This window comes from Lentzea sp. NPDC036949 (genome assembly GCF_055608075.1).
The window spans coordinates 1-57,671 of record NZ_JBVJRA010000014.1 but is presented as its reverse complement, the minus strand read 5'-3'; the positions used below and the strand labels follow the sequence as shown (position 1 = coordinate 57,671).

The following is a 57,671-nucleotide window of genomic DNA, read 5'->3' as shown; positions in this document are numbered from 1 at the left end:
GTCCACGCCTGCCGCGCCCCCGTCCGGTCGCCCTCGGCGGCGAGCACGCCGCCGAGGCGTTCCAGCGTGACCGCCGCCTCGAAGTGGTGGCCGACCTTCCAGAACATGTCCGCGGACTCCCGGTAGGCGACGGCGGCCTCGGCGGGTGCGCCGCGCTGCTCGTGGATGTAGCCGATGCTGTCGAGGGTCTCGCCGACGCCCGCCCAGCGGCCGGCCGCGCGGTGGATCGGCACGGCAGCCGCGCAGTGGGCGAGCGCCTCCCCGTACTCGCCGAGGTTGGCGCAGATCCAGCCGAGGTTGTTCAACGCCAAGGCCTCCACGCCCGGCTCGCCGGAGGCCCGGTAGAGCTCCAGGCCGGTGCGCGCGTGCTGCTTGGCCCGCCGGTAGTCGCCCTGCTGACCCCAGACGCGGGCGAGCACCAGCTGGGCGTGGCCCTCGGAGAGGGGGTCGCCGAGGGCGGCGCTGGTCGCCGCCGACTCCTCCAGGTGGGCGAGGGCCTCGGTGTTCAGGCCGGCGCGGGCGCACATGTGACCGAGGGTGTGCAGCAGGCGGGCCGTGATCGACTGCTCCCCGGCGCTCTTCGCGGCGGCGACGGCGAGGCGCAGCACCTGCAGCGGCTCGGCGCGGTGGCCCTGCTGCCAGTGGTAGGACGTGGTGGTGGAGGCCAGCGCCCACACCCGGCGGTGCCAGCCGTGGTCGGCCGCGATGCGCTGCACCGCGAGGACCATGGCGTGCTCGGCGTCGAACCACGCGAGCGCGGACTGCTTGTCCGCCAGCGGGACCGGCACCACACCCGGTGCCGGGTCGGGCAGGTCGTAGGGCGGCCGGTCGGGTTCCAGCAGCCGTTCGCCGATGTGCGCGGTGTGCAGGTAGAGGTCGACCAGCCGGGTCAGCGCGGCCTCCCCGTCGGACACGGGCTGTTCGCTGGCGTAGAGGTGGATCAGGTCGTGCATGCGGTAGTGGCCGGGACCGGTGCGCACGACCAGGTGCGCGGCCTCCAGCTCCGCCACCGCGGCCGAGGAGTCCGCCGCGGCCAGCGCGTCCAGCGCGGCGACGCTCAGGTCCACGGCGGGCGCCAGCCCCACCAGTCCGAATAGGACGGACGCCGGCGTGCTCAACTCCCGGTGCGACCAGGAGATCGTGGCCCGCAGGCTCAGGTCACCGGTGTCCAGCGCGTCCAGCCGGGCCGACCGCAGCTCGGCGGCGATCTCGGCCAGGCGGAGGTTCGTGCGCACGGCGGCACGCGCGGCCACGATGCCCAGCGCCAGCGGCAGACCACCGCAGTGCCGCACGATGTCGGCCATCGCCTCCGGCTCACGCGCGCCCAGCCGGGCCGTGAGCAGCTCGAACGCCTCGTCGTCGGTCAGCACGTCCAGCGGCATCGGCACCGCGCCGTGCGTGGCCACCAGCCCGGTCAACGGCTGCCGGCTCGTGACCAGCGTGCGGCACGACGCCGTGCCCGGCAGCAGCGGCTCGACCTGGGCGGTGTCGGCCGCGTTGTCCAGCACCACCAGCATCCTGCGGTCCGCGACCGCGCTGCGGTACATCGCGGCGAGCGTGTCCACGTCGTCGGGCAGGCTGTCCGGCGCGGTGCCCAGCGACGTGAGGAACCCGCGCAGCACCACGGCGGGCGCGGTCGGCGCCGCCGTCGGGTCGAAACCGCGCAGGTTCACGTAGAGCTGCCCGTCGGGGAACTCGCCGGCGTGCCCGTGCGCCCAGTGCAGCGCCAGCCACGTCTTGCCGATCCCGCCCGCGCCCCGGATCGCCGTGATCAGCACGGTGTGCCCGGCCGACAACGCGTCCAGCTCGTGCACCCGGCCCTGGAAGTGCGCCGGTGCCAGCGGGAGCTGCCGCGGCACGTCCCGCGACGGTGCCTCCGCCGGTGACAGCAGCCGCCGGTGCAGCTCCCGCAGCTCCTGGCTCGGGTCCACGCCGAGCTCGTCGACCAGGTGCCGGCGCAGGGTCTCGTAATGAGCCAGCGCCTGTGCCTGCCGTCCGCTGCTGGCAAGCGCCTCGATCAGCTGGTGTGCGACCCGTTCGTCCAGCGGCCTGGCCGCGGCGAGCGTGCTCAACGGCGCCACCAGCTCGGCGTGCCGCCCGAGCCGCAACCGGACGTCGTGGTCGTCCAGCCGCACCGCCAGCCGTTCCCCCTCCAGCGCCTCGCGCACCGCCGCCGCCCACGCCGAGTCCACGCCGGTCAGCGCCTCACCGCTCCACAGCCCGAGCGCCTGCGCCAGCAGATCGGCCCGCACCTGGTCCGGCTGCCCGGCCGAGTCCGCCACCAGCGCGCGGAACCGGTGCAGGTCGATGCACGCCGGATCGGTCCGCAGCACGTACCCGCCCGAACGCCGCGCGAGCTCCACGTCCCGCGCCCCGGCCAGCACGACGCGCAGCCGTGACAGGTAGCTGTAGACGGCGTCGCGGGGCTGCCGCGGCAACCGCTCGCTCCACACCCGTTCGACCAGCGCGTCGGCCGACACCGTCCGGTTCGCGTCGACGAGCAGCGCCGCGAGGACGCACCGCACACGTGCGTGCTTGATCGGAACCGGCTCACCGGCCACCGTGACGCCGACTTCCCCCAGCAGTTGAAACCGTGCTCCCACCGATGCCCTCCCCCCAGTGAGTTCGTGTCTATCAGACCCGTGACAGGTCCGTGCAAGGTCGGCCGAGCAATGTTCGCCCCGGCTCGGGTGTCAGAGGGAGGCATCCGGTGGCACTGGGGGCTTTGTCATGCACAGACGTGTCGTTGTCGCGCGCCGTTTTCTCGCTGTTGTGGTCGTGTTGTTGCTCATCGCATCCGGTTCGACCGGTTCGATTCCAGTGTCCATTTTGTCCGGAGCACTGCCCGCGGGCGCGTCGACCGAGGCGCCGCAGCAGGTCAGCGGGACAGCGGACGGCGTGGCGCACGAGGCCCCCAGCGCCGCGGCCGCGCTGACCGGCCCCCGACGCGAACAACCACGACCGCCGGGCGCCGTGGCGGACCGGACAGAACTGTCCAAAGGCGACGCTCACCCCGACGTGGCCGCGCCGCAGCAGGTCACACCACAGCTGACCCGTGGTCCAGCCCTACCGGGCATCGACCCCGCCGCGAAGGAACGCCCCGGCGACCGCACCGCCACCACCGAGACGTTCGACAACCCCGACGGCACCCGCACGCTGCGCCTGCACGGCACACCGGCCAACGTCCGGCAGCCCGACGGCACCTGGCAGCCCGTCGACCTCACGCTCACCCCGCGCGGCGACCGGTGGGAGCCCAAGGCCAGCGCGGTCGGCACCGCCTTCGCCCGCACCGCCACCGGCGCCACGGCCATCGCGTTCGACGAGCGCCACCGCATGGAGTTCACCCTCGACGACGCCGCGGCCTCACCCGGCCAGGTCACCGGCGCGTCGATCACCTACCCGCAGGTCCGCCCCGGCGTCGGCCTGCGCCTGACCGCCCAGCACACCGGCCTGAAGGAAGAACTGGTCCTCGACCGCGCCGACGCCGCCACCACCTACACGTTCACGTTGCGCCTCACCAACCTCGAACCCCGCCTGACCGGCAGCGGCGCCATCGAGCTGCGCGACGGTGACCAGGTCATCGGCGTCATCCCGGCCGGCTTCATGGACGACGCCGCGGGCGCGCGCTCGACCGGCGTCCGCTACCGCCTGTCCACAGTGGACAAGGGCTGGCGGCTGGAGGTCGGCCTGGACCAGGCCTGGCTGCACGACCCGGCCCGCGCCTACCCGGTCGTCGTCGACCCGTCGGCCGCGCAGTTCAACGCCAACGCGGACGACCTGTACGTCCAGAAGGGCCTGAACCCCGGTGCCGGGGCGGAGGAGCTGCGCACGGGCCGCCTTTCCGGTGGTCTGGCGCGGTCCTACCTGCGTTTTTCCGACGCCCTGGGCACGCTGCGCAACCAGTTCGTCCTCGGCGCCTCGCTGAACGTCTTCGCCGTCGAGTCCACCACCTGTGCGCCGCGGTCGGTCTCGGTGTTCGAGGTGACGAGGCCGTGGGACGCGAGCACGACCTGGCCGGGCGCCGACGTCGGTCAGGTGCTGTCCACCAGGTCCTTCGCCCACGGCGCCGCGTGCGGCGGGTCGGCCTGGGAGGCGTTCCCCCTCAACTACGAGCTGATGACCAGGTGGACCCACGGCACGGCGGTGCCGCACGGGTTCGGGCTGCGGGCGTCCGACGAGGCTGACCCCAACGGCATGCGCTTCGGCTCGGCCAACTCGCCGAAGAAACCGTTCCTGGACGTGCGCTACTCACCGGAGGGCGCCGGGTTCGAGGTTCCCGCGATCACGCTGCCCACCGCCGCGACCGCGGGCAAGCTCACCGCGAAGGTCACGAACCTGGGCACCACGACGTGGACGCCCACCAACGGTTTCGAGTTCGGCTACATCATCCAGCAGAACGGCGCGAAGATCCGGACCGCGCGCGGCTGGAAGGCCACCGTCGCGCCGGGGCAGACGAACACCTTCGAGGTGCCGATCGACCCGCTGACCCCCGGTGACTACCGGGTCTTCCTCACGATGTTCACCCCGCAGGGCAACGACTTCTTCGTCGCTCACGAGGTCCCGTACGGCGAGTTCGCGCTGAAGGTGAACAACGTCGCGCCCACGTCGAACCTGCAGCAGCCCGGCGCCGGCGCCGTCGTGGAGACGCTCACCCCGACGCTGTACGCGGAAGGCACCGACCCGGACGGCTGGCCGGGCAAGGGGCTCACCTACCGGTACCGCGTCTGCTCCGATCCCGATCTCACGCGCGACTGCCAGGAGTCGGGCTGGACCGCCCAGTCGTGGGCGCCGCCGAACCTGTTCTGGGGCCGCACCTACTTCTGGGGCGTCAAGGTCTTCGACACCGTCAACGAGACGCCGTTCTGGGTGAGCGTCAAGGACGGCGTGCGGCTGTCGTTCACCACCCGCGTGCACCAGCCGGAGATCACCTCGCACCTCGCGGGCAGCCCGGACGGCAACGAGGGACCGGGCCTGGACCCGCAGATCGGCAACTACTCGACCGTCGTCACCGACGCGTCCGTGGCCACGGTCGGCCCCGACCTGACGATCACCCGCACCTACAACAGCCTCGACCCGCGCCGTGACACCGCGTTCGGCGCCGGGTGGGCGTCACGGCTCGACATGCGGCTGCGCCACGACGACGACCGGTCCGGCAACGAGGTGCTGACGTTCCCGACCGGGCGGCAGGTGCGCTTCGGCCGCAACCCCGACGGCGGCTACGCCTCCCCGCTCGGCCAGAACGTGGACCTGGTGCACCGCACGGACACCGGCACCTACACGATGCGCGACGTCTCCGGCAGCCGCTGGACGTTCGACCAGCTCGGCCGGCTGATCACCATCACCGACCCGGCCGGGCTCACCGAGACGCTGTCCTACGACACCTCCGACCGGGTCTCGGTGATCACCAACGACGTCAGCAAACGCACCCTGCGCATGACCTGGCAGGGCACGCACGTCACGGCCGTCACCGCGGGCGGCGACCAGACCTGGACCTACACCTACGACGGCGACAAGCTGACCAAGGCGTGCGCGCCGGGAGCGGCGCCGAACTGCACCACCTACGGCTACCAGCAGGGTTCGCACTACCGCAGCACCGTGCTCGACAACAAGCCCCGCGCGTACTGGCGGCTGGGCGAGACCGGCGGTGACACCGTCGGCAACGCCGTGGCCCGCCGCGACGGCGCGGACGCGGGCAAGCAGCACGGTGTGCTGTTCGGCGGTACCGGAGCGCTCGGCGGCACGGCGGACAAGGCCGGCACGTTCGACGGCAACAGCAGCTACGTCACGCTGCCCGAGCAGCTCACCACCTCGACCATGTCGCTCGCGGTCGAGCTGTGGTTCAAGACCGGCGGCCAGGGCACCCTGCTGAGCTACTCCGACCAGGCGTTCCCCGCCGGCGGCAAGTCGACGCCGATCCTGTACGTGGGCACGGACGGCCTGCTGTACGGCGGTTTCTCGTTGCGCGACACCGGCGGGCCGCGTCAGATCGTGAGCACGCGGCAGGTCGACGACGACAGGTGGCACCACGTGGTGCTGTCCGCGGCGATCGACCGGCAGGTCATGTATGTCGACGGCGTCGCGGTGGGCCAGGAGCTGCTCGGGTTCGTCGACCACCGCGGACAGGGCCGGTTGACGCTCGGCGCGGGTAACGCCAAGGGCTGGCCCGCCACCAACGGCGGCGACTTCTACTTCTCCGGTGCCATCGACGAGGTGGCGCTCTACCAGCACACCATTGGCTCGCTCGCGGCCGCCACGCACTTCCGCGCGGGCGGGCCGGCCGAGCAGCTGAGCAAGGTCGAGCTGCCGCAGGACCAACGCCGGTTCGCGGCCCTGACCTACGACGACGTCTTCGACCGGGTGCGCACGCTCACCGACCACGGCGGCCGCCTGTGGACGCTCGACACCCCGGTGGTGCTCGACGCCGTCCGGACCGTCACGACGCGCGGCCCGTCCGGCTACGGCGACTGGACCTACGCGTTCGACGTCGACAACGGCGGCCGGCTCACCTCGCGGACCCACGACGGGGAAGTCTCGCGCTACGAGTACAACACCGCCGGGTTCCCGTCCGCGTCCGTCGACGAGAACGGGTTCCGCACCGAGCAGACCACCGACGAACGCGGCAACGTGCTGAGCCGCAAGACCTGCCGCACCGCCGGTTCGTGCAACACGGAGTACTTCACCTACGTCAAGTCCGACGTGGTGCTGGACCCGCGCCGCGACAAGCTGGAGTCCTCTTCGGACGCCCGCTCGTCCGGACCGGCCGACACCCGGTACCGGACCTCGTACACCTATGACACCGCCGGTCGGCCACTGCGGGTCACCCGCCCGCTCCCGGCCGGGCACACGACCGCGCCGACCGAGTCGACGACGTACACGACCGGCGCGGAGGACGCCGCGGGCGGCGGCAAGGTGCCCGCCGGCCTGCTGCTGACCAGCACCGGGCCGCGCGGCGAGCTGACCAGGCGGGTCTACCGCGCCAACGGCGACCTCGACGAGCTGACCGGACCGACCGGGCTGCGCACGCGCTACGGCTACGACCAGTTCGGCCGCCAGACCACCGAGTCGCTGGTCAACAGCGGCGACGGTGCCCTGGGCACGACCACCTACGAGTACTCGCCGCGCTCCGAGGTCGTGAAGGTGACCGCACCGGGCGTTCGCAACGAGGTCACCGGCGTCACGCACACCGCGGTGACGGCGCACCGCTTCGACGGCAACGGGAACCTGGTCGAGACCACCCTGTCCGACAGCACCGGCGGCGATCCGGCGCGGTCGACGAAGTACGGCTACGACGCCGCAGACCGCCTGTCCCGCATCGAGTTCGCCGACGGTGGGGTCGAGGAGCGGTCGTACCCCGACAACGGCCTGACCCAGGTCGTGAAGGACGTGCGCGGAACGTCGTGGTCCGACCGCTACGACGAACGCGGCCGGCTGCTGTCCCGCGCCGCCTCCGGTCTCGGTGTGAACCCGGAGGACCCGGCCGCCACCTCGATGACACTGGAGGCGCGGGCCTACGACCCGGCCGGCCGGCTGGCCTCGGTCACGGACGCCATGGGCCGGCTGACCTCCTACAGCTACTACGACGACGACCTCCTCGCGAACGTGCGCCGCACCGTCCAGGGCCGCAGCGTCACCCTCGACGAACGGGCCTACGACCCGGCCGGCCAGCTGACCGAGCAGACCACGGCGGGCGGGCGCAGGACGACGTTCACCCACGACGCGGCGGGCAACGTCGTGACGGCCGCGTTCGACCCGGCCGGGCTGAACCGCGTCACCACCAACCAGTACGACCTCGGCGGCAACGTCACGCGCACCGAGCTGCGGGGCGCGGCAGACCCCACGCGGGTCGAGACGACGGTCTTCGGTTACGACGCCGCGGGTCTGCAGGTGCGCGAGGACGCGTTCCTCGACGGTTCCACCACCGTCTCGGCGTCGGTGGACCGCGACGAGCGCGGTCTGGTCCGCAGCTCGACGGACCGGCGCGGCATCACCACGTTCTACGACTACGACCTCGCCGGTCAGCTGGTGCGCACGACGCACCCCGCGGCCGACGCGTGGGTCGCGGGTGTCCGCACGACCGGCTTCAGCCGTGCGGAGGTGCTGGGCCACAACGCCTTCGGCGAGGTCACGCAAACGCGGGACGGCGCCGGGAACGTGACCACGACCGAGCGCGACCTGATGGGTCGTGCGGTGTCGGGTGCGCTGCCGGACTACACACCGGCGGGCGGGCAGCCGATCAAGGGTGCCGGCACGCGCACCGAGTACGACCACGCCGGCAACCCGGTCAAGACGACCGATGCGTTGCAGCGCACCGCCTCGCGGACGTTCGACCCGTACGGCCGCGTGTCGACCGTGACGCTGCCGCAGGTCGGCTCCTCGCCGAGCGTGCTGTCGTCGCGGTACTCCAAGAACGGCGAGCTGCTGCTCAGCACGGACGCCGGCGGTGCGCAGACGTCGTTCACCTACGACGAGCTCGGTCGCCGGGTCACCGTGACGCAGGCGGACCGCACGCCGTCGGGAACCCTCTACTACACGACCCGCACGGGCTACGACGACGCCGGCAACGCGGTGTCCGTGGAGACGCCGCAGGGCAACGTCTCCACGGCGGCCCACAACGCGGCGGGCGAGGTGACCTCCAGCACCGACGCCACGTCCCGTGCGATCAGCTACGGCTACGACATCGCCGGCCGGCGGAGCTCCGTCACCGACGCGACCGGGCTCACCACCACGACGTCGTTCGACCTGCTGGGCCGGGCGGTGCGGACCGCGCAGTCCGTCGCCGGGCAGGAGAAGCGCGCCTCGGTCACCGACTACGACCCCAACGGCAACGTGACCGCGACCCGCAGTGCCGAGGACCGGCTCGTCACCTACGGCTACGACGCGCTCGACCGCGTCGTCCGGCAGACCGAACACGTCTCCGCGACCAAGCAGGTCGTCACGACCACCGGGTACGACGCGCTGGGCAACCGCAGCCGGTTCGTCGACGGTCGCGGCAACGCCACCACCTACACCTTCACGCCGTGGGGCCTGCCCGAGTCGGTCGTCGAACCCGGTGGTGCCACCTGGACGTCGTCCTACGACGCCGGGGGACAGGCGGTCCGGCTGGCGAAGCCCGGTGGCGTCGAGGTGACCCGCACGTTCGACGCGCAGGGCAGGGTGACGCTGGAGAAGGGCTCCGGTGCCGAGTCCGAGACCGCCGACCGCACCTTCGGCTACGACGCCGCGGGCAGGCTCGCCTCCGCCGGATCGGACCTCTACCGCTACGACGACCGCGGCAACCTGCTGACCGCGCGCGGCCCCGGCGGTGACACCACCTACACCTACAACGGCGACGGCACCGTCGCGAGCCGCACCGACGCCTCCGGCACGGCCGCGTTCGGTTACGACAAGGCCGGCCGGCTGACGTCGGCGGCCGATGCCCTGACCGGCCGCACCGCCGACTACGGCTACGACAAGGCAGGCCGCACCGCCTCGGTCGCGGACCGCGCGCTCGGCGGCTACACCGTGCGGCGCATGGCCTACGACGAGCTCGGCCGGCTCGTCTCCGACCAGGTGCAGCAGACCATCGACGTCGGGGTGCCGCCGCGGGTGCTGCTCGGCACCACGTACGGCTACGACCGCGACAACCAGGTGACGGCCAAGAACGCCGACACCTACGGCTACGACGGCGCCGGCCGCCTGACGTCGTGGACCGACCAGGCCGGCAAGGCCACCGCCTACGGCTGGGACGGCGCCGGCAACCGGACGTCCGCGGGCGACCGGACGTTCGCCTTCGACGCCCAGAACCGGCTGACCTCCGGCGACGGGGTCACCTACGACTACACGGCGCGCGGCACGCTGTCCTCGCAGACCCGTGACGGCGTGGTGAACAGCTCGTCGTTCGACGCCTTCGACCGGCTCACCGCGATGGGTGCGGCCCGCTACACCTACGACTCGCTGGACCGGGTGGCCGCGCGCAACGGCACCGGGTTCCGCTACCTCGGACAGACCAACGAGGTGGTGTCCGACGGTGCGCGGACGATCAGCCGGTTGCCGGACGGGTCGGCGTTCTCCGACAAGGGCACCGGTACCGCGCGGATGCTCTACGCCGACAGCCACGGCGACGTGGTGGGCCGGTACCTGAGCAACACCGTGGACGGCAGGCGGTCCTTCGACCCGTTCGGTGCGGTGACCTCGTCGTCGGGTGACACGGCCTCCGTCGGCTTCCAGGGCGACTGGACCGACTCCGGCACCGGCGCGGTGAACATGTCGGCGCGCTGGTACCTGCCGGAGACCGGCCGGTTCGCCAGCAGGGACGACTGGACGCTCGACCCGACGCCGTCCTCGGCCGCCAACCGGTACGCCTACGGCAACAGCAGCCCGCTGTCCGGAGTGGACGAATCGGGCCACGACATGGCGCAGTGCCTGTACAACGTGGGCAAGGACGTGAAGACCCCGTGGGACGCGTTCTGGGAACCGATCAAGCACACGCTCTTCGACTCCGACTGCGCCGGGCGGCTGGCAAACGGGGAATGCCCCCGGTACGGCTGCTACAACGCCAAGGCCGGTGGTGACGAGGACCCGATCCCGGTGGGCCGCAACTGCAGGTACTACATCGGCGGGTGCAACCGGGGTGGGCAGAAGGTCGCGCCGCCTCCGCCACCCAACTGCCGGCAGAAGAAGACGTGCGTGGCCGGTCCCGGTGGGTACAAGGGACCCGGCGCGCGCAAGCCGAAGCCGATCTCCAGGCCCGCACCGCCGCCCCCGCCGCGCTGGTGGACCGACCTGCACAAGCCCGCGTTCCGGCCACCACCCGGCGGCACCGTCGTGCGGCCGCCGACCTCGTACGACCCGACCAGCCCGCTGACCGTCATCACCGACCTGGCGAACACCCTGATCGACATCGCGACCAAGGTGACGCCGACCGTGGTCGACATCGTCGGTGACCTGATCGGCCAGCCGTACGACGCGGTGATCGGCGCCGACGAGAAGCGCAAGCCCGACGAGGAGGGCTGTCTCGAAGGCGATCCGGGAGTCGCGGTCAACGAGGTGTTCAACGACGAGATGGAGGACATCAAGAACTGGACCGGACCCTACGCGGGCAAGAGCCGCGGCTGGCCCGCTCAGCGCGCGACCGCGGGCACGGTGTGCCTGACCGACCTCAAGCCCAAGGGGCCGCGCTACGAGCAGAAGCCGGTCGGCTACGTGCACGGGCAGCACAACAAGAGCCACCTGATCGGCTACCAGTTCTTCGGCAAGGGCGGACGCGAGAACATCGTGCCGCTGGACGCCGACGTGAACCAGACGGACATGCTCGGCGTGGAGAACGAGATCGCGGACGCGGTCAGGAGCGGCCAGCGGGTCTTCTACCGCGTCGAGGCGATCTACGCCCGGCCGGAGGACGCGGTGCCCTCCGCCATCGACATCTACGCCGTCGGGGACAAGGGCTTCACCTGTGGCCAAAGGATCTTCAACCCGCACCCGGCGTCCGGCTACCCAAGGGGAAAGCTCAATGGCACACGACCCACGTGTTGACGAACTGGCCGCACTGGTCGGTTGGCAGGGCACCGTCGACGCGGACGAGGCGGTGCGGGACTTGGAACGCACGCTCGGCATCGGCCTGCCGCCGGACTTCCACGCGCTGGTGAACCGGTTCCCGACCGGGTACTTCAGCTCGTTCGTCACGGTGCCCTCGCCGGTGCGGCTGGCCAACGGGAACTCGCCGTTCCTGTGGGAGGCGCAGGACGCCCTGGCCGTCCTGCGCGAGGCGGCGGACACCGCGCATCCGGCGTACCCGGCGCCCGGCGGCCTGCTGCCGTGGGCCAGCAGCACCGAGGGGCACGTCTTCTTCTGGCGCACCGGGGACGAGGACCCGGCGCGCTGGCCGACGGTGTTCTGCGACGACGAGCTCACCGGCTGGGGCGAGTACCCCGGTACGGCGTCGGAGTTCCTGCGCGATGTGCTCACCGGCCGGTTCACCCACGAGTTCTTCGACCCCTGCCTGCAGGGCGTCGAACCCGACTTCGAGCCCGAACAACGAGAAGGAAACGCATGAACCGCATGAGACGCGTGGTCGTGGGAGGTGTCGCGCTGCTGCTGGGGACGGCGGGCGTGGCAACGGTTCCGACGGCCGCCACAGCCGACGTCCCGCAGTCGATCAGCGCTCCACGGCCCGGTGAGGCGGTCCCGAAGGACCGCGACGGCAAGGTCCTGCTCTACGTCGACGGCCGCGACCAGAAGGCCGTCCGCACGGCGGTCACCAAGCTCGGCGGCGAGGTCACCGCCACCCAGGGTTCACGCGCGCAGGTCGCCGTCCCGCAGGACAAGGTGGCGGCGCTGGGCAAGGAGCAGTCCATCGTGGAGGTGAAGCGGCCGGAGCGGGCGATCCCGATGGCCGTCACCTCCGAAGGCGTGCGGGCGTCGGGGGCCGACGGCTGGATCAACGCGGGCAAGAAGGGGCAGGGCGTCAAGGTCGGCGTCATCGACGTCGGCTTCGCCGGACTCGGCGACGCGCAGCAGGAGGGTGAGCTGCCGGCGAACGTCGCCGTCGACAACTCCGGCTGCCACGACGCCACCAGGTCGTCGAGCCACGGCACCGCCGTGGCCGAGGTGGTGCACGACATGGCACCCGACGCGCAGCTGTTCGGGGCGTGCGTCGACGGGCCGCTCGACTTCGAGAACGCCACGAACTGGTTGCGGCAGCAGGGTGTGCAGGTGATCACCGCCGCCATCGGGTTCCTCAGCTCCGGGCGCGGTGACGGCACCGGCGAGGCCGGCAGTCCCGCCGACGTGGTCCGCAAGGCCCGCGAGGCGGGTGTCACGTGGTCCGTGGCGGCCGGCAACCTGGCGCGCGACCACTTCGCCGGCAACGCGGTGGACGCCAACGGCAACGGGTTCGTCGAGTTCGACGGCACCGCGCAGAACAACGGGTTCAACGTCGCGGCCGGTGTCACGACCACCGTGGCGTTGCGGTGGGACGGCTGGCCCAGGACGAACGAGGACCTCGACCTCTACGTCATGTCGCAGCCCAAGGCGCCGACCGGTCCCACCGACTCCGCGGTCGTGGCGGCGTCGACGACCAACCAGCGCGACGTCTCGGGTGGTGCGCGGCCGACCGAGGAGGTGACGTTCACCAACTCCTCCGGGGCGGCGCAGTTCTACTACCTGTACGTGCGCAACCACAACGCGAAGTTCACCACCCGGCTCGACCTGTTCGTGTCGGGGCCGAGCGACCCGTTGCAGTACAACACCCCGGCCGGCAGCGTCACCGAGCCCGCCACCTCGCCGTACGTCATGGCGGTCGGCGCGACCCGGCCCGGCAGCGGCACCCTGGAGAACTACAGCGGCCAAGGCCCGACGATCGACGGCCGGCTCAAGCCCGACCTCACCGGGTTCGCCGGCGTCAGCACCTCCACCTACGGCGGCCAGAACCTCAGCGGCACCTCCGCGGCAGCGGCGCACGTCGCGGGTGCGGCGGCGTTGCTGAAGTCCGCCAACCCTCAGCTCGACGCCGCGCAGATCCAGACGGCGCTGCAGACGCGCACCAACCCGCGCAAGTCCGACAACCAGTGGGGCACCGGAGTTCTCGCGATGGGCACACCGGACACCGTCCCGGTCGTGACCGGGTCCGGGTACACGCCGTTCCCGAAGGTCTCGGTGATCCAGGGCAGGGCGTTCGCGGCCGGCGAGGTCTTCACCCTGCCGATCCCGGACATCCCCACCGACACCACCGCGGTGGCGCTCAACATCTCACTGCGCACCAACCCGGCGTCGGGTGCGGTCGACGTGCCCAGCGGGCTTGACGTGTTCCCGGAGAACTCCTCGACCAGCAAGGCCACGACGCTGCGCGTGCAGCCCGGTGACGGCTGGGTCAACGCCCTGGTGATCGCCAAGCTCGGCGCCGACCGCGCCGTGCGGCTGCGTGCCGGTGCGGGACCGGTGTTCGACAACGTCGACCTGCTCGGCTACTTCAGCCCGAACAGCGCCTCGACCTACTTCCCGCAGCACAGCCCGGTCCGGGTGCTCGACACCCGCGGCCTGAACGGCGGCCCGCGCACCACCCCGCTCGGTCCCGGCGAGGTCGTGACCGTGAAAGCCCGTGGCGCCAACGGTGTCCCGGACAACGCCACGGCGGTCGCGGTCAACCTCACCGCCGTCGAGTCGACCCTGGGCACCGCGATGGGCCTGTTCGGCACGGAGAACGGCGGCACGGCGCTGAGCGCCAACCGCACCGAACGCCGCTCCAACGCCTCCATCGTCGCCATCGGCGAGGACGGCAACATCCGGCTGCGCAACAGCACCGGCCGCGCGCACGCCGTGCTCGACGTCGTCGGCTGGTTCGCCGCCGGTGCCGGCGGCAAGTACGTCCCGCTCGACGAGCCGGCCCGCATCGCCGACACCGCGACGGGCAGCCAGCGCACCGGCTCGCTCGGCGAGGGCGAGACCGCGCGGTTCCAGGTCACCGGCCTCGCCGGCGTCCCGGCCACCGCCACCGCCGCCGTGCTGATGCCGTCGGCCGCCGAGAACCTGCTCGGCACCGAGGTGTCGGTGGCACCGGCCGAGATCGGCTGGTCGCCGGTGACGAACCTGGCCGTGAAGCAGCGCGGCCGGTCGTCCTCGACCGTGCTGACGCCGCTGGGCGCGAGCGGCAAGGTGGCCGTGCGCAACGAACGCGGCAACGCCCAGTTCGCGCTGGACGCCCAGGGCTACTTCCTCGGCGGCACGCAGTTCACCGACGACGGCGCCTGTGCGCTGCCGGTCGGTGAGGCCGGGTACACCAGCATGTTCGACGGCAGGGCGGAGACGAACCTGTCGGCGTGGCGGGTCGCGGGCACGACCCCGTTGTCCGCCAACGGGTGTGAGCTGCAGACCACCGAGGGCAACGACGTGTCCTGGTACGCCGCGCACTCGTTCGGCAACGACTACACGGTGAAGTTCGACTTCCGCGGCAACCAGTCGCTGGCGCGGACCGGCCTGTTCGTGATGTTCCCCGACCCCGGTACCAACCCGTCCGTGCCGCGCGGCAACGGCGTGGAGGTCGAGATCGGCACCGACGGCAGCGCCGGCTCGATCACACCGGGCAAGGCGCGCAGCGGCGAGGCCCCGTCACCGGGCAACTGGCACACCGCCGAGGTGACGGTCGCCTGGAACACGGTCATCGTCAAGATCGACGGCGCGGAGGTCAACCGCCACACCGTCACCGACGCCGGACGGGCGTACGTCAACAGCTTCATCGGCTTCAAGAACGACGGTGAGTACCGCACCACGTACCTGCGCAACCTCCGCGTCAAGAACAACACCGCGGTGCGCAACGGCGAGATCAGGGGCGTCAACGACCGCTGCCTCGACGTGCCCGGCTACGACCCCAACGTCGCCGAGCTGCAGATGTGGGACTGCAACAACTTCCCCAACCAGCGCTGGACCACCACCGTCGACGGCCTGGTCACCAACGTCGGCAAGTGCCTCGGCGCGCAGAACAACGGCACCGCCGCCGGAACCGCCGTCGTGCTGGTGGCGTGCGCACCGGGCGAGTACTCCCAGCAGTGGGTGGTGCGCCCGGACGGCGCACTGGTCAACGTCCGATCCGGACGGTGCCTGACGCCGGCGACCACCGACCGTTCGGCTGCGTTGCGGCTGCAGGACTGCGCGGCGCGGTCGGACCAGGTCTGGCGGCTGCCCGACCAGCACGGCCAGCAGGGTGCACTCGTCAACGCCGCGTCCGGTCGGTGCCTGGACATCGCGAGCGGCGACCCGCGCACCAACAAGGCCCAGTCGTGGGACTGCTACGGCAACGCCGCGCAGCAGTGGGCGATCACCGGTGACGGCCGGATCACCAGCAGCGGCAAGTGCCTCGACATCGTCAACGCCGCCACGACCGCCGGCAGCGCGGTGAACCCGTTCGACTGCAACGGCCAGCCCAACCAGCAGTGGCAGTCACGGCCGGACGGCACCATCGTCAACCCGGCGTCCGGCCGCTGCCTGACCGCGGCCGGCACCGCCAACGGCGCCGGACAGTCCATCCAGGACTGCACCGGGGCACCGGCGCAGGTCTGGCGGCTCAGCGCGCAGACGCAGTGGGTCGGCAACCTCGTCGGCATGGGCAAGTGCGCCGACATCAAGGGGGAGAACCCGGCCAACGGCACGGTGTGGCTGTGGCAGTGCTTCGGCCCGCAGGGCGAGACCTGGGCGGCGATCGGCGACGGCGCCATCCGGTCCATGGGCGCGTGCCTCGACATCGGCGCACTGCCCAACGGCACCCCGACCGTGGTGGCCACCTGTCACAACGGCCTGAGCCAGCAGTGGACCGCTCGCCCGGACGCCACGTTCGTCAACGTCGAGGCCTCGCGCTGCCTGGACGTGTACGCGGGACTCGTCGACAACGGCACGAAGATCCAGATCTACGACTGCGTCGGCACGCCGCAGCAGCGGTGGTCGGTGCCGCTCAGGGCGAGCTAGCAGAACAGGCGGCGGTGGGCGGCGGGATTCATGACCGCCGCCCACTGCCACATCTCGTCGGGCCTTGTTCAGGTGGCGCGAGCAGCAGCGCGTCAGTAAACGCAGTACCAGCTGTAAGGGTCGCTGTAGTTGCGGTAGGTGCTGTAGGCGTTCGGGTTGCCGTACTGCGTGCGGCACTGTCGCGTCACGTCGATCTGCCCGTCCGCCACCGGGACGACGCCCGTCACGCACCTCCAGCCGAGCACGTTCCAGGTCCTGATCTTCGCCACCCGGCCCTGCCCGGGGTACTGGTTGTCGCACGCCGCCTGCATGCTCACCGAGCCGGTCGCCGCAGACGCCGGTGATGTCGACACGACGGCGCCCGTGATGCTGATCAACGCGCCTGCCGCTATTGCTGCCACTCGTCGTGCTTGCATGGTGAATTCCTCCTTGGGATGGAGCCGGAATCGACTCGCGATTTCGTGCGTGAACTTGTCCGGTGCGTGAGCTTCACCGGCTGCCGTACTCCGGGCAGAACGCGGCCACCGAGACGTTCAGGAATGCTCGTTTTGCGTTGATGTTGTTGCCGAAGTCGCCGTACATGGCCATGAGGTCGCCGGCCCCGTATCCCTGGTCGAGCTTGGCGCAGAGGGACTTGGCCAGCGTTTCGGCCTCGGTCATGTCGTGGGGTGCGATGCCCTTGTGCGCGAGCAAGTCGTGGAACTTCGACGTCGCGTTGTTCGTAGGACTGCAGGCCGCGGTGAGCACAAGCGTCACGACGGCCAATGTCGTCTTCATCGTGCGCCTCCTTCGTCGTTCCCCCATGGTGTGGAAGGCGTTGTGGGTGACGCGTGGGTCGTTCACCCGACACGTTCGGCTCGGCTGGTCCGACACAGTGGGTGGTGGCTCGAGGGAGGAGGGCGTTGTGGACGGCAGGCGCATGCGGGTGGTCGTGCTGGACGACCACCCCGCGGTGGTGGCGGGTGTGACGGTGTGGTGCGAAGCCGCTGATCCGCCGATCGACGTCGTGGACGCGGGTGACCACCTGTCGCTGGTGTGGACCGGGCGCGGCGCCGAAGCCGATGTGGTGGTGTTCGACCTGCAATTGGGCGGCAAGCCGCCCGCGTTCGCCGAGCTGGAGGCGCTGGTGAAGGCCGGACGCCGCGTGGTCGTCTACTCGCAGCACTTGGCGTCGGCCACGGTGATGCGTTGCCTGGACCTCGGCGCCTTGGCCTACGTGACGAAGGCCGAGGGGCCGGAGCACCTCGTTCCCGCTCTCCGAGCCGCGGTGGAGGGCGTCCACTACCTCTCGCCGTCGCTGAGCGGCGCTGTGTGCGCGGTGCCGGACGGTCGAGCGCGGCTCACGCCGAGGGAGGTCGAGGTGCTCACCGCCTGGTTCGAATGCGCCTCCAAGGACCTCGTCGCGGCCAGGCTGCACATCACGCGCAAGACGGTGGAGACCTACATCGAACGGGTCCGGGCCAAGTACGCCGAGTTGGGGCGTCCCGCGACGACCAAGCAGACGCTGGTGAAGCGGGCGCTGGAGGACGGGCTGGTCAGCTTCGACGACCTGCCGTGACGATCCTGTGCTCCGCGCGCACCCAGCACAGTTCCGCAGTCGCCAGGTGCGTCACGACGACCTGTGTGTCGTCGCTGGTCTCCTGTGGTGTGACGGGAGGGCAGTCGCCCACGGCGCTGACCGACACGGCGTCCGGAGTCCCGAGCACCACCAGGCGGAGGGTGGAGCGTGCCGTGGTGACGACGACGAGTGGTGCCTCGGTCAACAGGTGGCGCACCGAACGTGGCAACGGGGGAATCGGTCCGTTGACCTCCAGGTGGACCTCGATGCCCCGTCGTTGCGCCACGTCGATGCACGCGTCCAGTTCGTGCAACAACGGGTTTTCGGCGTCGTCGGCCTCCGCGAACAGCCGCCGCATCCGGGCCGCCTCGATCCCGCATCGTCGTCGCACGTCGGGATCGGCGGGATCGAGGGCGCGGCTCAGCAGCCCTTCGAGCAGGGGCAGCGCCGACGTGGACAGCTCCGCGCACCTGACCTTCCTCGCCTCGTGGAGGCCGACGGCCACGCGATGAGCGGTTGTCGTCTCCTCGAGTGCCCTGCGGGCAGCGCCGGCGGCCGCGGCGAGGCGGACCAGGGCTGCGGCCGTCGCGCCGACGCAGAGCTGGAACGCCAGGATTGCCGTGAGCGCCACCAAGCCGCCGAAAAGCCTGTCCTCGTCGGCGTGAGCCACGGTGACCAGGCTCGCGGCGCTGATGCCCAGCTCCACCAGCAGGACCGGGAGCAGTGTGGACAGGGGGTGGCCGAACAGCACGCACAGCGTGACCCACCCGACCACTCCGGTGCTCCAGTCGGCCTGTTCGAGCACCTGGCTCGGGGCGAGGGTGGCGGTGGCGGCGATGTGTGTGAGGACGAGGGTGGCGGCGACCGGCCAGCCGGCCTTGGCCCACGAGCGCCCCCGTCGCACCAGCAGCCATTCGACGACGAGGAGGAGGAACACGTACAGGTAGGCGGCGATCTGGACAGCGGGGACGGCGAAGTCCCGCAGGGCGGGGAACAGCGACGGCGCGTTGAGCAGCAGCAGGACGGCGCTGGCGATCACCGCGGTCGACAGCCGCAGCTTGCGGAGGAACTCGTCTTGGACCTCGTGTGCTGCGAAGGCGGGCGAGGGCAGGTCAACCATGGCCGTGAACCAACCGCACGATCGACCCGTGGCCGGGGTGTGAGATGACCGATGCCTGGCCGCCCGCCTCCCGCATCCGGCCGATGATCGAGCTCGTGATGCCCCGGCGCGACGCCGGGACCGTCGCCGGGTCGAAACCACGCCCGTGATCGATCACCTCCACGGTCACCGCTGTTCCGCGCTTGTGCGCCAGCACCGTGGCGGAAGCAGCTCCGGAGTGCCGGGACACGTTCGTCAACGCCTCGCGGACGCAGTGGGCGAACGTCGCTCCCAACGCCGCGGGCACTGCCAGGCCCGGGGCGATGTGGAACTCGACGTGCAGCCTGGACGCCGATCCGGCGCGGCACAGGACGTCGTCCAGTTCCACGACGCCGCCCGCGTGCGGAGGGTGTTCATCGATGGCGTCGATGTCGACGCGCAGTTGGGGTCTCAGCCACTCGTCGTGCCGGCCGACCTGGCCGAGTGCGACCATCAGCAAGGTGGTGGCGGCCGTGTCGTGGAGCAGCGCGGCTGCCCGGCGCTCGTCGGCACGGACGGCCTGGGCGATCGCCGACTCCGTTCGCTCCCGCTCTGCCAGGGCTGCGGCGTGGTCGGCCTGGGCGGCGCTGCGGTTCACGAGCGACCAGAGCAGTCGTGACAACGCGGCCTCGACACAGATCCAGCCGGCGAGGGGAAGCGTGGCGGTGACGGCCGCGGGGCCGAGGACTGCGGCTCCGATGACGTGCGTCGCCGACAAACCCGCTGCGACCACCATTCCGGCGACGGGGCGTGAGGTCCACTGGATCGCGACCGCGACGAACGAGGCGAACACCAGCGCCCAGCTGTGACCGTTCGTCAACGCCTCCACCGGCACCGTCCACCGCTGTGTCAGGCAGGCCAGTGCCGCCAGCAGGACTTCGAGGGCCGGTGGCCACCACGCCCACGGCCATCGGAGCAGGACCGCGTTCAGCAGCACGACGCCCGCGACGGCGACCAGCAGCACCAGGGGGACAGGCGCCACAGGCATCCCGAACCCGGCGACGACGAGGATGAAGGCCGCTTTCCCGAGCACGGCGTACCGGGCCCCGAGGCGCGAAAGTCTTCGCTGGAACTCGCCGTCAAGCATCCCGACCGCCCATCAACGTCGTTGTTGATTTCGACAACGAGGCGGGCGTGTTACTCCTGGAACAGCACTACCCCCTGAACGGGTGACATTCGAGCAGGGCGATGTCAGGCGTCGCCGTCGCCCGTGCAACAAGTTCCCGCAGTCGTGGCTGTCGGGTGAACGACCGACGCGTTGCCCAAGGCGCCCTGCCCAGACTGAGGTGGTGGAAGCGGAGGTCACATCGGCCACCACCAGGTGATCGCCGGGCTCCCGAGATCGTCTCGGTTCACACAGGGGCCAGCCATCTCCGTCGGCCGGCTTCTGCACGGATGTCGTGGAGGGCGTCATGCACTGGAGCGCGTACGAGGTCTTCTCGGTTCTGAGCGGGGTCACGGTGCTGATCCTCGCGCTGGTGGCTCGTGGAATGAATGGCAGGAGTCGGGCTCTGGCTGTTTTCAGCGGCCTCTTCTGCATCGTCCTCGGATTCTACGTAGCGGCTCAAACGAGCGGAACCTACTACTTCCCGAGGCGCATTTTCTTCATCCCGTTCGTCGCTGTGGGCTGCACGATTTATGAGGTCGTCAAGCGCAAGCGTGGAACAGGCGCGCGGCGATACTGAAACAGGTGGGGAAAGCATTCAGGATCTTCGCGTGCTCGTGATGATCAACTGCATGAATGCTTTGAAAATTCTGGTCTGGCAACAGGTGGGTCCGGTGAGCGGGCGGTGTCCACCGACGAGCAAGTGCCGCGGTCGAGTGACCGAGGTGGACGTGGTGCCGGACCTTGCCCCTGTCACGCTCTGCCAGGGAGAAGTCCTCGGTGAAGTCCACCCGCGAGGCGGTCCGAACCTCGTGAGGAGGTGCCGCCGATCCACGTCCCGCCGCTCTCCGTGCTGGTTGGATGTGCGAGTGGTCTGGCTTCCCGTAGACGCGATCTGGTGCACCATCGGCACGGTCTGGTTCACCGAAGATGACGTGTTCGCACGTGCGGACATCGACCGCTACGAGTTGGGCCAGGAACTCTGCGAGCAGGTCGGCCCGTTCCAGGTGCTGGCGGGTCAGGTGGTCGCTGTCGTGTGTGACCGTCAGGTGCGGTTGACCGGCGCCGATGGCCGGTTGACCGGCGAGTGTTCCTGCCCGGCGGGGCTCGGCGGTGTCTTCTGCGAGCACTGCGTGGCCGTCGCGGTGCTGGCTGTCGACGTCGTACGTCCACTGGACGCCAAGGCGCTGCTCACCGCGGTGGACTCGGTCGGCAGGACACGTCCGGACGCCACGTACCCGGACCGCTGGGCCGATGACGCCGAGAAGCTCCTGCTCACCTTGGAGGAGGCGACCATCGGCCACCCGGCGGTCACCAGGCCGCTGTACCAACGGCTGGTGCGGCGCTTGGCGCGCAACGGGTCGAACCTCGGCTCCCACGAGGCGTACTCCCTGTGGTCGGACGCGGTGGAGCAGGCGACCACGGGTCTCGTCCAGGCGTGCGTGCGCGAACCGGCGGACCCCGACGAGCTGGCCGTCTGGGCTTTCGACCTGCAGGCGGAGGAACCCGCGCACTTCCTCGACGTCGCCGATCTGGTGGAGGCGCTCGGTCCGCGCGGGCTGGCCACCTACCGGCGGCGGTTGGACCAGGCGCACCGGAACCTGGCCCCTGAGGACCCCTACGACCACCACTCGGTGCACCAGCACGGTGTGATCGCCTACATCCGCGAACAGTTCCTGCTGGCGTTCGAACCGGATGTCGAGGTCCTGAACGCTTTCTACGCCGAGAACCCACGCCCCGGCAGTGCCGTGTCGATCGCCAAGGCGTTGCGTTCCGCCGGCCGGGTCGACGAAGCCCTCGCCTGGCTTGAAGACGTGCCACGGAGGAGCCACGAAGGCGACGACGAACTCGCGCGGCTGTACGAGCTGCGCGGCCGGTACCGGGACGCGGCCAGGGTCCGCTGGGACATCTTCGAGCGCTTGCCCCATTCGGGTCACTACCGCGCGCTGCTGGCCGTCGCCGAACCGCTGGACGCCGTGGAGTACGCGACGGACCGCGTCATCTCCTGCCTGGAAGGCCTGCGGCGAAGGGACGAGAACGCCGACGACCTGCTCGCCGAGCTGTACGGGACGCGCGGCCGGTACCGGGACGCGGCCAGGATTCGCTGGAACATCTTCGAACGCGTGCCCCACGGCCACTTCGACCGGAACCGGGAACGAGCGTACCGGTCGCTGCTGGCTGCCGCCGAACCGCTGAACGCGGTGGAGTACGCCAAGAACCGCGCCTTCGCGCATCTGCGCGAACAGGTGGCGCGGTCCGGAGCTGACGCCGCCACGTCACTGGTCCACCTGCTCTTCGTCGCCGGCGACGAAGAGCAGGCGTGGCGAGTGGCGCGGGAACACGACCTCGACGACCGTCAGCTCGCGCACATCGCACGTGCGCTCGCACACCGGCATCCGGCCGCCGCGATCCCGGTCCTGGTGCGGGCGGCCGAGCTCACGATCGACCGTCGCACGGACAAGGCCAGGTACGCGCGGGCCGGTGAGGTGCTGGCCGAGATCGAGGTGCTGCACCACCGGGCCGGGTTGGACTTCGCTGACTGCCTGGACCAGTTCACCGCCGCGCACCACCAGCCGGCGCTGCTGGCTGCCTTGGCCGAGGCCGGCCTGTGAAGGCGACCTGCCGCCACGCTCGACATGACGGCCAGCACCGGCACCGGACAGGGGTGAACCGGATGTCGCCCATGGTCGGCCCGGTGTTCTAGTCGGTCGGCGCCATCGCCCCCGCTCGGTGGCGTGCCGCCGACACCCCGGTGTTGGCGCTCGCCGCAGACCTGGTCACCGCCGCGATGTCGGCCCTGCTCACGCGGTCGTCGGTGTTGTCACCGAGTACCGCGATCTGCTCGGCCAGCGGCAGCTCCTGCCACTGCGGCGACACCGGCCCGACGTGCCCGGGAAGGGCGGGCTCGTCCTTCGTCACCGCCAGCGTGTCACCGACCGAGCCACGCGCCGCGACGGTGCCGTACATGTTGCCGGTCCACTGGCGGACGCCGTAGTACTCCGATCCGACCCATTGCGACAACAGGATGTGGGAGTTCGCCAGCGTCGAGTACGGATGCACGATCGGCGCGTAGATGTTCTGGGCCTGCGCGTAGGTCACCTGGGTCTTCGGGGCGGTCCACAGGCCTGTCGGGTACGTCGCCGTCTGGGTGACCGCGCCGCGGCCGCCGTTGAGGAACGACAACACGACCCGACCCTCGATGACCTGTGCCGACAACTCGCCGATGGCCTCGGTGCGACTCGGCGCGTTGATGATCGGCGTGATCGGCCCGTACTGGCGCCAGTCCCAGCGACCGGAGCCGTCGACGCCCCAGAAGCGGTACTGGCTGTAGTTCCACATCTTGTCCCACGGCACCCGCATGAGGTGGATGCCACCGCCGTTCCACCGGCCCTCGTTGGTCCCGTAGATGTAGACGAAGTTCTCACCCGGCCACATGATCATGGTGTTGTTCTGGAACAGGCTCATGTCGCCGCTGTTCCAGTAGTCCATGTTCTCCCGGTTGGTCTCCAGGTTCCACGTGGTGGTCCAGTTCTCCGCGTGGGTGTCGGTGGACGTCCACAGCCGGGAGTACCAGGTGCGCCAGCTGCCACCGGCGCTCGGGATGCCACCCTGCTCCGGGATCGCCCAGTCCCGCACGCCGAACGTGCTCATGATGTAGCGGCCGTCGGGCAGGTGGATCAGGTCGTTGGGGATCTCGGTGACGACCTGCCCCGGCGTGTTCCTGGCGTAGTTGGGGTCGTTGTGCCGATAGAGGATCAACTGCTTGGCCTGTGAGCCACCGATGGCGTTGTCCCAGCGGATGCCGTTCTGCAGGTCGGTGTTCGACTGGCGCAGCCCGACGGGCGAACGCCAGCCGGTGACGTTGACCGGCACCGGCTGGTCAAAGGTGTCGCCGAAGATCGAGATGCAGTAACCGTGGTTGGTCCGTGCCGTGAACCCGAGGTCGGTGCCCCGGAAGCCGAACCGGGCCGTCTCGTTGCCCGTGAGGTCCTTGAGGTAGCCGGCCCGCGGGGTGCCGGCTGCGCCGGCCGTCCCGGCGCCGAGCCCGCCGAGCCCGCCGCCGAGCAGTGCGCCGGCGGCCCCCTTCAGGAACGTCGCACGGCTGAAGCCGCGGCCCGTCCGTGTTGTCGGATCGGTGCCATCGCCGCTGGTGTGGTCGTCGCGTCGCATTCCGCTCCTTCAGGAGTTCGCGCTGTGTGACCACGACGCTACCTACTGTTCCGGAAAACCGGAATGACCAGAGCTCACCGGTTCCGGAACGTCGGTCCCGGAACCGGAGAGCAGGTCAGCGCGGCGCTCACGCCAGAGGAACCCACTCGGTCTTCACCGTCACCTCGTCGAGCACCTCCTGGAGCGGCTCGACCCCGAGCCCCGGCCCGGTGGGCACTCGCAGGTGCCCGTCCCGCAGCACGAACGGCTCGGTGACGTCCAGCGCGTAGTACCGGTCCGACGCCGAGGTGTCACCGGGCAGCGTGCACCCCGGCAACGCCGCGAGCGCCACGTTCGCCGCCCGCCCGATGCCGGTCTCCAGCATCCCGCCGCACCACACCGCGATGCCGTGCGCCGCGCACACGTCGTGGATGCGCCGCGCCTCCAGGTACCCGCCGACCCGGCCCGGCTTGATGTTCACGACCTGGCACGCGCCCAGCGTGATCGCGTCGGCGGCCGACCGGGCGGAGGTGATCGACTCGTCCAGGCAGATCGGGGTCCGCACCACCTTGGCGAGCTCGGCGTGGGCGAGGATCTCCTCCTCGTCCAGCGGTTGCTCGATCAGCAGCAGCTCGAACGGGTCGAGCTTCGCGAGGTGGCGGGCGTCGGCCAGGGTGTAGGCGGTGTTCGCGTCGACCTGCAGCAGCACGTCGCCGAACCGCTCCCGCACCGCGCGCACCGGCTCGACGTCCCAGCCCGGCTCGATCTTCAGCTTGATCCGGACGTACCCCTGTTCGACGTACCCGGTGACGGCGTCGAGCAGCTCGGGGATCGAGTTCATGATCCCCACCGACACGCCGCACGGCACGGACTCGCGCGTCGCCCCCAGCTCGCGGGCGAACGACCGGCCGGCCGCGCGCAGCTCGGCGTCCAGCACGGCCATCTCCAGCGCGCCCTTGGCCATCCGGTGGCCGCGGAACTTCGCGAGCCGCGGCCCGACGGACACGGCGTCGACCTCACCGGTCAGCGCCGGCACCAGGAACCGCCGCAGCACGTCCGCGCAGCCCTCGGTGTACTCGGGCGAGTAGACCGGGTCCACCATCGCCACGCACTCGCCCCAGCCCTCGCCCACGTCGGTGACGGCGCGCAGCAGCATCAGCGTGCGCACGGTCTGCGTGCCGAACGACGTGCGGAACGGGCTCTTCAACGGCATCTCGACCCAGCGGAGCTCGACCCCGGACAGCCTCATGACGACTCGTTCCTCTCGACGACGTACCACCCGGCCCGGTCGAACCCGGTGACGCAGGCACCTCCCGCGAGCAGCCCGCCGAGGACCTCCCGCACGGCGTGCCGCCACTGCCGCGCCGCGGCCGGGTTCGCCACCCGCAGCGCCTCGACGTCCGGCGGCACCGCGACCAGCACGGTGGAACCGCCGGTGGTGCCGGGCACCGGCAGGCCGTCGGCGGAGATGCCCAGCCCGACCACGCCCCTGGCCTCCACGACCCGCGGCGTGCCCGCGCACACCGCGGCGACCTCCGGTGACGTCACCCGCCAGTGCACCAGCAGCCGGTCGCTCTCCACGCCGCCGTTGATGCTGTCGCGCATGTCGCCGTAGAAGTCCGGCAGGTACTCGGCCGCGTCGGCGCCGAGCTTGCCCAGGTTGAAGTAGGCGTTGCGGCGCACCAGCGGGTCGAACGTCCAGGTGACGGCGGTCAGCCCGCGGGCCAGCGCCCACGCCCGCTGGTCGAGCTTGAGCGCGTAGCCGACGTTGCGGCCGCGCATCCGGGCCGAGACACCGGCGATGTGGCTGTGCAGCGTGCCGGCCGCCGGTGGCGAGCAGAAACCGATGCACGCGCCGACGAGCTCGTCGCCGTCGAACGCGCCCGCCACGTAGCTGCCCGCCTTGGCCATCGCCCGCAGCAGCTCGGCGGTGACCGGGGGAGTGTTCCCGCTCGACCGCCAGATCTCGGCGTAGAGCCGTTCGGTGGCGACGAGCTCGGACTGCTCGGTGAGCTGGCGGACCACGACGTCCTGGGCCAGCAGCGGTTCGGTCATGTGGTCAGCTCCCTCACCAGTGCCGAGAGCAACGCGGTGCGCGGCGCCAGCTCGGACACCAGCACGTGCTCGTTCTCGGCGTGTGCGCCACCGCCGACGGCGCCGAGCCCGTCGAGCGTCGGCACGCCTGCGCCCGCGGTGAAGTTGCCGTCGGAGGCACCGCCGACCGCGGCCCGGGTCAGCGGTCCGCCCAGCCGGGACGCGAGCGCGAACAGCTCGGCGGACATCGCGGCCTCCAGCGGCGCGCGGTTCGGGCCGCCGGTCACCTCGACCTCCGCCCCGTCGAGCACCGGTTCCAGCGCCCGCATCGCCTCGTCCACGCGCAGCTGCTCGTCGAGGTCGCGCACGCGCACGTCCACCATGAAGCTGCCGTGCGCGGCAACGGTGTTCGTGGTCGTCCCCGCCGACAGCACGGTCGGCGTCACGGTCGTACCCGAGTCTACATCGGACAGTGCGGCCACGGCGAGGATCTGGTGGGCCGCCTCGATCGTCGCGCTGACACCGCGCTCGGGTTCGAGCCCGGCGTGCGCGGCGCGGCCGTGCAGCACCACCTCGTACATCGACGTGCCCTTGCGCTCGGTCTTGAGCGCGCCGCCGTCCGCCGACCCCTCGGTGACGAGCACGGCCCGGTGCTCGCGCGCCTCGGTCTCGATGAGGCCGCGGGAGGACGGCGAGCCGATCTCCTCGTCGCCGGTGATGAGCACCGTGACGCCGTCGGGGGAGTCGAGCGCGGCCACGGCGTGGAAGATCATCACCACGCCGGTCTTCATGTCGAAGCAGCCGGGACCGCGCAGCACCCCGTCCCGCACCGAGAACGGGATGCGGTCGAGCGTGCCGATGGGCCACACCGTGTCGTGGTGGCCCAGCAGCAGCACCTTGCGCGGACCACCGCCCAGCCGCCACCGCAGGTGGGTGCGGCCGTCGAGCACGATCCGGTCGGGGGCGCTGCCGAGCAGGGCCGTGCCCACCTCGGCGGTGACGTCCGCGCTGCGGGCGACGGCGGCGAGGTCGGTGGACGGGGACTCGCAGTTGATGAGGCGTTCGATGTCTTTGAGCACGTCAGGACACCTTAGGCGTGGCGCGGACGCCCATGTGCAGGTACTGCTCGCCGGTGGGCAGCGTGTAGAACACGACCGAGGTCCAGCTGTCCTGCTCGGAGTCCCGGCACACGAACAGCTCGTCGGTGATCGGCACGAGGTCGACCTCCGGCGGGTCCGGCACGAGCCCCGCCAGCGATCCGGTGACCGTCATCGCCAGCCGCAGGCCCTTCTCGCCCTCGGACACCTCCAGGCGCGCCGAGGCCCGTTCGTACCGGCCGACGTACCGCGCGGTGTCCACCTCGACCGGGTCGCCGGGCTCCAGCGGGCGCGGCATCGCGACACCGGCCAGCTCGGCGAAGATCTCCCGGTACAGCTCCAGGTAGAGCTCGCGGGCCTTGCCGCCGTTGGTGAGCAGCGTGACGGCGAGGCCCTGCTCGGGCAGCAGGCGCAGGAACGCCGACTGGCCGATGGTGTTGCCGTCGTGGCCGATGAGCCGGTGACCGTCCCAGCCGAACCGGATCCAGCCCAGGCCCCACGAGTCGCCGAGCGCGTTCGGGTCGGGCACGTCGGTCTGCTTCTCGGTCATCGCCGCCGCGGTGGCCTCCGCCAGCACGGACCCGCCGCCGGTGAGGTGCATCTTCGCGAACTCCAGCACGTCCGCGGTCGTCGAGAAGATCGTCCCGGCGGGGCCGAGCGAGCGCGGCAGCTGCCACACCGGGGCCGGCTTCGCCTCGCCGTCGGCGTCGATGTGGCCGACGGCGGCGCGGTGCATCAGCGCCTCCTCCGGCAGCGTGCCGGTGCGGTCCAGGCCGAGCGGGCCGAAGAGCTTCTCCCGCATGGCCGCGTCCCACGTCTGCCCGGTGAGCTTCTCGACCACCCGGCCGGCGAGGGAGAACCCGCTGTTGCAGTAGGAGAACGTGGCGCCGAGCGGGTGGTTCTGGCCCGCCTCCACCAGCTGCTCGACGTAGCGCCGCAGGCAGTCGTCGCCGCGGCCGGTGTCGGTGAACACGTCGCCGTCGATGCCGCTGGTGTGCGTGAGCAGGTGCCGCATGGTCACCTTCTGCGCGACCACCGGGTCGGCCAGCTTCAGCTCGGGCAGCACGTCGGCGATCGGCGTGTCGAGGTCGAGCAGGCCCTCGTCGACCAGCCGCATCACCACGGTCGCCGTCCACACCTTGCCGATCGAGCCGATCTGGAACACCGAGTCCTGGGTGACCTCCACCCCGGTGGCCGTGTTCAGCACGCCGTGGCAGGCCTCGGCGACGTCGTCGCCGCGCAGGATGCCGAGCGCCGCACCGGGCACGCCGTGCTTCTTCGCGAGCACGGACAGCCTGCGCTGCCAGTGCGCCGCGTCCAGGGCCCGGCCCTCACCGGTGTGCTCGCGCACCCAGTCGACCACGCGCCGGTTGAAGTCCTCGCGGTGCGAGGGCGTGCCGTTGAGGATGAACAGGTGCGAGGCACCGGGGTAGAGCACCAGCCGGGCCGGGACGTCGTTCTGGCGCAACGCGGTGAACCACTGCTCGGCCTGCCCGGCCGGGCACCGGTCGTCGCTCGCGCCCTGGTAGATCAACGTCGGCGTGCGGACGTCGTCGACGCGGGTCAGCGGGGACAGCTCGGCGAGGTGGTCGCCCGCACCGCCCAGCTCCAGCGCGGTGAGCGCGTGACCGGCGTCGGACGTGCCCGCCATGCTCGTCAGGTCGCTGACCACGCCACCGGCGACCGCGGCGGCGAAGCGGTGGTCGCGGCTGGTCAGGTAGCAGGTCATGTAGCCGCCGTAGCTGTAGCCGGTGACGGCGAGCCGGGCCGGGTCGGCGGTGCCGTCGGCGACCAGCTGGTCGAGCGGCTCCAGGAAGTCGCGCGCGTCGGCCTTGCCCCACGCGCCGAGCGCCGCCTGGTAGAACGCCTCGCCGTAGCCGTCGCTGCCGCGCGGGTTGAGCAGCAGCACCGTCCACCCGCGCCGGGCCAGCACCTGGTGGTACAGGTGCACCGGGTCCGCGGAGCCGTTCCACGCGTTGTGCGGGCCGCCGTGGATGTCCAGCAGCAGCGGGGAGGGGCCGGTGCGCTCCGGGTCGCGGACGAGCCAGCCGTGCACGACGGTGCCGTCGGAGATCGTGAACTCGCGCTCCCGCGGCACGAACCGGTCGGCGCCGCTGTCGTGCCCGGTGCGGACGGTCACCTCGCCGGTGGTCAGGTCGACCGTGGCGATCTCGCCGTAGGAGGTGCCGCTGCTCAGCACGACCGCCGCGGTGGTGCCGCTGACCGACAGCCCGGACACGACCCGGGAGTCACCGCCGACGAGCAGTCTGGGCGCGTCGTCACCGTCGACCGCGTACAGCTGCGTGCAGCCGCGGTCGCGGGCGCAGAACACCACACCGGTCGGCGTGAGCGCGGGCTGACCGCCGGGGTAGCCGGCCATGCCCGGCATGACGTTGCGGTCCAGCGGCGCGGCGAGGTCGCGCGGCTCGCCGCCGTCCAGCGGCAGCTCCAGCAGGCCGAGGTGGCCGGTGTCGGTGGTGGTGCGGCCGGTGACGAGCAACGCCGACCCGTCGCGCGACCACGTGATCGTCGCGGCCTGGCCGTCGGCGAGCCCGACGAGCCTCGGCTCACCACCGGCGGCGCTCACGACGTGCACCGGCGCGCGGAAGGTCAGGTCGGCGTCGCGGTCCGTGGCCGCCGCGAAGGCGAGCCGCGTGCCGTCCGGTGACCACGCGGGCGGGCCTGCGTGCCAGTCGCCGCTGGTGAGCTGCCTGACCTCGCGGCCGGCGAGCGTGAGCACGTGCAGGTGGCTGCGGACCGTGCGCAGGAACCCGGCCCCGTCGGCCTTGTAGTCGAGCCGGTCGGCCACGACGGGTGCCTTCGCGTCGCCCTCGTCGACCGGTGCGCTGAACGCGACCGCCGTGCCGTCCGGGCTCCACACCGGTGCCCCCGCACCGAGCGGCAGGGTCGTGAGCTGCTCGGGCTCGCCGCCGTTCGCGGGCAGCAGCCACAGCTGGGCGGGACCGTCCTGGGCGCGCAGGAACGCGATGCGCGCGCCGTCGGGTGAGAACGCCGGTGCGACGTCGGCCTCGCCCCTGGTGAGCCGGCTCGGCTCGCCGTCCGCTACGCGCCACAGCGACCGCAGGTCGCGGTCCCGCTCGCGGTCGGTGGTGCGCAGGACGTACACGACCTCGCTGCCGTCGGGGGAGATCGCGGGCTGCTCGGGCAGCGCGAAACCGTACAGGTCCTCGATGGTGGTCACGGTGCAGATCCCCTCGTCAGTGGTTCGGCTTGCCGAGCTCGGCGCGGAACAGGTCGAGCACGTTCGCGCCGAGCACCAGCGCGATGTCGTCGTCGGGCCACCCGCGCTCCTGCAGCGCCTCGGTGACCAGCGGCAGCCCCGCCGGCCCTTCGAGCCCGGGGAGGAACCGGTCGGTCGGCACGCCCTCGATGAACTGCGCCTCGCAGCACGGGGGAGTGACGTCCTCCAGGACCTCCTTCACGAAGTCCGGTCCCAGGCCCACGTGCCGGATGCCCATCACGCCCGCGATGTGCTCGATGTGGTCGACCAGCCGCTCGATGCGGAAGTCGGTCTCGTGCAGGAACGGCGCGAAGAAGTTCACGCACACCACGCCGCCGTTCGCCGCGATGGCCCTGAGCTGGTCGTCGGTCAGGTTGCGGTGGTGGTCGCGCAACGCCCGTGCCGACGAGTGCGTGGCGATCACCGGCCGGGTGGCGAGCTCCAGCACGTGCTCGACACCGGCCACGCCCAGGTGGCTGACGTCGAACATCATCCCGAGCCGTTCCATCTCGGCCACCGCCGCGACGCCCGCCCTGGTCAGCCTGCCGCCGGTGGCGTCCTCACCGCTGCCGTCGGCCAGCGCGGTGCGGCCGAAGTGCGCGAGCGACGCGATCCGCACGCCGAGCCGGAACAACGTCTCCAGCAGCTCGACGTCCTCACCGACACCCGGTGCGCTCTCGAGTGCGAGCACGAGCGCGATGCGGTCGTCCGCGAGAGCGGCGTCGACGGTGGTGCCGTCGTGGCAGAGCGCGACGGCGTCCGGGTTCGCCTCGGCGATGCGGTGTGCGGCCTCGATCATCCGCAACGTCTGACGCAGCGCCCCCTCCGGCCGGAACACGTCGTCCACGAACACCGGCAGCACCTGCAGGTTCACCCCGCCCGCCCGCAGCTGCGGCAGCCAGCGCTCGCGGAAGTGCGGCACCCAGCGCTCGACGGGCCGGTGCGCGATCGCGTCGAGCAGGTCGTTGTGCGTGTCGGCGACGACGCAGCGGTCGTGCAGGTCCATCAGTACGCCTCCAGCAGTTCACGGGTGTAGTCGTGCCGGGGCCGCGCGAGGACCTGGTCCGCCTCGCCCTCCTCGACGATCCGGCCGCCGCGCATCACCGCGATCCGGTCGCTCACGTACCGCACGACGGCCAGGTCGTGGGAGATGAACAGCATCGACAGGCCGAGCCGCCGTTGCAGGTCGCGCACCAGGTTGAGCACCGCGCCCTGGACGGACACGTCGAGCGCGGAGGTGATCTCGTCGGCGATCACCACCTCCGGCCGCCCGGCGAGCGCCCTGGCGAGCGCGACCCGTTGCCGTTGCCCGCCGGAGAGCCGGGCGGGCAGCGCGGTCGCGCGGTCGGGGTCGAGGTGCACGAGCTCCAGCAACCGGGCGACCTCGGCGCGGCGGTCGGTGCCCCTCGGCATCGCCTCCGCGATCGACTCGCCGATGCTCATCCGCGGGTCGAGACTGGAGTACGGGTCCTGGAACACCATCTGCAACCCGCGGTCACGCCGGCGGAGCCTGCGGACGTCCACGCCGCCGAGCGAGATCGTGCCGGAGGTGGCGTCGACGAGGCCGACGGCGGTGCTCGCCAGGGTGGACTTGCCGGAGCCGGACTCGCCGACGAGACCGACGACCTTCCCGGACGGCACGGTCAGGCTGACGTCGTCCACGGCCAGGTGCCCGGTCCTGCGGTGTCCGTAGTGGACGGACACGGACTCGAAGCGCAGCTCGCTCACGTGGTTCCCCCTCGGCTCCCGGCAGACTCGGCCAGTGCCGACCGCTGCTGCTCCTCCACCCGCCAGCACGACACCCGGTGTCCCGCCTCGACCGCGGTCAGCACCGGCTCCTCCGCGCGGCAGCGGTCGTCCGCCAGCGGGCAGCGCGGAGCGAACGGGCAGCCCGCCACCACCTCGGCCGGCTCCGGCGGCCGTCCGGGGATGACCGCGAGCGGCTGGTCGCGGTCGGTCTCCAGCGTCGGCACCGCCGCCAGCAACGCCGTCGTGTACGGGTGCCGTGCCGCGGTGAACAGCTCCGCCGTGGGCAGCTCCTCGACGATCCGCCCCGCGTACATCACGAGCACCCGGTCGCAGGTCCGCTGCACGACGCTGATGTCGTGGCTGATCAGCAGGACCGCCGTCGAGCGCTCGTCGCGGATGCGGCCGAGCAGCCGCAGCACCTCGCGCTGCACCGTGACGTCCAGCGCGGTCGTCGGTTCGTCGGCGATCACCAGCCGGGGATCGCCCATCAGGCCCATCGCGATCATGGCGCGTTGCCGCATGCCGCCGGAGAACTCGTGCGGGTACTGCTTGGCGCGTTGCCCCGGCACCCGCACCGACTCCAGCCGGTCCGCCGCCCGCTGCCACGCGTCCTTGCGCGACATCCCCTGGTGCTGCTGGGAAACCTCGGCGAGCTGGCTGCCGATGCGCCGGGTCGGGTTGAACGACGTCATCGGGTCCTGGAACACCATGGCGAGCGACGTGCCCAGCTCGCGGTCCGGCGTGTCCGCCACCGGTTTCCCCAGGAACTCCAGGCGGTCCGCGGTCACCACACCGGGGTGCTCGACCAGCCGGGAGACCGCGAGCGCGGTCAGGCTCTTGCCCGACCCCGACTCGCCGACCACCCCGACCACCTCGGCCTCGCGCACGGCGAACGACACCCCGCGCACCGGCGTGACCCAGCCGTCCGGGCCGGGGAACGACACCCGCAGGTTCCGCACGGTCAGCACGCCCTCGTCCGCCACGTCGTCCACAGTGGACGGAGCAGGCGCAGGCCGGCCGCGCCGCACCGGCGGTGGCCGGTGGCCCAGCACGGCCGCGGCCGCCTCGCCGAACAGGTTGAACGCCAGCCCGGCGACGACCACGGCGACCGCCGGTCCCAGCGCGGGCGCGGGGGAGACGTAGATCCGGTTCAGCCCCTCGCCGAGCAGCCGGCCCCAGTCGTAGGACGGTGCCTGCACGCCGATGCCCAGGAACGACAGTCCCGCGAACGCGGTCAGCGCCGACCCCGCCGCCAGCGTCGCGTTGATCACCAGCGGTTCTGCGACGTTCGGCAGGACGTGCCGCACCAGGACGCGGAACCGGCCGACGCCGCTCACCCGTGCCGCCGCGATGTAGGACCGGCCGCTCACCGACGCCGTCAGCGTCTGGGTGAGGCGGGCGAACGACGGCGCGAGGGCGAACGCGATGGCGAGCACCGCACCCGTCGTCCCGGTGCCGAAGACGACCGCGAAGAACAGCGCCAGCAGCAGACCGGGGAACGCCACCGCGATGTTGACCGCCGCCGTCACCACGCGCCCGGCCCAGCGCGGCAGCACCGCGGGCAGCGCGCCGAGCACCACACCCGTGCCCACGCCGACCACGGTCGCCAGCAGCGCCAGGCCGATGGTCAGCCGGGTCGCCACCAGCACCCGGTGGAGGATGTCGCGCCCCAGCGCGTCCGTGCCGAGCAAATGCGCCGCGGACGAACCCTGCTGCAGCGCGTCCGTGTCGATCGCGCCGGCCTGCTCACCCCACAGCAGCGGGGCGAACAGGGCCAGTCCCGCGAGCAGGAGCAGCAGGACGGCGGACGCGGCACCGACCGGTGTGCGGGCGACTGCGAGCCAACGGCGCATCACGCCTCCCGGATCGTCGAACGGGGGTCGAGCAGGGCGAGGACCACGTCCACGGCCAGGTTCACCAGCAGCACACCGGTGCCGTAGACGAGGACGATGCCCTGCACCGCCGGGTAGTCCTTCTGCTGGATCGACCCGACGATCGTGGAACCCAGACCCGGCCAGGCGAACACGTTCTCCACCAGCACGGTCCCCGCCACCAGCGCGGCGAGCATCATCGCGCCGAGCGTGAGCGTCGCGGTCAGCGCGTTGGGCAGCGCGTGCCGCAGGTAGACCAGCCGCGCGGGCAGCCGCTTCGCCCTGGCCGTGCGCACGAAGTCGTTGCCCAGCACGGACAGCAGCTCCACCCGCACCATCCGCGCGAGCACCGCCGCCGGGCCCAGCGCGAGCGCCAGCACCGGCAGCACCCACGAGCCGGCGGCGTCGTTGCCCGCCACCGGGAACCAGCCGAGCGTGACGGCGAACAGGCTGACCAGCGCGACCGCGAGCAGGAACTCGGGGATGGCCGCGACCACCACGCTCACCGAGGTGAACCCGAGCTCGCCGCCGCGCCGGCGACCGCCCTTCGTGAGCACCGCCATGCCGACGCCCACCGGAACCGCCACCACGACCACGACCAGGAACGCCAGCACCGCGAGCTGCACGGTGGCGGGCAGCCGGTCGCCGATCAGGTCCGCGACCGGCGTGCCGCTGACCAGCGACACGCCGAAGTCGCCGCGGACCAGGTCACCCAGGTAGTTCCAGTACTGCACGAGCAGCGGGTCGTCCAGCCCCAGCGCCTCCCGCCGCGCGGCGACCACGTCGGGCTGCGCGGTCAGGCCGAGCGCCTCCCGCACCGGGTCACCGGGGATCAGGTGGATCATCAGGAACGCGGCCGTCACCAGCGCCCACAGCGAGGTCGCGAACCGCACCGCCCGCCGCCGCGCGAACGGCAGCCACGAGGCGCCGCTCGAAGCCGTCGAGGTCGTGGCGGTGGTCACGAGGCGAGCATCCGGATCGAGGCCGGGTCGAGGCCGTCGCTCATGGTGAACCTGGCGCCCTTGACGAACGTCGGCACCACGGCGTCGAAGTACGGCAGGAGGTCGGCGTTCTTCACCAGCGCGGACTCGGCCCTGTTCCAGTTCTCGCAGCCGGCGCTGCCCGCCTTCGTCGCGGCGAGCTTCGTCTGCTCGGCGTACTCGGGGTTGGTGATGGCACCGAAGTTCACGCCCTGCGGCGGCACCGGGCCGGCCGCGAACGGCACCAGCTGGCTGGGCAGCCCGAGCGTGATCGGCGCCATCGAGACGTCCCACGCGCCGGTGCTGAACAACGCCTGGTTGAGCCCGGCGGAGTCGACCGGCTGGATGGTCACCCGTACCCCGATCTCCTGCCAGGCCTTCTGGATGAGCTCGGCGGTCGCGGTCAGCGTCGGCCCGAGGATGGTCGGCTGCATCAGCCGGATCGTCAGCGGCTTGGTGTCCTTCGTCCACCCGGCGGCCTTCAGCGCGTTCTCGGCGGCGGCCTTGTCGAACTTCGGCAGGTGCGCGCTCACGTTGTCACCGGTGCACGGCCGGGGTTCGACGGTCACGAAGCTCTGCGACGGCTTGCCCTTGCCGCTCGTGAGCACCTTGCCGACCTGCCCCAGGTCGAGCGCCTGCAGCAACGCCCTGCGCACGGCCGGGTCGCTGCCGGGCAGCCCCTGCGCGTGGTTGAACGCGAACATGCCCAGCGGGGTCGCGTAGTCGACGTGGTCGACCTTCTGCGCCAGCAGGCGTTCCTGGTCGGGACCGGCGACCGTGGCCGCGGTGAGCTGACCGGACAGCAGCAGGTTGACCGCCGTCGTCTCGTTCGGGATGACCCGCAGGACCACCTTGTCCGGCAGGCCCTGCTGCTCCTGCTGCCAGTCGCCGGGACCCCACGCGTAGTCCTTGCGGCGGGTCAGCGTGTAGTGGTCGTTCGGCACGACCTCGGAGATCGTGAACATCCCGGTGCCCTGCTCGCCCTTCGCGAGCAGCGACCGGTCGGCCATGCCCTTCGCGCAGACGATCGGCAGCGTGCCGACGTTGGTCAGCAGGAACGCGTCCGGCGCGCCGCTGGTGACGGTGACCGTGCGGGTGGCCTCGTCGGCGGTGGCCGTGGTGCCGGGGGCGACCTGGAGGCCGGCCAGCGGTGACTTGTTCTGCGGGTCGCCGACGAAGTTGATGTTCGCGGCGACGTCGGCAGCGGTGAGCGGGGCGCCGTCGGCGCACGTGACACCGGAGCGCAGCGTGAAGGTCGCCTTGCTGACGTCGGCGTCCCACTTCTCCGCGAGCCCGGACACGACCTCACCCGAGCGCGTGGGTTCGACGAGGCGGCCGTAGAGGAACCGGCCGACCTGGCGCGCGACGGACAGCACCGTGAGCGCCGGGTCGAGCGTGCCCGGATCGGCGCCGACGGACAGGGTGAACGTCCCGCCCTGCGCCAGCGCGCCGGACGAGGTGCCGCCGGAGCCGCAGCCGGCCACCAGGGTGATTCCCGCTAGCAGAGCGATCGTGCGCTTCATGAGGTGCTCCGGAGGTGGTCGACGGCGAGGCGTCCGGCGCGGCCGATGACCGCGTCGACGGCGGGCTGGCGCAGGACCGCGGAGTCCGCGCGGGTGAACACGGCGACCGCGTAGTCGCGGCCGTCGGGGTACGTGACGACACCGGCCTCGTTGCGGACACCGGGCAGCGTGCCGGTCTTGGCCGCGACCCGGACGTCGGAGGGGAAGCCGGAGCTGAGCCGGTGCGGCCACACCTGCCTGGCCATGATCGACCGAACCCGTTCGCACGCCTGCGCGACGGCGGCGCGGTCGGTCCAGATGGCGTCCAGCAGCGCGGTGACCTCCCGCGGCGTCGAGGAGGTGGTCCGCTGCGGGTCCACTATGGACAGGTTCCGCACGACCTCCCACGTCGGCGCCTCCAGCACCTCCTCCGCCTGCTCCACGCCCATGGCGAGGTCCGCGGTCATCGAGGCGAACAGGTCCTCGCAGCAGCCGATGATCCGCGTGCGGTGCAGGCCGAGGCGGTCGAGCACCCCGTCGACCGCGGCCTGTCCGATCCGGTGGAACAGCACGTCGGTGGCGGCGTTGTCGCTCATGGTCATCATGAACAGCGCCAGGTCCCGCCAGCTCATCTCGACGTCGTCGGCACACCCCGCGGTGCCGATGCCGCCGATCCGGTAGCGGGACGTGACCCGCGTGCGCTCGGTCTCGTCGAGGCGCCCGGCGGCCACCTCCGCGGCGTAGGCGACCGCCACCGGGATCTTGAACACCGACGCGAGCACGACCTGGTCGTCCGCGCCGACGCACACCTCGGGCCCGCCGGTCACGCCGACCTCGCGGGCGTGGACGAACCCCTCGGCACCGGCCTCGGCGAACGCGGCCCGGATGCGGTCGGAGATCGCGCTGCCGGTCACCGCGCCGTCCGCCACCGCGCTGTCCGTCACGGGGCCACCCGGCGGTCCGCGCGGCCGGTGTGCAGGTACAGGGCCCGGCCCTGGCCGTCGTCACCGACGAACGCGTGCGGCAGGTAGATGCCGAGCGTCGGCTCCGCGGCCACGAGCGTGTCGCCCTCCCACGGGAACAGCTCGGTGCGGCCGGCGCGTTCCGGGCTGAGCTCGGCCATGATCCCCTTGGGCACGAGCTCCATCCAGATCCGGCCGTCGTCGTCCTGCGTCACGACCCGTTCGCCGACCGAGGACGTGTAGGTGCCGACGAACCGCGCGCCGTCGGGGCGTTCAGCGGCCTGCGCCGGTTCTGGCATGGCGGGCAGGTCGACGCCGGCGAGCTCGCGCAGGACGTGCCCGACGACCTCGCGGTACAGCTCCAGCGTGTTGCCGCCGTTGGTCAGCAGGCTGACGGCGACGCCCTGCTCGGGGACCAGGCGCAGGAAGGCGTTCTGCCCGATGGTGCCGCCGTCGTGGCCGACGACCGTCGCACCGGGCAGGTGGAACAGCTCCCAGCCCAGACCCCAGGTGTCGCCCATGACCGCGAGCTTCGGCACCTCGACCTGCACCTGCTGCATGGCGGCGACGCTCTCCGGCGACAGCACCCTCGTGCCGTCCTGCGCGAGGCCGCCGTCGAGGTGCATCCGCGCGAACGCGAGCAGGTCGCGGGCGCTCATCGCGAGCATCGACCCGGCGGGGGCGTTCGAGCGCACGAGCGCCCAGACCGGTGCGAGCTGCGGACCCTGCCCGGGGTCGTGCGTGAGGTGCCCGGCCGCGGCGCGGAACAGGATCGCCTCGTAGGCGTCGGTGGCCGCGTGGGTCAGGCCGAGCGGTGCGAACAGGTGCTCGTGCAGGCAGCGGTCGTAGTGCTTGCCGCGCACCACCTCCACGACCCGGCCGAGCACGGTGTAGCCGGCGTTGTTGTAGCTGAACATCCCGCCGGGTGCGAAGAGCTGGGGCGTGTCGTGCAACGTCGCGATGTACTTCTCCACGGAGTCGTCGCCGCGGCCGGTGTCGGTGAACAGATCGCCCTCGAAGCCCGCCGTGTGGTTCAGCAGCTGCCGCACGGTGATCCGCTGCGCGGCGTCCTCGTCGGCGATGCGGAACTCGGGCAGGTAGGTGCGCAGCGGGGCGTCGAGGTCGACCAGGCCCTCGTCGACCAGCTGCATCACGAGCGTCGTCGTCCAGACCTTGGTGATCGACCCGATCTGGAACAGCGAGTCGGTGGTGGTCTCCACACCGGTCTTCTTGTTGAGCACCCCGGCCGCGGCCTCGACCAGCTCGTCGCCGGCGAGCACGGCGGCGGTGGCTCCCGGCACGCCGTGCCGTGCGACCAGCTCGGGCAGGTTCTGCTGCAACCAGTCGTTGATCTCGTTCAGCCTCGACATGCACGTGCCCCGTTCACCTCGACGTGACTCCGGTCGCGGGCAACGCTAGGTTCGGCGGCCCCGCGGACACCTCGTGCGGGCCGACGAATCTGACACCCCGGGTTCGTCCGCTCCGACGAACGCCCTGGCGTGGTGGAGCAGGCTCCACCTCCGGCCGGGCAGTCTGCGTGATCGTTCCGAAGGGGTCGCCGAACCTACGTTTCTCCTGCAAGCAGGACCTACCGAGGAGAACGTGATGAGGGCAGACGCGCTGTCGCTGCAGGCGGTGCGCAAGGTGTACGGCACCGGGGGTGGTGCGGTCACCGCGCTGCACGAGGTGACGGTCGGCATCGGCCGGGGCACCTTCACCGCCGTGATGGGGCCGTCGGGATCGGGCAAGAGCACGTTCCTGCACTGCGCGTCCGGCATGGACAAGCCGACCTCGGGACGGGTGCTGCTCGGCGACACCGACCTGGGCGCGCTGAAGGAGGCCGCGCTCACGAAGGTGCGCCGCGACCGGATCGGGTTCGTCTTCCAGGCCTACAACCTGCTGCCGTCGCTGACCGTCGAGCAGAACATCACCCTGCCGCTGCGGCTGGCCGGCCGGTCCACGGACCGCAGGTGGCTGCACGAGGTCGTCGAGCGGGTCGGGCTGGGCGACCGGCTGGGGCACCACCCCGCGGAGCTGTCCGGCGGGCAGCAGCAGCGGGTCGCGATAGCGCGGGCGCTGATCGCCCGGCCCGAGGTCGTGCTGGCCGACGAGCCGACCGGTGCGCTGGACTCGCGCACCGCGCACCAGGTGCTGACCCTGCTGAGGTCCATTGTGGACTCGATGGGGCAGACGGTGCTGATGGTCACGCACGACCCGGTGGCCGCCTCGGCCGCGCACAGCGTGCTGTTCCTGGCCGACGGACGGCTGGCCGGCGAGCTCGTCGCGCCGACGCCGGAGAAGGTCGCCGAGCGCATGACGCACCTCGGGGAGTGGTGAGCCGTGCTGATCCTGGCCTGGCAGACCGTCAAGGCCCGCACCGGCGGGTTCATCGGCGCCTTCGTGGCGATCCTGTGCGGCACGGCGCTCGTCGCGGCGTGCGGCGTGCTCATGGAGTCCGGGTTGCGCGGTGGCGTGCCGACCCAGCGGTACGCGGCGGCGGACGTCGTCGTCAGCGGTGACCGGATCGTGCGACCGGAGGGCGGGGACGTCCTCGCGTTCGAGCACGTCAGCGAACAGCCGCCGGTCGCGGCGGGGCTGGTCGACAAGGTCCGCGCGGTGCCGGGTGTGCGCGCCGCCGTCGCCGAGCAGACCTTCCCGGCCACGGTGGTCACCGCGGACGGGCAGGTGCTCGCGGACAAGCCGTCGTTCGGCCACAACTGGGGTTCGGCGGTGCTCTCGCCGTTCACGTTGAAGTCCGGGCGGGCCCCGGCGGCGGGCGACGAGGTGGTGCTCGACACCGGGCTCGCCGCACGGGTCGGGGACGAGGTGCGGATCGCGACCCGGTCCGTGCCGGTGACCTACCGGGTCGTCGGGGTCGCGGAGGGCGCCGGGTCGCGGCAGGCGTCGGTGTTCTTCACCGACGCCGAGGCCGACGAGCTCGCCGCCCATCCCGGCAAGGTCAGCGCCATCGGCGTGCTCGGCAGCGGCGGGGACGCCACCGGGCTCGCCGACCGGATCGAGGACGCCCTCGCCGCTGACCACGTCTCCGTGGCCTCCGGTGCCGACCGCAGCGCAGCCGAGTTCGACGACGTCAGCCAGACCAAGTCGATCCTCGCCATCATCGCCGGTTCCTTCGGCGGCTACGCCGTCCTCGTCGCGATCTTCGTCGTCGCCAGCACGCTCGCGCTGGCCGTCGAGCAGCGCCGCCGCGAGTTCGCCCTGCTGCGCGCCGTCGGTGCGACCCCGCGCCAGGTCCGCAAGCTCATCGGCGTCGAGACGCTGGTGGTCGCGGCGGTCGCCGGTGTGCTGGGCAGCGTGCTCGGCATCGCGGTCAGCCAGGGGCTGCGCAGCGCGTTCGCGCAGATCGGTGTGGTGCCGGCGGACTTCGAGCTGACGATCAGCCCGATCCCGCTCGCCGCCGCACTCCTGATCGGACTGGGCGCGGCCCGCGTCGCCGCCTGGAGCGCGGCGCGACGGCCGTCCTCGATCAACCCGGTCGAGGCACTCGGCGAGGCCTCCCTGCAGAAGCGCGACCTCGGCCGGGTGCGGCTGGTCGTCGGCTGGGTCACCCTGGCCGTCGGCGTCGGCGCCACCGCGGTGCCGCTGTTCGTCCGCGGCCAGCTCGGCGCCGCGATGTCGGTGATGGCCGCCCTGGTGATCATCATCGGCCTGGCACTGGTCGGGCCGCGCGTCGTGGGCCGGCTGGTGCGGCTCGTCGCACCGGGGCTCGGCCGGCTCTCCCGGGTCAGCGGGCACCTGGCAGCCGCCAACGCGCTCAAGAACTCCCGCCGCATGGCCGCCGCCGTCACGCCGCTGATGCTCGCGATCGGGTTCGCCGTCGTGAACTTCTACAGCCAGACGACGTTCACCGCCGCGGTGCAGCAGGAGACGACCAGCTCCATCACCGCCGACCACGTCGTCACCGGCGTCGCCGGGGTGCCCGCGGAGCTCGCCGGTGCCGTCCGGGACCTGCCCGGCGTGACCGGGGTGACGCCGCTCGTGCGCACCGAGGTCATCACCGCGCGCAGGACCGGTGACAGCACGGAGGTCAACCGCGGTCCCGCCCACGGCATCGACTCCGACGCCGCCGTCGACCTCGGTGTCACGAGCGGGACCATCGGGGACCTCACCACCGGCACGGTCGCGCTGAGCGACTCCTACGCGTACTGGAACGACAAGAAGATCGGTGACACCGCCGAGTTCTGGTACGCCGACGGCCAGCCCGCGCGGCTCAAGGTCGTGGCGACGTTCAAGCACGACCTCGCGTTCGGCGACCACGTCATGTCCGCCGCCGACGCTCGCGCGCACACCAACGCGGGCATGGACAGCGCTCTGCTGGTGCGCACCGACGACGCCGCACAGCTGACCGACCTGGTCGGCCGCTACCCCGGCCTCGCGCTCACCGGTGCGCTCGACGGACCGGACCGCAGCGACCAGCGGGCGCAGTTCCTGCTCAACCTGGTCGCCGTCGGCGTGATCCTCGGCTACGTCGCCATCTCGGTGTCCAACACCCTGGTGATGTCGACCGCCCAGCGCCGCCGCGAGTTCGCGTTGCTGCGCCTGGTCGGCACCGGTCGCCGGCAGGTCGTGCGGATGATGCGGGCGGAGGCGCTGCTCACCGTCGGGATCGCCGTGGTGCTCGGCACGCTGGTGGCGGCGTTGCCGCTGGCGTTGCTCGCGCTCGGCGCCACCGGCACACCGCTGCCGGCCGGGCCGGGGTGGGTGTTCCCGGCCGTGCTCGCCGGTGCGGTGCTGCTGGGCACCGCGTCCATCGCGGTCGCGACCCGGTTGTCGTTGCGCGCCAAGCCGATCGACACCATCGGCATGCGCGAGTGATGATCAGTGGCCTCGGCCGGGTGCGCATCCTCTTCTCGTGCCGCCCGGCCCACGGCCACCTCCACCCGCTGGTGCCGCTCGCCAGGGCGGCACCAGCACCGTGCTCGGCGCGCTCGCGGCGGGCCTGCCCCAGCTGGTGCTGCCGCAGGGCGCCGACCAGTTCGTCAACGGCGACGCGCTGTCCGCGGCCGTGATCACCGAACGGGCGCGCCACCTCCTCGACGACCCCGCCACGCGGGAGGTCGCCGGGGAGGTGGCGCGGAAGAGCGCGGCGATGCCCGATCCGGCGGCGGTGGTCAGGCAGCCGGCCGCGCCGGCGTCCTGGGGGCGGGCTCCACCTCCGGTTGCAGGTCCATGCCCGCGGGCAGCGAGGCGCGGTAGATCGGCATCGCGGCGGCGGTCGTCAGGATGGCGACCGCCACCAGGATCGCGAACATCTCCGGCGTCACCAGGTTGTAGGCCAGGCCGATGTTGATGAAGATCAGGATCATCAGCCCGCGCGCGTTCATCAGGCCGCCCACCGCGGAGGCGTAGCGCCACGAGTAGCCCTGCGCCCGCACGACCAGCCCGCAGCCGAGGTACTTGCCGACAAAAGCGGCCAGCATGACCACGGCGAGCTGCCACCACAGCGCCCCACCCGACCCGAACCCGGACACCTGGGTGTTGAGACCGCTGAACGCGAAGAACACCGGCAGCAGCAGGATCGAGTTCAGGTCGGTCAGCTTCGTCTCCAGCTCCCGGCGCAACACCGGCGACTTGGGCATCGCGAGCCCGGTGATGAACCCGCCGAACACCGAGAACACCCCGATGAAGTCGGTGAACCAGCCGGCCACCAGCACGACCAGCAGGATGACCGCCATGGCGTCGCGGCTGAGCTCGCCGGTGCGCTCGGTCTGCTCGCCCAGCTTCGCGAGCCACCTGCGGCCGATCGTGAGCATGACGACCGCGAACACCGCCGCGCCGATGATCGTGCGCAGCGCACCGCCGGGGCTGCCCGACGCGCCGACCGCGATGATCAGCGCGAGGAACGCCCACGCCACCGCGTCGTCGATCGCCGCGGCCACCAGGGTCAGGCCGCCGATCGGGGTGTTCGCGATGCCGCGCTCCTGCAGGATGCGCGCCAGCATCGGGAACGCGGTGATCGACAGCGCGCCGCCGACGAACAGCATGAACACCCACAGGCTCGACCCCTGCGGGCTGAGGGAGTCGAAGAACAGCATCGCCGCGCCCGCGCCGAGCAGGAACGTCGGCACGATGCCGGACACCGCGAGCACCGACGCCCTGCGCGCGTTGGCACCCGTGGTCAGGCCGTGGTCCAAAGAGGACCCGACCAGGAACATGTAGAACGTCAGCCCGATCGTGCTCAGCACGTACAGCGTGCTCTTCACGTCGGCCGGGAACAGCTGGGCCTGCAGACCGGGGGCGACGGCACCGAGCAGCGCCGGTCCGAGCAGCACGCCCGCGACCATCTCGCCGACGACCCTGGGTTGCTTGACCAGCATGGCCAGCCGCCCGCACACCGTGGTCGCGACCAGCACGACGGCGAGCGCTGCGAAGACCTGCAACGCGAAGTGGATCTGGTTCACCGGGGATCTCCTGGGGTCAGTGGCGGACCGGGCAACCCTGCGGGTCGTTCGTCTCGAAGTAGCGCCCCGCCAGCCGCAGCCGGCGGGAGTGCACCACCATCACGGTGCCGAGCACGAGCTGGACGACGCTGCGCCAGACGTCACCCCAGCGGTCGCGCACGCGCATCAGGGCGAGCCGCCGCCGTGGCACCGGGCCGGTGCGGACGAGCAGGCACGGGCCGCGGCTGGGCAACGAGCGGGTGTGCGCCACCGGCGAATGCGGGGTGACCTGCCGCAGGACCTCCCTGGCGGCCGCGCGCATCGCGATGGGGGAGAGCCGCCACGCCGGGCACGGCCGGTTGGCGGCGACGCCGAACGGGATGTGGTGCTCGCGGCGGGCGTTGGTGCGCTCCCAGCGGGACGGGTCGAACGCGTGCGGGTCGTCGTAGCCGGTGGCGTGGTAGGCGGGGTAGTCGAAGCACAGCACCGAACCGGCGGGGAACGACGTGTGCTCGTCGAGCACGACGTCGGCGGTCGTGATGCGGTGGGCGATGCCGAACAGCGGGTAGAGCCGGAACGTCTCGTCCAGCACGTGGCCGAAGTACCGGTCGTCGTCCGCCCGCCGGGCCGCCTCGGGGTGCTGGGCCAGTGCGAGCAGGAGGTGCGCCATCGCCTCGGACATCTGCACGACCGCGGTGTTGAAGTAGGTGCCCTGCAGGTAGTGCACCTGCTCGGTCTCCGACAACGTCTCCGGCAGCGGGTGGCGGACGTCCGCGAGCCGCACCCGCAGGTACCGGCTCAGCCGCTCCCGGCGGGCGGGGTGGCGCAGCCCCGTGCACTTCAACGCGCTCACGACGTCGTCGGCGTGCTCGACGACCAGGTCACGCGCGTACCGAGGGCAGGGTTCGCCGAACACCAGCTCGTAGAAGTACTCGGCCCACACCGGCATCATCAGGTCGCGCAACCGCACGTGCGTGACCGGTCCGGTCAGCACCTCGCCGAGGACCTTCGCCGTGCAGCGGGTGGCGAGGTCCGCGAGATCGGCGCTCGGCCCGGCGAGGAACGTCCGCGTCACGCGGGCCACGTCGTCGTAGCGCGGCCCGTCCTCCAGGTGTTCCTGGTGCACCTCGGGACCGGGGGAGAGCCAGTACCAGAACAGGTCCGACAACCCGGCGCCCCTGCTGCGGCCGTTCACGGCGGGGTGGCCGTAGAGCTCCTGGAACCGGTCGGGGCCCACCACGTCGTTCGGGAACGTGATGGCGTTGTCGCCGTTGACCTTCTCGAACACCTTGGCGCGCAACGCGACCACCCGCCCCGGCAACCACCTCAGCACCGGGTCACCACCATGTCGCCGCTCAGCTCGCCCCCGCACAGCGCCAGCACGTGCAGGTACTCGTCGCGCAGCACGTCGAGCACCCGCCGCACCCCTGCTTCGCCGTCGGCGGCGAGCCCCCACAGCACCGGCCGGCCGATGCCGACCGCGGACGCTCCGAGCGCCAGCGCCACCGCGATGTCCCCGCCGCCGCGCACACCACCGTCGAGCACCACGGGCACCCGCCCGGCGACCGCCTCGACCACCGCGGGCAACGCGTCCAGCGCCGCCGGCACGACGTCGAGCTGACGGCCGCCGTGGTTGGACACGAAGATCCCCGCCACCCCGTGCTCCACCGCGAGCACCGCGTCCGCCGGGTGCAGAACCCCCTTCAACCACACCGGGAGCGAGGTCCGCGCACGCAGCCGGTCGACGTCCTCCCACGTGAACGCCGCCATCTCGATGTCGCGCAGACCGGTGGCACCGGCGAGGTCGCGCATGTTCTCCGCCGCCAGCCCCGGTGGCAGGTCGTGGAACCCGTGCGCGATGTCCCTGCGGTGCCGGCCGAACACCGGCGAGTCGACGGTGACGACCAGCGCGGCGCAGCCGGCCCGTTCCGCCCGTTCCACCAGCGCCTCGGTCACACCGGGGGTGGGCTGGAGGTAGAGCTGGAACCACACCGGCCCGCTCGCCGCCGCCACGACCTCGGCGATCGGCACCGTCGAGGCCATGCTGGACACCAGCACCGCCTCCCCGGAGGCACGCGCCGTCGCCAGCTCGCCGTCGGGGTGGGCGAGCCGGTGGAACGCCGTCGGCGCTACCACCACCGGGAAACCGGTGCGCACCGCGCCGCCCCGCAGCACCCTGGGCAGCAGGGCGCGCCGGGCGAACGCGGCCTCGTTCTCCGCGAGCACGACCTCGTCCCCGACCCCGCCCGCGAAGAAGTCGTAGTGGACGGGGTCGAGCACCGCGCGTGCCTTGTCGTGCAGCTCCGCGAGCACCGGGTTCACCGCAGGTACTCCCGCAGCGGCGCCCTGTGCACCGTCTCGCTGTCCCACTCGTTCTCGAGGTTCTCGGTGAGGTGGTGCTCGTCGACCAGTTCGCCAGCGCGGAACCGGCGCACGACCGGGTGCAGGTAGCGGCCGTCGAGCCCGCTGGTGTCGTCCTGCGAGGTGCGGCCTGCGGAGATGTCGAACGGGTTGACCTTGTCGTGGTCGGCGCCGTACTCCAGCGTCACCACCAGGTACGACTCCACGTCGCCGAACTCGCCGCGGGCCACCGCCTCGTGCAGGTGCGCGACCGGCACCTCCTCGACGTAGCGCACCGTGCCGTCGGCGCCGAACAGCACGACGTCGGACATGAACGCGAACAGCTGCCACAGCGCCGAGGTCCGGTTGACCCGCTCGATGATCGCGTCGGTCACGCCGTCGGCCGCGATCTCCCGGCTGGGCCAGTCCACGCCGTGGTAGCGGTGCTCGATGATGCGGTGCAACGCGCGCACGCCGTAGCGGAAGCCGTGGATGAACCCGCTTGTGGACTTCTTGAAGTCCCTGGCCTGCGTGATCGTGCCGGCGAAGAACAGGTCGGGCACGTTCACCGACTCCCACGCCGCGGTCTGGTCGGGGAAGCGGTCCTTGATCGTGAGCTGCGGGCGGCACTCCGGCGCGAAGATCGAGGCGTCGAACCTGAACCCGGTCGCGAGGATCACCCGGTCGTACCGGATCTCCTTCACCACCTCGTTCACCCGCTGGAAGCTGACCTTCACCCAGTAGTCGTCGCCGTCGCGCCGGATGCCCGCGATGTGCCCGTCCAGCACCGCGTTCTGCGACTTGAGCTGGTAGGTGTCGAGGAAGTTGTTGTTCACCGCCCGCAGGTGGCCGACGAAGTGCGTCTGCCAGGCGAGCTTCAGCGAACCGGGGCCGGCGACGTGGATGACGGCGGCGGTCTCGACCAGGTTGTCCGCGGTCTCGAACGCCGAGTTGCCGCGCCCGATGATCAGGACCTTCTTGCCGGTGAAGTCGGCCGGGTCCACGGACACGTCGTAGTAGGGCTCTGCGTGCTCGACGCCCTCGATGTCGGGGACGTACTGCTTCGAGACGCCGGTGGCGACGATGAGCCGCTTCGCCCGGTACGTGCCGCCGTGCTGGTCGTGCACCACGAAGTCGTCCGGCCGGGTCACCGAGACGACCGTGGTGTCGTAGCGGATCGGCAGGTCGTTCTTCACGGCGAAGTCGCCGAGGTAGCGGACCATGTCGTCGGCACCGGGGAAGTAGCGCGGGGTGTAGGCGGTGAACAGCAGGTCCGGGTCGTCGGTGAGCAGCGAGTTCCAGTCGGTGCGCAGGTTCAGCTCTGGGTCGTCCCAGCCGGTGTGCACCTTGTTGATGGAGATCAGCATCCGGTGGCGCGGGAAGCGGGTGAAGAACGTCCCGGCCGCCGCACCGGACTCGAGCACCAGGTGGTCGCGTCCCGCCTGCTTGAGCAGGGCGGACGCCTGCAGCCCGGCAGGACCGGCGCCGATGACGAGACAGTCGGTGGAAACCTCGCTGGACAAGGGTTTCTCCTTCACGCGGTGCCGACCGGTTCGACCAACCGGCGCTTGTCGGGTTTGCCGCTCGGGGCGACGGGGGGTTCGGCGATGGCGGTGACCCGCACCGGAGCGCAGGCGGCGCCCAGCCGTTCGGTCACCAGGTGCCGCAGCTCGGCGAGGGCGGGCACGCGGTCGGCGCGGGGGACGACGAACGCGTGCACGGCCTCGCCGGTGTCCTCGTCCGGCACGGCGACCACGTAGGCCTCGGCGACGTCCGGGTGTTCGGCGAGCACCTGTTCGATGGGGCCGATGTGGTGCAGGTTGGCGTTGACGATCACGACGTCGCGAGCCCGCCCGGTGAGGTGCAGGAAGCCATCGGCGTCGAGGTGGCCGAGGTCGCGGGTGCGGACCCAGCCGTCGACGAACACCTCGGCCGACTCGGCCGGGTTCGCCCAGTAGGAGCCGGCCTGGCCGGGTGTCCGCACGAACAGCTCGCCGTCGCGGACCTCGACGTCGACCGGTGGCCGGCCGACCGTGCCTGGCGGGTCAGCGGGCGTGGCCATCGAGATCATGCCGGTCTCGGTCTGGCCATAGCCGTGGAACAGCACCGGTCCCAGGACCTCCAGTGCCTCGCGGTGGCGTTCGGCCGTCAGCGGTGACCCGGAGACGAGCAGCGCGCGCAACGTCGACAGGTCAGCGGGCCGCTCGCGCTGGCCGCGCACCAGCTTCGCCAGTCCGGGCACGGTGATCACCCGCGCGGTGGCGCGGTGGCGGGTGATCGACTCGACCGGCGCCGGGGTGTCGGCGACGACGACCGTGCCGCCCGCGGTGAGCGTGAGGACCGCGTACTCGAACATGACCTGGCTCGACAGCGACCCGAACACGAGGTAGCGGTCGAGGCGGCCGGCCAGGTCGCGGATCGCGGGCGGCCACGCCTCGGGCCGTGCGGTCCACGCGCGGGTCATCGCGGCGTAGGTCTGGGCACAGGCCTTGGGCGCACCCGTGCTGCCGCTGGTGTGGATGAGCCGGGCGACGTCGTCCGGGCGGCCGGCGCAGGTGAGCTCGGCGCTCCCGTGCCGCCGCAACGCGTCCACGTCGGCGTCTTCGAGGACGAGCGCGATGTCGAGGCCGAGCAGGTGCCGGACCTGGGCGTCGGTCAGGCCCGGCCGCACGCCCACGACCCGCGCGCCCACCGCGTGCCCGGCGAGGATCGTGGCGAACGCCTCCGGGGTGACGCCGAGCAGCAGCGCCAGCCCGTCACCGGGACCGATGCCGCGGGAGCGCAGTCCGTGCGCGATCCGCGCGGTGAGGTCCAGCAGCTCGTCGCCGGTCACCACGCGGGTGCCGTGCTCGAAGACCGGCCGGTCCGCGGCGACGGCGAGCACGTCGAGCACCGCCCGCGGGAACGGCCTGGCCTCACGCGCCGGCAAGGCATTCCTTCACGAACACGGCCAGCGGCTGCTGGTGCACGCCCGGCAGGTCCCAGTGGTTCTCCAGGTTCTCCGCCAGGTGGTGGGTCGCGGCCAGCTCGCCGTTGCGGTGGTAGCGGACCACCGGGTGCAGGTAGCTCGCGTCGGCGGCGTGCGCGGCGTCGTTCTCGGCGACGCGGGGGACGTCGATGTCGAACGGGTCGACGGTGTCGTGGTGCGGGCCGTACTCCAGCGTCGCGACGAACCGGTGCTCGGCCGCGTCGAGACCGCCGTCGTGGACGTAGGCGACCGGCACCTCCTCCTCGTACCGCGCCGTGCCACCGTCGACCGTGACGACGTCGCCGATCACCGCGAACTGCTGCCACAGGCACGACGAGCGGTTCAGCCGGGCGATGAGCGCGTCGCTGATCGACTCCGGTGACGCGTCGACCTCCCGCCCCGGCCACGGCGTGCCGTGGTTGCGGGCGGAGAGGATGCGGTGCAGCGCGCGGGCGCCGTAGCGGAAGCCGTGGATGAACCCGCTGGTCGACTTCTTGAAGTCGCGCGACTGCGTGATGGTGCCGGCGAAGTACAGGCCGGGCACGGTGGTCGACTCGAACGCCGAGGTGAGCTCCGGGAACCGGTCGTCGACCACCAGCCGCGGCCGTGCGCTGCCGGCGAAGATCGAGCTGTCGAACCGGAACCCGGTGCAGGCGATGATCCGGTCGTAGTCCAGCTCACGCAGCTGCTCCTGCGTGCGCGCGTACCGGAACCGGATCCGGAAACCGCCTTCCGGCCTGCGGTCGACCTGCTCGATCGTGCCGTCGAGGACGGCGTTCTCCGACTTGAGCTGGTAGGTGTCGAGGAAGTTGTTGTTCACCGCCCGCAGGTGCCCGACGTAGTGCGTCTGCCAGGCCAGCTTCACCGAGTGCGGCCCGGCGACGTGGATGACGGCGGCGTGCTCGACGAGCGCGTCGGCGGTCTCGAACCCGGAGTTGCCCTTGCCGATCACCAGCACCCGCTGGCCGGTGAACCCCTCCGGGTCGGTGTCGAAGGTGTCGTAGCGCTCGACGTGCTCGATGCCGGGGATGTCCGGCACGTGCAGCTGCGACACACCGGTGGCCACGACCAGGTGCGCGGCCTGCCACGTCCGTCCGCTGTGGTCGGTGACGACGAACGCGTTGCCCTGCTTGGCGATCCGGGCGACCTCGACGTCATAGTGCACACGCAGGCCGGTGGCGACGTCTTCGAGGTAGCGGACCATGTCGTCGGCCGCGGGGAAGTACCGGGGGCTGTACCGGGTGAACAGCAGGTCCGGATCGTCGAGCAGCAGCGAGTTCCAGTCCATCCGCATCCGCTGCTCCGGGTCCGCGTACCCCGAGTGGACCTTGTTGATGGAGATGAGCTTGCGGTGCCGCGGGTAGCGGGTGAAGAACGCGCCCGCCCTGTTGCCGCGTTCGAGGACGGCGTAGTCGCGACCGTCGCGCTCCAGCAGTGCCGCGAGCTGCAACCCGGCCGGTCCGGCCCCGATGATCAGGTAGTCGTGCGCCATGGCCGAGGAAGCTACCCACGCGATCTCAGAACTCTCTGAGATCGACTCCCTACCTTCGACGCCGTGACCACGACCGCTTCCCGCACCACCGTGGACCTCGCCTCGCCGCTGACCGGCGAGCACCTCCTCCGCGCGGCCGCACCCGTGGAGGTGCTCGTCGGGCCGACCGTCGCGCAGCGCCTGCACCGCGGCCGCGACCACCTGCGCGGGGTCCTGGCCGACGACGAACGCCCCGTCTACGGCGCCAAGACCGGTTTCGGTGCTCTCGTGGGCTTCGCCGGTCGTGCGTCCGAGGCGGACCAGTGCGACAACACCCTGGCGCACCTCGGTGCGGGCCAGGGTCCCGACCTCCCGCCGGACGTCGTGCGCGCGGCCCTGCTGGTGCGGACCTGGTCGCTGGCGCAGGGCCTGTCCGGTGTCTCGGCGCACGTGGTGGACGGGCTCGCCGCGATGTTCGGCACGTCCTTCGTGCCCGCCGTGCCGCGCTACGGGTCGGTCGGTGCCAGCGGGGACCTGATCCCGTTGGCGTACGCGGCGCAGGCGTTGCGCGGCAGGGGGTTCGCCTACCTGGACGGCGTGCGGGTGCCCGCGGCCGAGGCGCTGGCCGAGGCCGGGCTGACGCCGTTGTCGTTGGACGGACGCGATGCGCTGGCGTTGGTGAACGGCACCTCAGTCACCACTGCCGCGCTCTCGCTCGCGTTGTCGTCCGTGCGCGCGTCGCACATCGCCGTGCAGGACCTGACCTGTCTGCTCGCGGACGTCCTCGGTGCCGACCCCGGTTTCGTGAACCCGCGGCTGATCGACGCCTACGGACACGACGGCGCTCGGGTTGTTGCCACGCGCATGCGTGCTCTGCTGGACGGCATCCGGCCCAGCGGCGACCGCCCGTTGCAGGAGCCGTACAGCCTGCGCTGCTCACCGCAGCTGCTGGGCGCGTGCGAGGACGCCCTGCGGTACGTGGACGGCGTGGTCCGCTCGGACCTGGCCGGGGTGAGCGACAACCCGCTGTTCTTCCCGGACGACGACCTCGTGGCGCACGGCGGCAACTTCTTCGGCCAGCCGGCCGCGTTCGCCGGTGACGTGCTCGCCATGGTGACGACGTCGCTGGGCAACCTCGCGGAACGCCAGCTCGACCTGCTCGTCGACCCCGTGCGCAACACCGGCCTGCCCCCGATGCTCGCGGCGGGACCCGGTCAGCAGCACGGGTTGCAGGGCGTGCAGCTGGCGACCACCGCGTTCGTCGCGGAGATGCGGCGCGGCACCGTGCCCGCGTCCACTCAGAGCCTGCCGACGAACTTGCACAACCAAGACGTGGTGCCGTTCGGGACGCAGGCCGCGCTGCGCGCTTACGACCTCGCGGAGCTGCTGCGGTTGCTGTGCGGGTCGCTGGCGCTGGGGTTGCGGCAGGCGGTGCACGTGGGCGGGCGGCGGCCGACGGCGCCCGGCTGCGCCGACCTGCTGGACGCGCTGGCCGGGGCGGTCGAGCCGGTCGACCCGGACCGCCCGCTGGACGAGGACGTGCGGGTGGCTGCCGACCTCGTCACGGGCACGCGGTCGCGACCCGCGGCGGGACCGAGCGCGGAGATGCACCCGCCATCGGGAGGAACAGTGTGAACCGCGCACCCCGTCCCGGGTTCCCGGCGGCCTCGACCGCGCCGCCGTGGCTCGTGACGATCTCCCGCACCAGCGCGAGCCCCACGCCGAAACGCTGCTCGCCCGCGCCGTGCCGGAACCGCTCGAAGATCCGGTCCGCGTCGGCGGGGGCGAACCCCTCGCCGGTGTCGGCGACCTCCACCACGGCGTACCCGGCACCCGACCCGACCCGCACGTCGATCCGCCCGCCCTCCGGCGTGTGCCGCACCGCGTTGGCCAGCAGCTCGTCCACGGCCCGCCGCAACGCCGTCTCCACACCGGTCACGACCACCGGCTCGGCGGGGCGGTCGACCGCGAGCCTGATCCGCCGTTCCGCGGCGCGGTCGCCCTCGCCGGTCACCGCCGCGTCCGCCACGGCGGCGAGGTCCACCGGCCGTCCGTCGAGCTCACGGCGCAGCCGCGCCGACAGCAGCAGGTCGTCGACCACGTCGCCGAGACCGCGGATCGACTCGGCCAGCTTGCCGAGGCTGTCGCGGTGGTCGTCGGGCAGGTCGTGCGCCGCGGCCAGCCGGACGAGCACCTGCGCCCGCGTGTACGCCCGCGCGATCGGCGTGCGCAGCTCGTGGCTCGCGTCGGTGACGAACCGCCGTTGCCGCGCCAGCGCCTCGGCCAGCGGCGCGACCGTCCGGCGGCTCACGCCCAGGCCGACCAGCGCCGCGGCGACGAGACCGGCCAGCTGCGCGATCCCCAGCGCCTGCAACAGGTGCCGCCGGTCGGCGAGCTGGTACCGGGTGTCGAACACCGCCTGCACCGCCGCGCCGTCGCGGCCGGACCGGGTGAGCACGAGGTACTCGGTGCCGTTGGCGGCGACCGCGCGTTCGACCGGTGCGCCGGACGCCCGCACCGCCGCCAGGTCGTCGTGCAGCGGGAAGCCGTGCGGCACGTCGAGCACGCCGAGGTCGAGCTCACCGCCGCGCAGCGTGAACACCCAGGCGCACCGCGGCGCGGTGCCGGGCACGCCGAACTCGGCGTTGTACCGCAGTTCCCTGGCCACCAGCGACTTCTGGCCCTGCTCCATGACGACGTACGCGATGCCGCCGACGAACGCGATCATCAGCGAGATCGCCACGCCCACCAGCAGGCTGATCCGCAACCGCGCCCGCCGCAGCTCCGCGCGCTCCGCCTCGGCCCACGCCCTCACAGGGCCCCCAACCGGTAGCCGACGCCCTGGACCGTTCGGACGACCGAGCGCCCGACCTTGCTGCGCAGGTAGTGCACGTAGGTGTCCACAATGGAGGGTGAGGGGGCATCATGGAACACCGTGCGGCGCAACGCCGCCCGCGTGTGCACCGTCTCCGGGTGGCTCGCGAGCGCCCGCAGCAGCGCGAACTCCCTGGTGGTCAGCGGCACCCGTTCCCCGTCGGGCAGCACCACCTCGTGCTGCTGCAGGTCGAGCTGACCGGACCCGATCCGCAGCACGGCGGCCAGCTCCACCGCCCGCCGGCACAGCGCCCGCAGCCGCGCGCTCAGCTCGCCCAGGTCGAACGGCTTCACCAGGTAGTCGTCCGCACCGGCGTCGAGGCCGTCGATCCGGTCGTCCACCCCGCCCATCGCGGTCAGCACCAGCGCCGGCGTGCGCACGGACCGGGACCGCATCCGCACCACCAGGTCCAGCCCGTCGATCACGGGCAGCCCGCGGTCGACGACCACCACGTCGTAGGCCTGGGTGAGCGCGAGGTGCAGCCCCCGATGCCCGTCCCGCGCGACGTCCACGGAGTACCCTTCACCGCGCAGCACGGCGGCGAGCAGCTCGGCCAGCTCCCGGTCGTCCTCGACGAGCAGCAGCCGGAACGGATGTGCCTGCCAGGACCTGGAGTTCCCCCGCATTTCGCCAGAATCGCACGCAGCGGGGGAGACGGACAGATCACCGACCCGGTGCCGAGCTGTCGATCTCCGCGACCGATCGCGGCGGCGCGGGCATTCGACCACGTGAGCGCCCGTGCCCGCTTCTGCGAACTGTGTTCACCGGCATATTCACGGTGAACGGCGGCAGCGGCGTGACCTGCGCTCGTGGGTGGACGGTCAACGGTGATGCCGGTTTTCCCGGTCCTTTCGTCTCGATTCGTGTTGACGTCCAATGGTTTTCGAAAACGCGAACCAGAACGTGAACCCACCGGTGGGCTGACCGGCACCCGTCCGTTCGCGCGAATGTGCATCGGGACGGTAACGACCTGGCCGCCGGGGGAGACATCAGCCGTGGTGTCCGCGCGACGTGAGGTGTGCCGATGAAGATCGACCTGTTCAACGAGATCCAGAACCCCGGTGCCGCTCCCGAGCAGTTCCGCTTCCGCCAGGCCCTCGACCAGGCCCGTCTCGCCGACGAGCTCGGCTACGGCTGCTGGTGGCAGGTGGAGCACCACGGCGCCGGCGAGTTCAGCCTCTCGTCGGCTCCCGAGCTGATGCTCGCCGCGCTGTCCCAGCAGACCTCCCGCATGCGCCTCGGCCACGCCGCCGTCCTCGCGCCGGGCCGGTTCAACCACCCGATCCGCGTCGCCGAACGCGCCGCCACCCTCGACCACCTCAGCGGTGGCCGTGTCGAGCTCGGCCTGACCCGGTCGACGATCCCCGAGTGGAACCTGTTCGGCATCGAGCCCGCCGACGCCCGCGCGCAGACCGCGGAGGCGTTCGAGATGATCCCGAAGATGTGGACCACCGACCGCTTCTCGCACACCGGTGAGCACTACGACATCTCCGACGTCTCGATCGTCCCCAAGCCCCTGCAGCGCCCGCACCCGCCGTTGTGGCAGGCCGCCGCGTCCCCGACGTCGTTCGAGGAGGCCGGCCGCCGCGGTGTGGGCGTGCTCGGCACCACCATCTGGGAGTCACTCGACCGGGTGGCCCGCATGATCGACCTCTACCGCGCCGCCGCCGCGCAGTGCACCGCACCCGTCGGCGAGTTCGTCAACAACCAGGTCGCCTACTTCACCTTCGTGCACTGCGCCGAAACCGACGAGCAGGCCATGCGCAACGGCGCCGCCGCGGCCGCCGCCTGGTACACCGTCACCGCGCTGCGCTTCTTCAACGCCGCCGCCGAGTTCGCCGCCACCATGCAACGCCACCAGGACATCCTCGCCACCGGCGGCACCGGCCTCACCGGCGAGTTCCTGCGCGCCGAGGCCGACGCCGCCCCCACCGACGCGCAGCTCGTGATCGGCCGGATCCTCCAGGGCGAGGACGTGCCCGACGACGAGCTGTTCGAGGTGCTCTCCGCACAGCAGTCGCTCATCGTGGGCAGCCCGGACACGTGCCGCAAGAAGCTGCGCGCGTACGCCGACCTCGGGATCGACCGGTTGATGTGCCTGCAGCAGATCGGGCCGATCGGTGCGGACGAGGTGATGACCAGCATCCGGTTGGTGGGGGAGCTGATCCCGGAGTTCGACCGGGGCTGACCGCCGCCCCGCCCTCACGCGTGCCGCCCCGGCTGTCGCCCAAGGCATCTGCAAGCACCACCAACACATGATCAAATCGCCGCTGACTACCACCAACCTGTTCGCCACTCGCCGAACCAGTCCTGAGTCCTTCGGGCGGGTGGAGGCGCTGTTGGTAGTAGAAAAGTGCCCGTTGATGTTGAGTTGGTGGTACTTGCAGATGCCATCAGAGGCAGGGGAGACGGCTCAGGCCGTCATGGGCCTTGGAGCAGGCTCACCGCCCTGATCGCCGAGGACGAGCTGCCCTCCTACCGCGCCGTCGTCCGCGCCGCGCGGTCCGGGCAGGTGGCGGTCGAGGGCCGCGAGGAGCTGCTGGACACCTTCCTGCGCGCCTTCACCCGGCCCTGACCGGGAAGGCGGCAAGGTGATCAAGGTGGACCTGGACCGCACGACCGCCCACCTCGCCACCCGCTGGAACCTCACCCTCGGCCCCCCGTTCGACGGCGGCTCGTCGGCCACCGTCGTGCGCTGCCGCTGGTCCGACGGCACACCCGCCGTGCTCAAGGTCAGCGAGGACCGCTCGCTGATCGCCGCCCAGGCCGCCGCCCTCGCCCTGTTCGCCCCGTCGGGCAAGGTGCCCGCCGTGCTGGCGGCCGACGAGGAGGCCGGCGCCCTCGTGCTGGAGGAGGTGCTCCCCGGCACGCTCGCGGAGGACCTGCCCGCCTACGCGCTGCCCGCGCTGTGGGCGGACCTGCTGGCGGGACTGCACGCCACCGACCCGCCCGCACACCCGCTCGGCACGCTGCGGGCGCGGTGCGAGGAGGCCTTCGCCCGCATCGGGCGCCGGCTGCACGACCCCGTCGTGGCCGCGCGCATCGGGCCGATGGAGTGGGCGCGGGCGATGCAGCAGTGCGCGCGCCTGCTCGACACGACCGGCACGACCGTGGTGCTGCACGGCGACCTGCACCCCGGCAACGCCCTCGACGGCGGTCCCGCACGCGGCCTCGTGGCGGTCGATCCCAAGGCGTGCCTGGGAGATCCCTGCTTCGACGCCGTCGACCTCGTGCTCGCCGGCGCCGGCCGGGAGGGCGTCACTGCCCGGTGCGCGGCGGTCGCGGGTGCCTGCGGGCTCGACGGCGACCGGCTGTTCGCCTGGGCGCGCACGTTCGCCCCGTTCTCCGTCGTCGCCCACGTTGCGAACGGCGGTCCCGAACCGGTCGTCGACGAGCTCGTGCAGCTGCTGCACTAGGTCGTGTTTCAAAGGTGCTGACTGGCGGCGTGTCGGTGCCGGAACGTGGCGAGGTCTCCGGTAAGTGGGTTAGCGACCAAGCAAACCTGCAATACCGGAGACCTCGTGGCCAGCGTAGCGGCAGCGGGGCGGGCCGACCTGACCGACGCGCAATGGGCGGTGTTGCAGCCGCTGCTGCCTGTCGGGCGTAAACCGGGGCGCCCGCCGAAGTGGAGCAAGAGGCAGTTGATCGACGGCATCCGGTGGCGGGTGCGCGTCGGTGCCCCGTGGCGTGACATCCCGCCCGAGTACGGTCCCTGGCAGACCGTGTACGGGTTGTTCCGCCGCTGGCAACGGGCCGGAGTCTGGCAGCGGATTTTGACCGCGTTGCAGGCCCGTGCCGA

Annotated in this window: 37 protein-coding genes and 1 pseudogene (1 of these 38 running past the window's edge); 13 read left to right on the top strand and 25 right to left on the bottom strand. The window is 71.8% G+C overall.

From position 1 onward, the window contains the following. Window positions 1-2,603, bottom strand: the 5' portion of a protein-coding gene (locus tag ACZ7CD_RS32120; RefSeq protein ID WP_470380360.1) for an AfsR/SARP family transcriptional regulator. It extends 76 nt beyond the left edge of the window; the window shows 2,603 of its 2,679 coding nt (coding positions 1-2,603); its start codon is at window positions 2,601-2,603; its stop codon lies beyond the left edge, outside the window. Window positions 2,604-2,820: 217 nt separating this feature from the next. On the opposite strand from ACZ7CD_RS32120, the gene ACZ7CD_RS32115 reads away from it, so the two are divergent. From ACZ7CD_RS32115 to ACZ7CD_RS32105, 3 genes are read left to right on the top strand one after another with little or no spacing between them, the layout of a single operon-like run. Further along, window positions 2,821-11,511 (top strand): LamG-like jellyroll fold domain-containing protein, encoded by an 8,691-nt coding sequence (locus ACZ7CD_RS32115; protein ID WP_470380359.1) that lies wholly within the window; start codon window positions 2,821-2,823, stop codon window positions 11,509-11,511. Then, complete coding sequence (locus tag ACZ7CD_RS32110) at window positions 11,489-12,031, top strand: SMI1/KNR4 family protein (protein WP_470380358.1); 543 nt, start codon at window positions 11,489-11,491, stop codon at window positions 12,029-12,031. The genes ACZ7CD_RS32115 and ACZ7CD_RS32110 overlap by 23 nt, the downstream gene beginning before the upstream one ends. Next, window positions 12,028-16,431, top strand: coding sequence for a ricin-type beta-trefoil lectin domain protein (locus tag ACZ7CD_RS32105; protein WP_470380357.1), 4,404 nt, complete (start codon window positions 12,028-12,030; stop codon window positions 16,429-16,431). Before ACZ7CD_RS32110 ends, ACZ7CD_RS32105 begins: the two co-directional genes overlap by 4 nt. A gap of 92 nt (window positions 16,432-16,523) precedes the next feature. On the opposite strand, the gene ACZ7CD_RS32100 is transcribed toward ACZ7CD_RS32105, so the two are convergent. Both ACZ7CD_RS32100 and ACZ7CD_RS32095 read right to left on the bottom strand, forming a co-directional pair. Next, on the bottom strand, window positions 16,524-16,832 hold the full coding sequence (locus ACZ7CD_RS32100) for a hypothetical protein (RefSeq protein ID WP_470380356.1): 309 nt from the start codon (window positions 16,830-16,832) through the stop codon (window positions 16,524-16,526). A gap of 88 nt (window positions 16,833-16,920) precedes the next feature. Further along, window positions 16,921-17,208, bottom strand: a complete 288-nt coding sequence (locus tag ACZ7CD_RS32095; RefSeq protein ID WP_360388783.1) for a DUF732 domain-containing protein — start codon at window positions 17,206-17,208, stop codon at window positions 16,921-16,923. 127 nt (window positions 17,209-17,335) lie between these two features. Here ACZ7CD_RS32095 and ACZ7CD_RS32090 point away from each other — a divergent pair, with 127 nt between their 5' ends. Next, complete coding sequence (locus tag ACZ7CD_RS32090) at window positions 17,336-17,989, top strand: response regulator (RefSeq protein WP_470380355.1); 654 nt, start codon at window positions 17,336-17,338, stop codon at window positions 17,987-17,989. Here ACZ7CD_RS32090 and ACZ7CD_RS32085 read toward each other — a convergent pair. After that, entirely contained in the window at window positions 17,967-19,109 is a 1,143-nt protein-coding gene (locus ACZ7CD_RS32085; protein WP_470380354.1) for a hypothetical protein, read from the bottom strand. The genes ACZ7CD_RS32090 and ACZ7CD_RS32085 overlap by 23 nt on opposite strands. Continuing rightward, entirely contained in the window at window positions 19,102-20,109 is a 1,008-nt protein-coding gene (locus tag ACZ7CD_RS32080) for a sensor histidine kinase (protein ID WP_360388775.1), read from the bottom strand. Before ACZ7CD_RS32080 ends, ACZ7CD_RS32085 begins: the two co-directional genes overlap by 8 nt. A 430-nt stretch (window positions 20,110-20,539) precedes the next feature. Between ACZ7CD_RS32080 and ACZ7CD_RS32075 the strand changes: the two genes are divergently transcribed. Together ACZ7CD_RS32075 and ACZ7CD_RS32070 are read left to right on the top strand one after the other, a co-directional pair. Beyond that, a complete protein-coding gene (locus tag ACZ7CD_RS32075; RefSeq protein WP_470373800.1) occupies window positions 20,540-20,812 on the top strand; it encodes a hypothetical protein in 273 nt (90 codons plus the stop codon). Between the two features lie 355 nt (window positions 20,813-21,167). Then, window positions 21,168-22,844, top strand: a complete 1,677-nt coding sequence (locus ACZ7CD_RS32070) for a tetratricopeptide repeat protein (RefSeq protein WP_470380353.1) — start codon at window positions 21,168-21,170, stop codon at window positions 22,842-22,844. 88 nt (window positions 22,845-22,932) lie between these two features. Here ACZ7CD_RS32070 and ACZ7CD_RS32065 read toward each other — a convergent pair whose 3' ends face one another. From ACZ7CD_RS32065 to ACZ7CD_RS32010, 12 genes and pseudogenes are all read right to left on the bottom strand, one after another. Further along, window positions 22,933-24,402, bottom strand: coding sequence for a DUF4185 domain-containing protein (locus ACZ7CD_RS32065; protein ID WP_360388767.1), 1,470 nt, complete (start codon window positions 24,400-24,402; stop codon window positions 22,933-22,935). A gap of 127 nt (window positions 24,403-24,529) precedes the next feature. Next, window positions 24,530-25,630: an o-succinylbenzoate synthase gene (gene menC / locus ACZ7CD_RS32060; RefSeq protein ID WP_360388764.1), complete on the bottom strand. Its 1,101-nt coding sequence runs from the start codon at window positions 25,628-25,630 to the stop codon at window positions 24,530-24,532. Then, complete coding sequence (locus tag ACZ7CD_RS32055) at window positions 25,627-26,436, bottom strand: GNAT family N-acetyltransferase (protein WP_470370582.1); 810 nt, start codon at window positions 26,434-26,436, stop codon at window positions 25,627-25,629. The genes menC and ACZ7CD_RS32055 overlap by 4 nt, the downstream gene beginning before the upstream one ends. Beyond that, entirely contained in the window at window positions 26,433-27,494 is a 1,062-nt protein-coding gene (locus ACZ7CD_RS32050; RefSeq protein ID WP_360388759.1) for a M20 family metallopeptidase, read from the bottom strand. The genes ACZ7CD_RS32055 and ACZ7CD_RS32050 overlap by 4 nt, the downstream gene beginning before the upstream one ends. A 1-nt stretch (window position 27,495) precedes the next feature. Beyond that, window positions 27,496-30,714, bottom strand: coding sequence for a serine hydrolase (locus ACZ7CD_RS32045; RefSeq protein WP_360388756.1), 3,219 nt, complete (start codon window positions 30,712-30,714; stop codon window positions 27,496-27,498). 16 nt (window positions 30,715-30,730) lie between these two features. Beyond that, window positions 30,731-31,759: a dipeptidase gene (locus ACZ7CD_RS32040; RefSeq protein ID WP_360388753.1), complete on the bottom strand. Its 1,029-nt coding sequence runs from the start codon at window positions 31,757-31,759 to the stop codon at window positions 30,731-30,733. Between the two features lie 5 nt (window positions 31,760-31,764). Beyond that, window positions 31,765-32,481: pseudogene (locus ACZ7CD_RS32035) on the bottom strand (ABC transporter ATP-binding protein); the annotation flags it as partial. After that, window positions 32,478-34,355, bottom strand: coding sequence for a dipeptide/oligopeptide/nickel ABC transporter permease/ATP-binding protein (locus ACZ7CD_RS32030; RefSeq protein ID WP_470380352.1), 1,878 nt, complete (start codon window positions 34,353-34,355; stop codon window positions 32,478-32,480). The pseudogene ACZ7CD_RS32035 and the gene ACZ7CD_RS32030, both read right to left, overlap by 4 nt. Next, complete coding sequence (locus ACZ7CD_RS32025; protein WP_458431996.1) at window positions 34,355-35,335, bottom strand: ABC transporter permease; 981 nt, start codon at window positions 35,333-35,335, stop codon at window positions 34,355-34,357. The genes ACZ7CD_RS32030 and ACZ7CD_RS32025 overlap by 1 nt, the downstream gene beginning before the upstream one ends. Then, window positions 35,332-36,876 (bottom strand): ABC transporter substrate-binding protein, encoded by a 1,545-nt coding sequence (locus ACZ7CD_RS32020; RefSeq protein ID WP_360388744.1) that lies wholly within the window; start codon window positions 36,874-36,876, stop codon window positions 35,332-35,334. The genes ACZ7CD_RS32025 and ACZ7CD_RS32020 overlap by 4 nt, the downstream gene beginning before the upstream one ends. Further along, complete coding sequence (locus ACZ7CD_RS32015) at window positions 36,873-37,799, bottom strand: serine hydrolase (RefSeq protein WP_360388742.1); 927 nt, start codon at window positions 37,797-37,799, stop codon at window positions 36,873-36,875. The genes ACZ7CD_RS32020 and ACZ7CD_RS32015 overlap by 4 nt, the downstream gene beginning before the upstream one ends. Then, on the bottom strand, window positions 37,796-39,187 hold the full coding sequence (locus tag ACZ7CD_RS32010) for a serine hydrolase domain-containing protein (protein WP_360388739.1): 1,392 nt from the start codon (window positions 39,185-39,187) through the stop codon (window positions 37,796-37,798). The genes ACZ7CD_RS32015 and ACZ7CD_RS32010 overlap by 4 nt, the downstream gene beginning before the upstream one ends. 235 nt (window positions 39,188-39,422) lie before the next feature. On the opposite strand from ACZ7CD_RS32010, the gene ACZ7CD_RS32005 reads away from it, so the two are divergent. Both ACZ7CD_RS32005 and ACZ7CD_RS32000 read left to right on the top strand, forming a co-directional pair. Continuing rightward, on the top strand, window positions 39,423-40,154 hold the full coding sequence (locus ACZ7CD_RS32005; protein ID WP_360388736.1) for an ABC transporter ATP-binding protein: 732 nt from the start codon (window positions 39,423-39,425) through the stop codon (window positions 40,152-40,154). A gap of 3 nt (window positions 40,155-40,157) precedes the next feature. After that, window positions 40,158-42,653, top strand: coding sequence for an FtsX-like permease family protein (locus ACZ7CD_RS32000; RefSeq protein ID WP_470380351.1), 2,496 nt, complete (start codon window positions 40,158-40,160; stop codon window positions 42,651-42,653). A gap of 296 nt (window positions 42,654-42,949) precedes the next feature. Here ACZ7CD_RS32000 and ACZ7CD_RS31995 read toward each other — a convergent pair whose 3' ends face one another. From ACZ7CD_RS31995 to ACZ7CD_RS31970, 6 genes are read right to left on the bottom strand one after another with little or no spacing between them, the layout of a single operon-like run. Beyond that, window positions 42,950-44,239: a cation:proton antiporter gene (locus ACZ7CD_RS31995; protein WP_458432001.1), complete on the bottom strand. Its 1,290-nt coding sequence runs from the start codon at window positions 44,237-44,239 to the stop codon at window positions 42,950-42,952. Window positions 44,240-44,255: 16 nt separating this feature from the next. Continuing rightward, window positions 44,256-45,551, bottom strand: a complete 1,296-nt coding sequence (locus tag ACZ7CD_RS31990; RefSeq protein ID WP_470380350.1) for a cytochrome P450 — start codon at window positions 45,549-45,551, stop codon at window positions 44,256-44,258. After that, on the bottom strand, window positions 45,545-46,540 hold the full coding sequence (locus tag ACZ7CD_RS31985) for an alpha-hydroxy acid oxidase (RefSeq protein WP_470380349.1): 996 nt from the start codon (window positions 46,538-46,540) through the stop codon (window positions 45,545-45,547). The genes ACZ7CD_RS31990 and ACZ7CD_RS31985 overlap by 7 nt, the downstream gene beginning before the upstream one ends. Continuing rightward, window positions 46,537-48,081, bottom strand: a complete 1,545-nt coding sequence (locus ACZ7CD_RS31980) for an NAD(P)-binding domain-containing protein (RefSeq protein WP_360388721.1) — start codon at window positions 48,079-48,081, stop codon at window positions 46,537-46,539. The genes ACZ7CD_RS31985 and ACZ7CD_RS31980 overlap by 4 nt, the downstream gene beginning before the upstream one ends. Before the next feature lie 11 nt (window positions 48,082-48,092). Further along, window positions 48,093-49,487 (bottom strand): class I adenylate-forming enzyme family protein, encoded by a 1,395-nt coding sequence (locus ACZ7CD_RS31975; protein ID WP_470380348.1) that lies wholly within the window; start codon window positions 49,485-49,487, stop codon window positions 48,093-48,095. Then, window positions 49,474-51,018: an NAD(P)-binding domain-containing protein gene (locus tag ACZ7CD_RS31970; protein ID WP_470380347.1), complete on the bottom strand. Its 1,545-nt coding sequence runs from the start codon at window positions 51,016-51,018 to the stop codon at window positions 49,474-49,476. The genes ACZ7CD_RS31975 and ACZ7CD_RS31970 overlap by 14 nt, the downstream gene beginning before the upstream one ends. A 63-nt stretch (window positions 51,019-51,081) precedes the next feature. Between ACZ7CD_RS31970 and ACZ7CD_RS31965 the strand changes: the two genes are divergently transcribed. Next, window positions 51,082-52,632 carry an aromatic amino acid ammonia-lyase gene (locus tag ACZ7CD_RS31965; protein ID WP_470380346.1) on the top strand — a complete coding sequence of 517 codons (1,551 nt, stop codon included), beginning with the start codon at window positions 51,082-51,084 and terminating at the stop codon, window positions 52,630-52,632. Here ACZ7CD_RS31965 and ACZ7CD_RS31960 read toward each other — a convergent pair. Both ACZ7CD_RS31960 and ACZ7CD_RS31955 read right to left on the bottom strand, forming a co-directional pair. Beyond that, window positions 52,559-53,812, bottom strand: a complete 1,254-nt coding sequence (locus tag ACZ7CD_RS31960) for a sensor histidine kinase (RefSeq protein WP_360388709.1) — start codon at window positions 53,810-53,812, stop codon at window positions 52,559-52,561. The genes ACZ7CD_RS31965 and ACZ7CD_RS31960 overlap by 74 nt on opposite strands. Further along, window positions 53,809-54,498, bottom strand: coding sequence for a response regulator transcription factor (locus tag ACZ7CD_RS31955; RefSeq protein WP_470380345.1), 690 nt, complete (start codon window positions 54,496-54,498; stop codon window positions 53,809-53,811). Before ACZ7CD_RS31955 ends, ACZ7CD_RS31960 begins: the two co-directional genes overlap by 4 nt. A 398-nt stretch (window positions 54,499-54,896) precedes the next feature. Here ACZ7CD_RS31955 and ACZ7CD_RS31950 point away from each other — a divergent pair, with 398 nt between their 5' ends. The 4 genes from ACZ7CD_RS31950 to ACZ7CD_RS31935 form a co-directional block, all read left to right on the top strand. Then, window positions 54,897-56,060 carry an LLM class flavin-dependent oxidoreductase gene (locus ACZ7CD_RS31950; protein ID WP_470380344.1) on the top strand — a complete coding sequence of 388 codons (1,164 nt, stop codon included), beginning with the start codon at window positions 54,897-54,899 and terminating at the stop codon, window positions 56,058-56,060. A gap of 186 nt (window positions 56,061-56,246) precedes the next feature. Next, complete coding sequence (locus ACZ7CD_RS31945; protein WP_458432007.1) at window positions 56,247-56,447, top strand: hypothetical protein; 201 nt, start codon at window positions 56,247-56,249, stop codon at window positions 56,445-56,447. Between the two features lie 25 nt (window positions 56,448-56,472). After that, window positions 56,473-57,288, top strand: coding sequence for an aminoglycoside phosphotransferase family protein (locus tag ACZ7CD_RS31940; protein WP_470380343.1), 816 nt, complete (start codon window positions 56,473-56,475; stop codon window positions 57,286-57,288). Window positions 57,289-57,393: 105 nt separating this feature from the next. Next, window positions 57,394-57,671 (top strand): transposase (locus tag ACZ7CD_RS31935; protein ID WP_470380342.1); only part of this gene is annotated, 278 nt, incomplete at its 3' end.

Bases quoted from the DNA above. Each gene is read 5' to 3' on its own strand.
- ACZ7CD_RS32055 (WP_470370582.1), bottom strand. From the start codon at position 26,436: ATGACCGAACCGCTGCTGGCCCAGGACGTCGTGGTCCGCCAGCTCACC.
- menC (WP_360388764.1), bottom strand. From the start codon at position 25,630: ATGAGGCTGTCCGGGGTCGAGCTCCGCTGGGTCGAGATGCCGTTGAAG.
- ACZ7CD_RS32095 (WP_360388783.1), bottom strand. From the start codon at position 17,208: ATGAAGACGACATTGGCCGTCGTGACGCTTGTGCTCACCGCGGCCTGC.
- ACZ7CD_RS31970 (WP_470380347.1), bottom strand. From the start codon at position 51,018: ATGGCGCACGACTACCTGATCATCGGGGCCGGACCGGCCGGGTTGCAG.
- ACZ7CD_RS32105 (WP_470380357.1), top strand. From the start codon at position 12,028: ATGAACCGCATGAGACGCGTGGTCGTGGGAGGTGTCGCGCTGCTGCTG.
- ACZ7CD_RS32075 (WP_470373800.1), top strand. From the start codon at position 20,540: ATGCACTGGAGCGCGTACGAGGTCTTCTCGGTTCTGAGCGGGGTCACG.
- ACZ7CD_RS32030 (WP_470380352.1), bottom strand. From the start codon at position 34,355: ATGCGCCGTTGGCTCGCAGTCGCCCGCACACCGGTCGGTGCCGCGTCC.
- ACZ7CD_RS31955 (WP_470380345.1), bottom strand. From the start codon at position 54,498: ATGCGGGGGAACTCCAGGTCCTGGCAGGCACATCCGTTCCGGCTGCTG.
- ACZ7CD_RS32040 (WP_360388753.1), bottom strand. From the start codon at position 31,759: ATGGACCTGCACGACCGCTGCGTCGTCGCCGACACGCACAACGACCTG.
- ACZ7CD_RS31950 (WP_470380344.1), top strand. From the start codon at position 54,897: ATGAAGATCGACCTGTTCAACGAGATCCAGAACCCCGGTGCCGCTCCC.
- ACZ7CD_RS32065 (WP_360388767.1), bottom strand. From the start codon at position 24,402: ATGCGACGCGACGACCACACCAGCGGCGATGGCACCGATCCGACAACA.
- ACZ7CD_RS32110 (WP_470380358.1), top strand. From the start codon at position 11,489: ATGGCACACGACCCACGTGTTGACGAACTGGCCGCACTGGTCGGTTGG.
- ACZ7CD_RS32085 (WP_470380354.1), bottom strand. From the start codon at position 19,109: ATGGTTGACCTGCCCTCGCCCGCCTTCGCAGCACACGAGGTCCAAGAC.
- ACZ7CD_RS32005 (WP_360388736.1), top strand. From the start codon at position 39,423: ATGAGGGCAGACGCGCTGTCGCTGCAGGCGGTGCGCAAGGTGTACGGC.
- ACZ7CD_RS32020 (WP_360388744.1), bottom strand. From the start codon at position 36,876: ATGAAGCGCACGATCGCTCTGCTAGCGGGAATCACCCTGGTGGCCGGC.
- ACZ7CD_RS32010 (WP_360388739.1), bottom strand. From the start codon at position 39,187: ATGTCGAGGCTGAACGAGATCAACGACTGGTTGCAGCAGAACCTGCCC.